At 59.3% G+C, this 55,771-nt stretch carries 58 protein-coding genes (1 of these 58 cut by a window edge); 25 read left to right on the top strand and 33 right to left on the bottom strand.

Features of this window, described 5'->3' with window-relative positions:
- The 4 genes from WCG50_RS01470 to WCG50_RS01485 form a co-directional block, all read left to right on the top strand.
- The coding region (locus WCG50_RS01470; protein WP_336897783.1) for an MFS transporter at positions 1 to 870 on the top strand (870 nt) is incomplete at its 5' end.
- Positions 867 to 1,406, top strand: coding sequence for a DUF3833 domain-containing protein (locus WCG50_RS01475; RefSeq protein ID WP_336897784.1), 540 nt, complete (start codon positions 867 to 869; stop codon positions 1,404 to 1,406). The genes WCG50_RS01470 and WCG50_RS01475, both read left to right, overlap by 4 nt.
- 83 nt (positions 1,407 to 1,489) lie before the next feature.
- Positions 1,490 to 2,269, top strand: a complete 780-nt coding sequence (locus WCG50_RS01480) for an SDR family NAD(P)-dependent oxidoreductase (RefSeq protein WP_336897785.1) — start codon at positions 1,490 to 1,492, stop codon at positions 2,267 to 2,269.
- Positions 2,266 to 2,709: a nuclear transport factor 2 family protein gene (locus WCG50_RS01485; protein WP_336897786.1), complete on the top strand. Its 444-nt coding sequence runs from the start codon at positions 2,266 to 2,268 to the stop codon at positions 2,707 to 2,709. The genes WCG50_RS01480 and WCG50_RS01485 overlap by 4 nt, the downstream gene beginning before the upstream one ends.
- 33 nt (positions 2,710 to 2,742) lie before the next feature.
- On the opposite strand, the gene WCG50_RS01490 is transcribed toward WCG50_RS01485, so the two are convergent.
- Positions 2,743 to 2,946 carry a hypothetical protein gene (locus tag WCG50_RS01490; protein ID WP_336897787.1) on the bottom strand — a complete coding sequence of 68 codons (204 nt, stop codon included), beginning with the start codon at positions 2,944 to 2,946 and terminating at the stop codon, positions 2,743 to 2,745.
- Positions 2,947 to 3,024: 78 nt separating this feature from the next.
- Complete coding sequence (locus WCG50_RS01495) at positions 3,025 to 3,639, bottom strand: glutathione S-transferase N-terminal domain-containing protein (protein WP_336897788.1); 615 nt, start codon at positions 3,637 to 3,639, stop codon at positions 3,025 to 3,027.
- A 95-nt stretch (positions 3,640 to 3,734) separates the two neighbouring features.
- Between WCG50_RS01495 and purB the strand changes: the two genes are divergently transcribed.
- Both purB and WCG50_RS01505 read left to right on the top strand, forming a co-directional pair.
- Positions 3,735 to 5,114: an adenylosuccinate lyase gene (purB, locus tag WCG50_RS01500; RefSeq protein WP_336897789.1), complete on the top strand. Its 1,380-nt coding sequence runs from the start codon at positions 3,735 to 3,737 to the stop codon at positions 5,112 to 5,114.
- Complete coding sequence (locus WCG50_RS01505; RefSeq protein WP_336897790.1) at positions 5,114 to 5,674, top strand: YaeQ family protein; 561 nt, start codon at positions 5,114 to 5,116, stop codon at positions 5,672 to 5,674. Before purB ends, WCG50_RS01505 begins: the two co-directional genes overlap by 1 nt.
- 57 nt (positions 5,675 to 5,731) lie before the next feature.
- Here WCG50_RS01505 and WCG50_RS01510 read toward each other — a convergent pair whose 3' ends face one another.
- On the bottom strand, positions 5,732 to 6,157 hold the full coding sequence (locus WCG50_RS01510; protein WP_336897791.1) for a DUF3717 domain-containing protein: 426 nt from the start codon (positions 6,155 to 6,157) through the stop codon (positions 5,732 to 5,734).
- Between the two features lie 129 nt (positions 6,158 to 6,286).
- Here WCG50_RS01510 and WCG50_RS01515 point away from each other — a divergent pair, with 129 nt between their 5' ends.
- Positions 6,287 to 6,787, top strand: a complete 501-nt coding sequence (locus WCG50_RS01515; protein ID WP_336897792.1) for a hypothetical protein — start codon at positions 6,287 to 6,289, stop codon at positions 6,785 to 6,787.
- Between the two features lie 46 nt (positions 6,788 to 6,833).
- Entirely contained in the window at positions 6,834 to 7,184 is a 351-nt protein-coding gene (locus WCG50_RS01520; protein ID WP_336897793.1) for a phage holin family protein, read from the top strand.
- Here the strand turns inward: WCG50_RS01520 and WCG50_RS01525 are convergent.
- Entirely contained in the window at positions 7,155 to 8,798 is a 1,644-nt protein-coding gene (locus WCG50_RS01525; protein WP_336897794.1) for a M48 family metalloprotease, read from the bottom strand. The two genes, WCG50_RS01520 and WCG50_RS01525, sit on opposite strands and share 30 nt — an antisense overlap.
- 158 nt (positions 8,799 to 8,956) lie before the next feature.
- Here WCG50_RS01525 and moaC point away from each other — a divergent pair, with 158 nt between their 5' ends.
- The gene (gene moaC / locus WCG50_RS01530; protein WP_336897795.1) at positions 8,957 to 9,445 is read left to right on the top strand and encodes a cyclic pyranopterin monophosphate synthase MoaC; all 489 of its coding nucleotides are present in this window, start codon (positions 8,957 to 8,959) and stop codon (positions 9,443 to 9,445) included.
- 532 nt (positions 9,446 to 9,977) lie between these two features.
- Here the strand turns inward: moaC and WCG50_RS01535 are convergent.
- From WCG50_RS01535 to sucC, 10 genes are all read right to left on the bottom strand, one after another.
- Positions 9,978 to 10,316, bottom strand: coding sequence for a hypothetical protein (locus WCG50_RS01535; protein ID WP_336897796.1), 339 nt, complete (start codon positions 10,314 to 10,316; stop codon positions 9,978 to 9,980).
- Between the two features lie 34 nt (positions 10,317 to 10,350).
- A complete protein-coding gene (locus WCG50_RS01540) occupies positions 10,351 to 10,551 on the bottom strand; it encodes a YjfB family protein (protein WP_336897797.1) in 201 nt (66 codons plus the stop codon).
- A 403-nt stretch (positions 10,552 to 10,954) separates the two neighbouring features.
- On the bottom strand, positions 10,955 to 12,484 hold the full coding sequence (locus tag WCG50_RS01545) for a Wzy polymerase domain-containing protein (RefSeq protein ID WP_336897798.1): 1,530 nt from the start codon (positions 12,482 to 12,484) through the stop codon (positions 10,955 to 10,957).
- A gap of 100 nt (positions 12,485 to 12,584) precedes the next feature.
- Positions 12,585 to 14,963 carry an ATPase, T2SS/T4P/T4SS family gene (locus tag WCG50_RS01550; protein WP_336897799.1) on the bottom strand — a complete coding sequence of 793 codons (2,379 nt, stop codon included), beginning with the start codon at positions 14,961 to 14,963 and terminating at the stop codon, positions 12,585 to 12,587.
- A gap of 67 nt (positions 14,964 to 15,030) precedes the next feature.
- Positions 15,031 to 15,711: an FHA domain-containing protein gene (locus WCG50_RS01555; RefSeq protein WP_336897800.1), complete on the bottom strand. Its 681-nt coding sequence runs from the start codon at positions 15,709 to 15,711 to the stop codon at positions 15,031 to 15,033.
- A gap of 48 nt (positions 15,712 to 15,759) precedes the next feature.
- Positions 15,760 to 16,545: a Stp1/IreP family PP2C-type Ser/Thr phosphatase gene (locus tag WCG50_RS01560; RefSeq protein ID WP_336897801.1), complete on the bottom strand. Its 786-nt coding sequence runs from the start codon at positions 16,543 to 16,545 to the stop codon at positions 15,760 to 15,762.
- An 11-nt stretch (positions 16,546 to 16,556) separates the two neighbouring features.
- Positions 16,557 to 17,786: a serine/threonine-protein kinase gene (locus WCG50_RS01565; protein ID WP_336897802.1), complete on the bottom strand. Its 1,230-nt coding sequence runs from the start codon at positions 17,784 to 17,786 to the stop codon at positions 16,557 to 16,559.
- Positions 17,787 to 17,803: 17 nt separating this feature from the next.
- Positions 17,804 to 18,499, bottom strand: a complete 696-nt coding sequence (locus tag WCG50_RS01570; protein ID WP_336897803.1) for a TerC family protein — start codon at positions 18,497 to 18,499, stop codon at positions 17,804 to 17,806.
- A 117-nt stretch (positions 18,500 to 18,616) separates the two neighbouring features.
- Positions 18,617 to 19,513: a succinate--CoA ligase subunit alpha gene (sucD, locus tag WCG50_RS01575; RefSeq protein ID WP_336897804.1), complete on the bottom strand. Its 897-nt coding sequence runs from the start codon at positions 19,511 to 19,513 to the stop codon at positions 18,617 to 18,619.
- Between the two features lie 69 nt (positions 19,514 to 19,582).
- Positions 19,583 to 20,752 carry an ADP-forming succinate--CoA ligase subunit beta gene (sucC, locus tag WCG50_RS01580; RefSeq protein ID WP_336897805.1) on the bottom strand — a complete coding sequence of 390 codons (1,170 nt, stop codon included), beginning with the start codon at positions 20,750 to 20,752 and terminating at the stop codon, positions 19,583 to 19,585.
- A gap of 190 nt (positions 20,753 to 20,942) precedes the next feature.
- Between sucC and argC the strand changes: the two genes are divergently transcribed.
- On the top strand, positions 20,943 to 21,878 hold the full coding sequence (gene argC, locus WCG50_RS01585; protein ID WP_336897806.1) for an N-acetyl-gamma-glutamyl-phosphate reductase: 936 nt from the start codon (positions 20,943 to 20,945) through the stop codon (positions 21,876 to 21,878).
- A gap of 76 nt (positions 21,879 to 21,954) precedes the next feature.
- On the opposite strand, the gene recX is transcribed toward argC, so the two are convergent.
- The gene (recX, locus tag WCG50_RS01590; RefSeq protein WP_336897807.1) at positions 21,955 to 22,404 is read right to left on the bottom strand and encodes a recombination regulator RecX; all 450 of its coding nucleotides are present in this window, start codon (positions 22,402 to 22,404) and stop codon (positions 21,955 to 21,957) included.
- A 90-nt stretch (positions 22,405 to 22,494) separates the two neighbouring features.
- On the bottom strand, positions 22,495 to 23,571 hold the full coding sequence (recA, locus tag WCG50_RS01595) for a recombinase RecA (protein ID WP_336897808.1): 1,077 nt from the start codon (positions 23,569 to 23,571) through the stop codon (positions 22,495 to 22,497).
- 156 nt (positions 23,572 to 23,727) lie between these two features.
- On the opposite strand from recA, the gene WCG50_RS01600 reads away from it, so the two are divergent.
- From WCG50_RS01600 to WCG50_RS01610, 3 genes are all read left to right on the top strand, one after another.
- Entirely contained in the window at positions 23,728 to 24,216 is a 489-nt protein-coding gene (locus tag WCG50_RS01600) for a MarR family transcriptional regulator (RefSeq protein ID WP_336897809.1), read from the top strand.
- 102 nt (positions 24,217 to 24,318) lie between these two features.
- Positions 24,319 to 24,993 (top strand): response regulator transcription factor, encoded by a 675-nt coding sequence (locus WCG50_RS01605; protein ID WP_336897810.1) that lies wholly within the window; start codon positions 24,319 to 24,321, stop codon positions 24,991 to 24,993.
- A 102-nt stretch (positions 24,994 to 25,095) separates the two neighbouring features.
- Positions 25,096 to 26,550, top strand: a complete 1,455-nt coding sequence (locus WCG50_RS01610) for a sensor histidine kinase N-terminal domain-containing protein (RefSeq protein WP_336897811.1) — start codon at positions 25,096 to 25,098, stop codon at positions 26,548 to 26,550.
- Here the strand turns inward: WCG50_RS01610 and WCG50_RS01615 are convergent.
- The 3 genes from WCG50_RS01615 to WCG50_RS01625 are packed head-to-tail and all read right to left on the bottom strand — an operon-like array spanning position 26,547 to position 28,509.
- The gene (locus WCG50_RS01615; protein ID WP_336897812.1) at positions 26,547 to 27,206 is read right to left on the bottom strand and encodes an SPOR domain-containing protein; all 660 of its coding nucleotides are present in this window, start codon (positions 27,204 to 27,206) and stop codon (positions 26,547 to 26,549) included. The genes WCG50_RS01610 and WCG50_RS01615 overlap by 4 nt on opposite strands.
- A 12-nt stretch (positions 27,207 to 27,218) precedes the next feature.
- Positions 27,219 to 28,028 (bottom strand): biotin--[acetyl-CoA-carboxylase] ligase, encoded by an 810-nt coding sequence (locus WCG50_RS01620; protein ID WP_336897851.1) that lies wholly within the window; start codon positions 28,026 to 28,028, stop codon positions 27,219 to 27,221.
- 1 nt (position 28,029) lies between these two features.
- On the bottom strand, positions 28,030 to 28,509 hold the full coding sequence (locus WCG50_RS01625; RefSeq protein WP_336897813.1) for an SET domain-containing protein-lysine N-methyltransferase: 480 nt from the start codon (positions 28,507 to 28,509) through the stop codon (positions 28,030 to 28,032).
- 100 nt (positions 28,510 to 28,609) lie between these two features.
- Here WCG50_RS01625 and WCG50_RS01630 point away from each other — a divergent pair, with 100 nt between their 5' ends.
- Positions 28,610 to 31,579 (top strand): DNA topoisomerase III, encoded by a 2,970-nt coding sequence (locus WCG50_RS01630; protein WP_336897814.1) that lies wholly within the window; start codon positions 28,610 to 28,612, stop codon positions 31,577 to 31,579.
- A 30-nt stretch (positions 31,580 to 31,609) separates the two neighbouring features.
- Here the strand turns inward: WCG50_RS01630 and WCG50_RS01635 are convergent, their stop codons facing one another.
- Entirely contained in the window at positions 31,610 to 32,740 is a 1,131-nt protein-coding gene (locus WCG50_RS01635) for an ABC transporter substrate-binding protein (RefSeq protein WP_336897815.1), read from the bottom strand.
- Between the two features lie 64 nt (positions 32,741 to 32,804).
- Positions 32,805 to 33,212: a YchJ family metal-binding protein gene (locus WCG50_RS01640; RefSeq protein ID WP_336897816.1), complete on the bottom strand. Its 408-nt coding sequence runs from the start codon at positions 33,210 to 33,212 to the stop codon at positions 32,805 to 32,807.
- 107 nt (positions 33,213 to 33,319) lie between these two features.
- Between WCG50_RS01640 and WCG50_RS01645 the strand changes: the two genes are divergently transcribed.
- The 4 genes from WCG50_RS01645 to WCG50_RS01660 all read left to right on the top strand — a co-directional run bounded on the left by WCG50_RS01645 (position 33,320) and on the right by WCG50_RS01660 (position 39,412).
- A complete protein-coding gene (locus tag WCG50_RS01645; protein ID WP_336897817.1) occupies positions 33,320 to 34,684 on the top strand; it encodes an AarF/ABC1/UbiB kinase family protein in 1,365 nt (454 codons plus the stop codon).
- Between the two features lie 46 nt (positions 34,685 to 34,730).
- Positions 34,731 to 35,378: a maleylacetoacetate isomerase gene (gene maiA, locus WCG50_RS01650; protein ID WP_336897852.1), complete on the top strand. Its 648-nt coding sequence runs from the start codon at positions 34,731 to 34,733 to the stop codon at positions 35,376 to 35,378.
- Positions 35,379 to 35,434: 56 nt separating this feature from the next.
- Positions 35,435 to 37,255, top strand: a complete 1,821-nt coding sequence (locus WCG50_RS01655; RefSeq protein WP_336897818.1) for a 3'-5' exonuclease — start codon at positions 35,435 to 35,437, stop codon at positions 37,253 to 37,255.
- Positions 37,256 to 37,327: 72 nt separating this feature from the next.
- Entirely contained in the window at positions 37,328 to 39,412 is a 2,085-nt protein-coding gene (locus tag WCG50_RS01660) for a DUF2075 domain-containing protein (RefSeq protein WP_336897819.1), read from the top strand.
- Positions 39,413 to 39,518: 106 nt separating this feature from the next.
- On the opposite strand, the gene alkB is transcribed toward WCG50_RS01660, so the two are convergent.
- Positions 39,519 to 40,163: a DNA oxidative demethylase AlkB gene (gene alkB, locus WCG50_RS01665; RefSeq protein WP_336897820.1), complete on the bottom strand. Its 645-nt coding sequence runs from the start codon at positions 40,161 to 40,163 to the stop codon at positions 39,519 to 39,521.
- Between the two features lie 157 nt (positions 40,164 to 40,320).
- Here alkB and WCG50_RS01670 point away from each other — a divergent pair, with 157 nt between their 5' ends.
- From WCG50_RS01670 to WCG50_RS01680, 3 genes are all read left to right on the top strand, one after another.
- Positions 40,321 to 40,569 (top strand): hypothetical protein, encoded by a 249-nt coding sequence (locus WCG50_RS01670; RefSeq protein WP_336897821.1) that lies wholly within the window; start codon positions 40,321 to 40,323, stop codon positions 40,567 to 40,569.
- A gap of 61 nt (positions 40,570 to 40,630) precedes the next feature.
- Positions 40,631 to 41,155: a peroxiredoxin gene (locus tag WCG50_RS01675; RefSeq protein ID WP_336897853.1), complete on the top strand. Its 525-nt coding sequence runs from the start codon at positions 40,631 to 40,633 to the stop codon at positions 41,153 to 41,155.
- 28 nt (positions 41,156 to 41,183) lie between these two features.
- Complete coding sequence (locus WCG50_RS01680; protein ID WP_336897822.1) at positions 41,184 to 41,612, top strand: thioesterase family protein; 429 nt, start codon at positions 41,184 to 41,186, stop codon at positions 41,610 to 41,612.
- Positions 41,613 to 41,640: 28 nt separating this feature from the next.
- Here WCG50_RS01680 and yjjJ read toward each other — a convergent pair whose 3' ends face one another.
- The 3 genes from yjjJ to WCG50_RS01695 all read right to left on the bottom strand — a co-directional run bounded on the left by yjjJ (position 41,641) and on the right by WCG50_RS01695 (position 46,300).
- The gene (yjjJ, locus tag WCG50_RS01685; protein ID WP_336897823.1) at positions 41,641 to 42,957 is read right to left on the bottom strand and encodes a type II toxin-antitoxin system HipA family toxin YjjJ; all 1,317 of its coding nucleotides are present in this window, start codon (positions 42,955 to 42,957) and stop codon (positions 41,641 to 41,643) included.
- A gap of 88 nt (positions 42,958 to 43,045) precedes the next feature.
- A complete protein-coding gene (locus WCG50_RS01690) occupies positions 43,046 to 44,194 on the bottom strand; it encodes a cupin domain-containing protein (RefSeq protein ID WP_336897824.1) in 1,149 nt (382 codons plus the stop codon).
- A gap of 69 nt (positions 44,195 to 44,263) precedes the next feature.
- A complete protein-coding gene (locus tag WCG50_RS01695) occupies positions 44,264 to 46,300 on the bottom strand; it encodes a transglycosylase domain-containing protein (protein WP_336897825.1) in 2,037 nt (678 codons plus the stop codon).
- Between the two features lie 70 nt (positions 46,301 to 46,370).
- Here WCG50_RS01695 and WCG50_RS01700 point away from each other — a divergent pair, with 70 nt between their 5' ends.
- Together WCG50_RS01700 and WCG50_RS01705 are read left to right on the top strand one after the other, a co-directional pair.
- On the top strand, positions 46,371 to 46,616 hold the full coding sequence (locus WCG50_RS01700; RefSeq protein WP_336897826.1) for a hypothetical protein: 246 nt from the start codon (positions 46,371 to 46,373) through the stop codon (positions 46,614 to 46,616).
- Positions 46,617 to 46,655: 39 nt separating this feature from the next.
- Positions 46,656 to 46,931, top strand: coding sequence for a hypothetical protein (locus tag WCG50_RS01705; protein ID WP_336897827.1), 276 nt, complete (start codon positions 46,656 to 46,658; stop codon positions 46,929 to 46,931).
- Positions 46,932 to 46,962: 31 nt separating this feature from the next.
- Here the strand turns inward: WCG50_RS01705 and WCG50_RS01710 are convergent, their stop codons facing one another.
- Positions 46,963 to 48,225, bottom strand: a complete 1,263-nt coding sequence (locus tag WCG50_RS01710) for a lytic murein transglycosylase (protein WP_336897828.1) — start codon at positions 48,223 to 48,225, stop codon at positions 46,963 to 46,965.
- Between the two features lie 95 nt (positions 48,226 to 48,320).
- Between WCG50_RS01710 and WCG50_RS01715 the strand changes: the two genes are divergently transcribed.
- Positions 48,321 to 49,286, top strand: a complete 966-nt coding sequence (locus WCG50_RS01715) for an MYG1 family protein (RefSeq protein ID WP_336897829.1) — start codon at positions 48,321 to 48,323, stop codon at positions 49,284 to 49,286.
- A 51-nt stretch (positions 49,287 to 49,337) separates the two neighbouring features.
- Here the strand turns inward: WCG50_RS01715 and WCG50_RS01720 are convergent, their stop codons facing one another.
- The 7 genes from WCG50_RS01720 to WCG50_RS01750 form a co-directional block, all read right to left on the bottom strand.
- Complete coding sequence (locus WCG50_RS01720; protein ID WP_336897830.1) at positions 49,338 to 49,814, bottom strand: hypothetical protein; 477 nt, start codon at positions 49,812 to 49,814, stop codon at positions 49,338 to 49,340.
- A gap of 55 nt (positions 49,815 to 49,869) precedes the next feature.
- Positions 49,870 to 50,535, bottom strand: coding sequence for a TetR/AcrR family transcriptional regulator (locus tag WCG50_RS01725; RefSeq protein ID WP_336897831.1), 666 nt, complete (start codon positions 50,533 to 50,535; stop codon positions 49,870 to 49,872).
- 18 nt (positions 50,536 to 50,553) lie between these two features.
- On the bottom strand, positions 50,554 to 51,567 hold the full coding sequence (locus tag WCG50_RS01730; protein ID WP_336897832.1) for an ABC transporter substrate-binding protein: 1,014 nt from the start codon (positions 51,565 to 51,567) through the stop codon (positions 50,554 to 50,556).
- 30 nt (positions 51,568 to 51,597) lie between these two features.
- Complete coding sequence (locus WCG50_RS01735) at positions 51,598 to 52,545, bottom strand: ABC transporter permease (RefSeq protein ID WP_336897833.1); 948 nt, start codon at positions 52,543 to 52,545, stop codon at positions 51,598 to 51,600.
- The gene (locus WCG50_RS01740; RefSeq protein WP_336897834.1) at positions 52,542 to 53,441 is read right to left on the bottom strand and encodes an ABC transporter permease; all 900 of its coding nucleotides are present in this window, start codon (positions 53,439 to 53,441) and stop codon (positions 52,542 to 52,544) included. The genes WCG50_RS01735 and WCG50_RS01740 overlap by 4 nt, the downstream gene beginning before the upstream one ends.
- On the bottom strand, positions 53,434 to 54,258 hold the full coding sequence (locus WCG50_RS01745) for an ABC transporter ATP-binding protein (protein ID WP_336897835.1): 825 nt from the start codon (positions 54,256 to 54,258) through the stop codon (positions 53,434 to 53,436). The genes WCG50_RS01740 and WCG50_RS01745 overlap by 8 nt, the downstream gene beginning before the upstream one ends.
- Before the next feature lie 112 nt (positions 54,259 to 54,370).
- Complete coding sequence (locus WCG50_RS01750) at positions 54,371 to 55,030, bottom strand: ProQ/FINO family protein (RefSeq protein ID WP_336897836.1); 660 nt, start codon at positions 55,028 to 55,030, stop codon at positions 54,371 to 54,373.
- Between the two features lie 99 nt (positions 55,031 to 55,129).
- Here WCG50_RS01750 and WCG50_RS01755 point away from each other — a divergent pair, with 99 nt between their 5' ends.
- On the top strand, positions 55,130 to 55,771 hold the 5' portion of the coding sequence (locus WCG50_RS01755; RefSeq protein WP_336897837.1) for a c-type cytochrome. Its footprint extends 27 nt past the window's final position; the window shows 642 of its 669 coding nt (coding positions 1-642); its start codon is at positions 55,130 to 55,132; its stop codon lies beyond the right edge, outside the window.

Raw genomic sequence — 55,771 nt, forward strand, 5'->3', positions numbered from 1 at the left:
TCGTGGGGCGCGATGCTGGGCGGCGACGAGCGCCAGCGCAGCCGGGTGGTGGCGTGGCGCGAAGGGCTGGGGCTGGTAGGTGTCATTTTTGCATCCATTACGCCTGTAGCCCTCGGCCTGCCTGCGACAACAGCTCTTTTTTTCATAGCATTGACAACCGGCTGGCTGGCTTGGCGGGTTGCGCGGCAGCCAAGCCTTGGCGCCGCTCGCCCGCTTGATGGGTTTATCCAATCGCCCCTTTGGCTGCCATTTTCCCGGCCCGGCTTTCGGGCCTTGCTGGCGGTGTTCATGGTCAACGGCATTGCCAGTGCGGTGCCAGCCACGCTGCTGCTGTTTTTTGTACAAGACCGGCTGCAAGCGCCGGCATCGACCGAGCCGCTGTTTTTAGGCAGCTACTTTCTGAGCGCGGCACTGTCGATTCCGCTGTGGTTGCGCGTGGTGCAAAGCCTCGGGCTGGCGCGTGCCTGGGGCCTGGGTATGTTGCTGTCGGTGGCGGTATTTGTGTTCGCCGCGACCCTTGGCGTGGGCGATGTGGCGGCGTTTGTGGCGGTGTGTGCCTTGTCCGGCGTCGGACTGGGCGCCGACCTGGCCTTGCCCGGTGCGCTGCTGGCCGGCACCATCCAGGCCAGCGGCGACCGGGGCCGGGCCGAGGGCGCTTACTTTGGCTGGTGGAATTTCGCCACCAAGCTCAACCTGGCACTGGCCGCCGGGGTCGCGCTGCCGCTGCTCGGCGCGCTGGGCTACGTGCCCGGCACCCGCGATGCCACCGCCCTGAACACCCTGACCCAAGCCTATTGCCTGCTGCCGTGCGCGCTCAAGCTGATCGCGGCCGGTCTTTTGTACTCACTCATCCTCCGAAAGACACCATGAACAGACGCTTACTTTTGGCCGCCGGTGCCGCTGCTTCCTCCGCCCTGGCGCTGGTCGGCTGTGCCTCACAGCGCATCGAGACCTACGCCGCGCAGACGCCGGTGCTCGATTTGCAACAGTATTTCAACGGCACACTCGACGCCTACGGCATCTTCACCGACCGCTCGGGCGCTGTCGTCAAGCGCTTCACGGTGGTCATGCAGTGCAACTGGCAGGGCGATGCGGGCGTGCTGGACGAAGACTTCACCTACTCGGACGGCAGCGTGCAAAAACGCATCTGGCACCTGACCAAGCTGGCCGATGGCCGCTTCAGTGGCCGCGCCGATGACGTGGTGGGCGAGGCGCTGGGCGAGAGCCGGGGCAACGCTTTTCATTGGGCCTACACCCTGAGCTTGCCGGTGAATGACAAAGTCTATGACGTTCAGTTTGACGACTGGATGTACCTGATGACCGACAAAGTGATGCTCAACAAAGCCAGCATGCGCAAGTTCGGCGTGCATTTGGGCGAAGTGACCTTGTCATTTGCCAAACGCTAAAGCCATTCAATCTTTAAGCCAAATCAGGCTCTAGCCCCCGTTCTTTCTGCGTAAGCAGCTATAAAAATAATAGTAATTAACCCATGAACCTGCTTCCTTCCCTGAACCCGCCGCTGCAGGACTGGCGTGGCAAAACCGTCTGGATTGTGGGCGCCTCCACCGGCATCGGCCACGCCACCGCCGCCGCGCTGCACGGCCTGGGTGCGCGCGTGATCGTGTCAGCGCGCAAGGCGCTGGCACTGAACGCCTTTGTGCAGCAGTTTCCCGGCGCCCAGGCGCTGGCACTGGACGCCACCGACCCGCAGGCGGTACAAACGGCGGCTCAGCTGTTGCTGGCCCAAGGTCCGCTCGATCTGGTGATGTACTGCGCCGGGCATTACCAGGCGATGCGCGCCGACGCCATGGACTTGCCTGAATTTCGACGCCACATCGAGGTCAACTACCTCGGTGCCCTGAACCTGTTGCACGCGGTCTTGCCCGCCCTGCTGGCCCGGGGCGCGGGCCATCTCAGCCTGGTTGGGAGCGTGGCGGGCTACCGGGGACTGCCGCAGAGTCTGGCCTATGGTCCGACCAAAGCGGCGCTGATCAACCTGGCCGAGACCTTGTACCTGGACCTGCGGCCCAAAGGCCTGGGCGTGTCACTCATCAACCCCGGGTTTGTTGCGACGCCGTTGACCGCGGGCAACGCCTTCGCCATGCCCGCGCTCCTGACGCCTGAGCAGGCCGCCCGCGCCATCGTGCAGGGCTGGGCCGACGGCAAGTTTGAGATTCATTTCCCCAAACGCTTTACCCTGTGGATGAAAGCCTTGCGCTGGCTACCAGATCGCGTGTTTTTTTACCTGCTTGGACGGGCCACCCCATGATGCAAATCACCTCTCAAACCACACTGGACCGCGTCGCCACCTATTTCGAGACCCTGACGCCGCAGAGCGTGGCCGACCTTGAAAACTTTTACGACGCCAACGCGCGCTTCAAAGACCCGTTCAACCAGGTGCAGGGCGTAGCCGCCATCCGGCACATCTTCGAGCACATGTTTGTGGCGCTGGAGGCCCCGCGTTTTGTTATCACCGGCCAGGTGGCGCAGGGGCGGCAGTGCTTCATGACGTGGGAATTCCGCTTTCGCTTCAAGCGGTTTTTGCGGGGCAAGGAGCAAACCATCCTGGGTACCTCGCATCTGGTGTTTTCCGAGCAGGGCTTGATCACCTTGCACCGCGACTACTGGGACGCGGCTGAAGAGCTGTACGAAAAGCTGCCCGTGGTGGGCGGCTTGATGCGTTGGTTGAAGAAGCGCGCCAACAGTTAGATTGCGGGGGCGCTGGTCGACGATGGTGCCGACTTAACCGGGCATCACGCTCGATTGCCATTCCGTTTTACGACGCGGTTCCCACCAGGCGCGAACGGTGGCAAACACGTTGCGGCAACCAGTGCAGCGGTACTGACCGGTTGGCAGCAACGCGCCGCTGAGGGCGCGCTCAATCACGCGCTGGTAACTGGTAGCGCCGCATTCACGGCATTTGTAGACGGTATTGTTGGTAGCCATAGTGATAACACTTTATGCCAAACGCCTTTGATTTTCCACAAGCCACCGTGTAAAACGATGTAAGCCTCGTATCGATTTTTAAGTCGGCCGGGTCTCGATAAAGCTCGGGCGCAGCATCAGTTTGTCATGCAGCTTTTGCAAATTGGGGTAGTCGGTGCGCCAATCGATTTGCGGAAAACGAAAATCCAGATAACCCAGCGCCACGCCCACCGCAATGTCGGCCAAGCTGAGGTAAATGCCGGCGCAAAAAGCTTTCTCGCCCAAGCCCAGGCTCATGGCCGTCAGGGAAGCTTGCACTTTGCCCAATTGGCGGTCAATCCAGGCTTGGCTGCGCTGCTCTTGAAAGCGCCCAACCCAGGTCGACTCCAGGCGGGCCAGGATCGAGGCATCCAGCACGCCATCGGCCAGGGCTTCCCAGGTCTTGATCTCGGCGCGCTCACGGCCCATGGCGGGAATCAGCTTGCCGACCGGTGACAAGGTATCGAGGTATTCCACAATCACACGCGAGTCAAACAGCGCCTCGCCACCTTCCATGATCAGGCACGGCACCTTGCCCAGCGGGTTGGATTCCGAGATGGTGGTCTGCGCCGCCCAGACGTCTTCCGTCACAAACTCAAAGTCGAGTTTCTTCTCGGCCATGACGACGCGTACTTTTCGTACATAAGGGCTGGAGTGGGATCCGATTAATTTCATGGGCGGTCTAGGGTTGCAGTAGCGTTCATTCTATACAGGCGCGTTGACCCAAATCACCTTTTAAGTGGGCGTGGCGCGCCCCCTACAATCCGCGCATGAATTTCACTGCCATCTCCGCCCTTTCTCCTCTTGACGGCCGCTACGCCGCCAAGCTTGCCAAACTCCGCCCCGTCATGAGCGAACAGGGTTATATGCAGCGCCGCGTGCAAGTGGAGGTGGCGTGGTTCATCGCCCTGAGCGACTGCGGCTTTGCCGAGTTCAAACCGTTGACCCCTGGCGCCCGCACTTACCTGATGGGCCTGGTCAAGAATTTCTCGGAAGCCGACGGCGAAGCCATCAAGGCGATCGAGAAAGTGACCAACCACGACGTCAAAGCGGTCGAATACTGGATGAAGTCCAAGTTTGACGCCCGCCCCGAGCTGCTTGCCGCCGGTGAGTTTGTGCACTTTGCCTGCACCAGCGAAGACATCAACAACACCAGCCACGCGCTGCAACTCAAGGCCGGTCGCGACCAGGTGCTGCTGCCGGCGCTGGACGCCGTCATTGCCAAGCTGCGCGAGATGGCGCACGCCTTTGCCGAGGTGCCGATGCTCAGCCGCACCCACGGCCAGACCGCCAGCCCGACCACCGTGGGCAAAGAAATCGCCAATGTGGTGGTGCGCCTGAACGCCACCCGCGAACGCATCGCCAGCATCAAGCTGATGGCCAAGATGAACGGTGCGGTGGGCAACTTCAACGCCCACCTGTCGGCCTGGCCCGAGTTTGACTGGGAAGCCTTCAGCCGCAAAGTGATCGAAACGCCCGAGCCGGTCGGCCTGGGCCTGACTTTTCAGCCCTACAGCATCCAGATCGAGCCGCACGACTACATGGCCGAGTTGTTTGACGCCATCGCCCGCACCAACACCATCCTGATTGACTGGTCACGCGATGTCTGGGGTTATGTCTCGCTGGGTTACTTCAAACAGCGCCTGCGCGAGGGCGAAGTGGGTAGTAGCACCATGCCGCACAAGGTCAACCCGATTGATTTCGAGAACGCCGAAGGCAACCTGGGCCTGGCCAATGCGCTGCTCAAGCACCTGAGCGAAAAGCTGCCGATTTCGCGCTGGCAGCGCGACCTGACCGACAGCACGGTGCTGCGCAACATGGGCGTGGCCATGGGTTACGCCTTGCTGGCCTACCAATCGCTGTTGACCGGTTTGGGCAAACTCGAACTCAACGAGGCCGCCATCGCGCAAGACCTGGACGACTCCTGGGAAGTGCTGGCTGAGCCGATCCAGACCGTGATGCGCCGCTTTGGCCTGCCCCAGCCTTACGAGCAACTCAAGAAGTTCACCCGCGGTGAGCCGATGACGCGCGAGCTGATGCAAGGCTTCATCGCCAATCTGGTCATCCCCGAAGAAGACAAAGCCCGTTTGATGCAAATGACCCCCGGCAGCTACACCGGCAAGGCGGCGGAACTTGCTCGCCGCGTCTGATGGCGATCAAATCCACCATCTTCAAAGCCAGTCTGCAAATTGCCGACATTGACAACGCGTATTACGCCGACCATGCGCTGACCCTGGCTCGGCACCCGAGCGAGACCGACGAGCGCATGATGATTCGCCTGTGCGCGCTGGCCTTGCAGGCGCACAAGCTGCAAACCGTCTGCGGCGGCGATGCCACGCTGGCCTTTGGCGCCGGTTTGAGTGACCCCAACGAGCCCGATGCCTGGCTGCGTGACTACACCGGCCTGACCCGGCTCTGGCTGGAGGTTGGCCAGCCCGAAGACAAGCCGCTGCTCAAAGCCTGTGGCCGTGCCGACGAGGTGGTGCTGTACTGCTTCAACCACGCGGCTGAAGTGTGGTGGCGCACGATGGAAGCCAAGCTGGCGCGCCCCAAAAACCTGAGCGTGTTCCGCATTCCCACGGTGGCCTCGCTGGCGCTGATCCCGATGGCGCAACGCAGCATGCAGTTGCAGGCCACGATTCAGGAAGGTGTGCTGATGCTGGGCGACGGCACGCTCAATGTTGATATTGAGCCAGTGCGCTGGAAGTAAGCAGGGAATATGTGCCAAATAGGGCTCTAGCCCCTGAGTGGCCTGCGCTAGCAGCTATTATTTAAATAGCATTTCAACGCTTTTCAGCGCCCGTTCTGCATATTTATTGAAGCGCCACGAATGGCCCAGTTGTGTGATGCGGTGCCAGGTGTCGCGCTTTTCGACCGGGCGCATTTGCGTCCAGTACTGCACCTCGGCAAAGCTGCGACCGCAGCCTTTGCATTCCTCGTCGCCCTGGCTGGTGGAGCAAATGGCGATGCACGGCGTGTCGGGCGTGGTGTCGTACCAGACCAGCCAGGCGGCCAGCGCAGCAGGTGAAAGCGCAGTTTCGTCAATAGCCAGCGCCTGGTCGAACACCATGCGGGCATATACCTCGGCCAGCGCACGGGTTTCAGGCGCCAGCGAAAAACCATCCGGCGACGGCTTTTTGCCGCGCCAGTAGTTAATAGCCGACTCGAGGTCGGTGATGTGGATGCGCGCCATGGGGGTCGCATGATAGCCCGCCATTAAATTCAGTTCAGCCGGCCGCGCAATAGCCTTCTGGCGGCGAAAATAGACCTTGTGACACCCTGCGTGCTTGCCGCGCCTCTTTTGACCGAAACGACCCCACCCGTGACCGACACCCTTTCTGCTGACCAGACCCCCGATCCCGACGCCAAAATTGAACAAGCCCGCCTCTGGCGCGACAACGGCTGGACCGCCCACATCCTCAAAAACGAAGACGACGACGGCTGGGCCGTGGCCATGACACGGGACGGCGCGTCAGAACCGGCCTTGATCGGGCCCTGGACCATGGGACGCGACAAGAAAAACCCCAAGCCACTGGACGTTAACGCCTTCAACACGCTGGTCAAAACCGCCTCGGAATTCGTGCGCCGCTCCGAACAGCAACTGCACGCCACGCTGCACCAGAGCATCGCCGTGACGTCCCGCAATGCCCGCATCACGGTGCTGCTCGACATCGTGCCGGACGAAGAAAACCCGACCGCCACCCTGACCGCGCAGGACGACGGTGGCGATGAACTGGCCAAAATTCGCGTGTCGCCCGGTTTCAAGCTCAGCCGGGCCAGCGCTACGGCCTGGGCCGATGGTGGTTTTCAAAAGCTGGCTTGACAATTCACAGGCGCCGCCCACCGACCCCGGTGCTATCCTTTGCCGCATGAAACTAATCGTCAAATGGCTGCTGAGTGCAGCCGCCCTGCTGGCCGTGGCTTATCTGTACCACGGGGTCGAGGTCAAAACCTTCGGCGCCGCGCTGACGGCCGCTTTTGTCATCGGCCTGTTCAACATGATTTTGCGACCGGTGCTGGTGCTGCTGACCTTGCCGGTCACGGTCATCACGCTCGGGCTCTTTTTGTTCGTCATTAATGCGCTGATGTTCTGGTCAGCGGCTGGCGTGCTGCAGGGGTTTTATGTGCGCGACTTTGGCGCGGCGCTGCTGGGCTCGCTGATTTACTCGGCCTTTGGCATCGTGATCGACTCAGCGATCGAGCGCTTGTTCCTTAAGTAAGGCCTCCACCTGCCGGTGCCGTGTGTCGATGATGGACGCGTCGATGTGGTCCACCGCCAGCTTGCTCGCGCGATCGTTTTTCATTAATTCCTGCGCCGCCTTCAGGCGGTCCAGCGCCGCAGGGTAGTCCAGCATGGCCACATGGGTTTCGGCATCGGCCCGAATGGCGAGCACGGTTTGGCCCTGCGCGGCATACGCGGTCGACAGCAACTGCCAAGCCTGCGCATCGCGCGGGTGCGCCGCCACCCACAGCTGCAAACGCTGCCCGACGTCACGCTCCGTCGCGATGCCCCCCATGGCTGGACCCGCTTGCGTGGCGATCTGCGCCCACAGCAACAACTCAGGACGGCCGGCGTCAGTGGGCACCCCAGCGTTAATGAGCTTCTGCGGGGGATTGATTTGCACCAGCGCTGCCGCATGGGCCAGATCACCCGCGGTCAGAGCGATTTCGGCCTCCAGCAATCGCACCAGTCGTGCGGCGGACGCATCACTGCGCACCAGCCCACTCAGGCGATTGAGAGACACCTTGGCGCTGGCGAAATCACGCAAGCGACTGGCGGCCAGCGCTGCTCCGTACAAAGCTGCCGCCTGCCGAGGGGCTGGCAGTGCCACCAACTGCGGCCCACTCGCCTCCACCAACAAGGCCCGCAGCGAATCAACGCCGGGGTTGGACAGCACACGGGCGCGGGCAGAAACCATGGCGTGCTCAAAAGTGAGCGTGGCTTTCACCGGCTTGGGCACCAGCAAGGCCTGGCGAGACTGCATGTCGGCAATGCGCTCGGTGGTCAATGGGTGGCTGCGCAGATAGGGGTAAGCGCCGTTGTCGTTGAGGCGCGAAGCCTGCTGAAGTTTGTCAAACATCGACACAAAACCCTGCGCCTCAAAACCGGCCTGGGTCATAACGCCGTAGCCCACGCGGTCGGCCTCGCGCTCCATGTCACGCGAAAAATTCAGCTGGTTTTGGGCTGTGACGGCCTGACCACCAACGATCAGCGCGTTGCCGGCATCGGCATTTTTGCTGGCGGCCAGGGCGCCCAGAATCATGGCGCCGATCAGCCACGGCGTTTGCTGGCCTTGCTTGGAAATCAGGCGTGAAATATGCCGCTGCGTGACGTGGCTGAGTTCATGCCCCAGCACTGAGGCCAATTCATCGCGACTGGCCACGATGCCAATCAGCCCCAGATGAACGCCAAAGTAGCCGCCCGGCAGCGCAAACGCATTCACCGTGCGGTCGCGCCCGAGCATGATCTCCCAGGCAAACCGTTCGTCCAGTTCGGGCGACAAATCGCCCCGGGTACGCGATGCCGCCAGCAGTGGCAACCAGATGCCGCGCACATACTCGGCCAGCACCGGGTCGTCAATGTAGTCCGGGTCGCGGTAAATTTCGCGGGCTATGCGGTCGCCCAGGCGGCGCTCGGCACTGGTGCTGATGTCGCTGCCATCACCCAGCGTGGGCAGCAGATTGAGCGGCGGTGCCGCGCTCGACGGGCCGACAGTCGCAGGCGGCATGACGTTGGTTTGCGCCAGCAGCGGCGCAGGGCCAGTCACGCCAATGGCTACTAAAACTATAGCTGCTAACGCAGGTAGCACGGGAGCTAGAGCCCGATTTGTCATAATATTTTTACGCAACATGAATTCCTTGGAGGGCGCATCCGTTGTCGGGCTGAACATCCCGGAGAAGTGCCGCTTAACCGTATGATGCGCGGCTGAGATGAACGTTGTGTAAATCTGGCGTTCGCCCCCTAACTTCTAACTGTAACGAACTTTGCCCCATGAGCACACTCACCCATTTTGACGACCAGGGCCAAGCCCACATGGTCGATGTGGCCGCCAAGGCCAGCACACACCGCATCGGCGTGGCCGGTGGCCGCATCGACATGCTGCCCGCCACGCTCGCCCTGATCGAATCCGGCACTGCCAAAAAAGGTGACGTGCTGGGCATAGCCCGTATCGCCGGCATCATGGCCGCCAAGAAAACCAGCGACCTGATTCCCCTGTGCCACCCGCTGGCACTCACCCGTGTTGCTATTGAATTTGAAACTAGCAAGGCAGCAGGAACTGAGGCTGGCAGCATTTATTGCACGGCAACCGTGGAGACCGTCGGCCCCACCGGTGTCGAAATGGAAGCGCTCACCGCCCTGCAAGTGGCCCTGCTCACCATTTACGACATGTGCAAAGCGGTGGACCGCGGCATGACGATCAACGACTGCAAGCTGTTGGAAAAGCATGGGGGCAAGTCGGGGAGTTATGTAAGTAGTTGATACTGTTCAATTTATTTACAACTGAGTGAGTGCTGGTCGATATTGTTTGTGGACCAGACCAGCACGCCAAAGCCTTGTTTTCTGACTAATTTTTACTTTTGTCCCTCGTTTGTCCCACTGAAGGAAAACGATGGCAACGATTCGCAAGCGCGGAAACACATGGCAAGTACGCATTCGGCGTCAAGGCTACCCAGATGAAACCAAAACACTACCCTCCAAGTTTGATGCAGAGCAATGGGCACGATCCATCGAAGTTGACATGGATCGGGGCCAGTTTGCCTGCCGAGACAAAACTGAGAAAAACACTTTTGGAGATGTGATACGTCGGTACGCTCATGATTTGGCAATGAAGTCAGGATGATTCTGGCGGGTTATCAATTGTCCAAATCGATGGAACTTGGAACTGCTAGTCAATGAATTACCAAACGCCGCTGTTCAGGCGTCTGAGCAGATACACGAATAAAGTCGTTATGCCCAAGGCCCAACAAGCCTTGAAACCTGTCTCGCACCACTCCACGAACGCATCTCAGCCCTAATCAAAAAGGTTGTCCATTTCGCTCTGAGAAAGCTTGTCACTGCCCTCCAAATCTGTTGCATCAACATCAGCAGCGTCATCAGCAAGAATGGGCTGGTTGTCGGTATTGGGTTGAACCTCAACCAGTTCAAGGTGACTCGGGTCTATCCGAAACAGGCGTAGCTCCAAATTGGAGCCATCTGCTGGAAAGGATACGGTTGGCTTTCGGGTGACACTCCTCTCCGTTTGAACCAAACCAATTCGTCCCGCCAAACTTTGACGATCCCGTGGTGTCAAGATGGACAAACGCTTTTGCGTGAAACGAACTTTGGCGTTCAGTGGAAATGCAGTACTCATTGATCGTTCTTACAGATAACAGACACCCTACTTTTCAAGCAAAAGTATTGACTTTTGTTCCGACCGAACCTTCAGTCGCCAGAGGTGGTTGTGGCAGGGCTTGCAACAAGGTCGTTGCTGTTGTTGCTTGAATGTCCAGTGCTTTTTTCAGCACCAAAATGTTGACGCTATCGGAGGTGTCACTCGAAACGGCAGCAGTTGCAGCTTGTACTGAAGTGGTGCTGGAAATGTTCATGTATGACCCCAAGGCAGTTTAAAACATATCTTTTTATCGACCTGCATCGTTGGAACTTGAACAGGCTACTTCGAAGGGCTTGTGATCCAAGTTGCAATCAGGCCCACGACCTCTTTTTCTTTTCCGATAAACCCGTGATAGTGCATTGGTTCGCAAGGGTCACCCGTTGGATCGGTGAATTTTTCAAGGCATCTACGATGTTCTGACCACCCTCATGGATTGCAGCAGCGGTGGCTGAAATGGTGCCCCTACTGGTTCCAATCAGCCAAATCGGCACGGGACTTTTAAACATGACGATCAACGACTGCAAGTTTCGGGAAAAGCATGGGGGCAAGTCGGGAAGTTATGTCAGCCCTTGATTTATAAGCGTTTTTAGGCGGTTCACGCGAAACCTGCCATTCTCTTACATCGGGTTATCCTGCGCCCACTTTTCATGACTCTCAGGAAAAGCGGCCTGGTAGCGTATGTCGTAGTACAGCGCCTCATCATCGCGCCCCAGCAGCACCGCGCTTTCGATCAGCTTTTCAACCACGCGCGGTTCCGGTGAAAAATGCAGCAAAGCCAGCGCCAGCGCATGGATATGTTCAGCGTTTCCAAGCGTCAAGGCCGTGGTGGTGAGTTCGGCAAAACGCACTTGATCGGCAAACAATCGCGAGTCTGCAATCTTTGCCAGCGTGTTGTCGCGCAAGGCATCACTTCTCTGCGCGGGCGCTTTGTAGATCTGACTGATTCGGTCGTAGTCCCATGCTGCATAACCAGAAAACGCTATTAATAAAGTAGCTATCAGCGCAGGCAGCACGAGGGCCAGAAGGCTAAAAGGCTTAAATTTTGTGGCCAAGTCGTTCGGCGCGCGCCACAGCAACCAGACGCTCAGGGCAAACGCCATCTGAAACGGCCCGTACCACAGCGGGTATTCCAGCAGGCTGTGCAGCAAAATCACGGCCAGCACCGTCCACGCCAACTGCCGCGTGGCATCGAGCTCGCGCCAGGGTTGGGCCCGCCATGCCAGCCACAAGCCACCACCGCACACCAACAGCGCCAGCGGCAGGCCCAGTTCCACCGCCAAATGCAGCGGCAGGTTATGCGCGTTGTCCAGAATTTCGCAAAACCGCTCGCCCGGGTACAAGTTGACAAAATGCGCGAAATCCAGCTCTCCCCAGCCCCAGCCCAACCACGGCTTTTGCGCGATCAGCTGCAGCACATTGCCCCACAGCGTGAGGCGACTTGAGCAATGCGCCCCGCCGTCATGCAGACGCGCCAGGATGCCGCTGGCGTTCGGGTCCAGCCCCGCCACCAGAGGCAAGGCCAGCGCCGCGACTGCGTACGCCAACACAGCTGCGCCCAACACACGATTCGCCTCCGATGTGCGCCCGCGCACCAGGCGCCAGACCCCGGCCATGACGACCAGCAGCACCAACTGCATCAGGCCCGTGCGTGACGACGAGGCCGCGTTGCCCAAGCCCAGCAACACCGCCGCCATCAACGGCAGCAACGAACGTAAGGCCAACACAGAGGCGGTCGACGTCTTGCGAAAAATGGAAGAACTGTTGCGGCCTTGCGCCACTGACCACAACAAAGCGGCCAGGCCGATGTTGGTCAGCGTGGCGAACTGGTTGCGCTGACGTAAATTGGCATAGGCCTCACCCAAACCTGTGCTGTTGACCCAAAAACCCAAAGGCGCTGTCGCGCCAAAATATTGCAGCAAGCCCATCAAACTGCTCAGTAGCGCCGCCACCAACCAGGCCGCTGCGATGGCGCTCACCAAGCGCTCGCCTGATACCCGGTTCGGGATACGCCAGCACACCAGCAGCAGCGCCCCGGCGCAGGCCCACGAAAACATCAAGGGCACCACGCCCGGCGAAGGACCCATGGAAAAGGGATTCAACCAGGGCAGGGTAATGAGCAGGAAGGCGGCAATGGGTTGCATGGGCATGAAAGGGTGCGAGCAAGGCAATCAGGTAATTGACGGAAAGCCTGCTATTTTCGCTGCGACTTGAAATCAGCGTGTTCAGGGCCGTGTTACGCCACTACCATTACTTGATGCAGACTTGGCGCACCATTTTGATGTCTGTCAGGCCCATCATGATTTTTTCCATGCCATCCATCTTCAGGGTGCGCATACCGCCTTCAACAGCGGCTGCAAAAATCTCGGCGACGCGGGCGCGCTCCTGAATCAGCTTTTTGATGTCGTCGCTGGCAATCAGCAACTCGTGCAGGCCGACGCGGCCTTTGTAGCCGGTCTTGTTGCACTTGTCGCAGCCGACATGGCGAAATAACCGAAGTTCCCCGTCCTGGTCGTAGGTTTCGTGCCAAGTGGCGATCAGTTTTTTGGTTTCGCCTTCGTAGTCAGCCTTCCAGGCTACAGAGTGCCGCAGTTCATCCGCATATTCAGCGGCAAACAAACGCAGTTCTTCGGCGTCAGGCACGTAAGACTCTTTGCAGTCACACAGTTTTTTGGCTAGGCGCTGCGCCAGAATGCCCAGCAGGGCATCGGCAAAGTTGAAGGGGTCCATGCCCATGTCAAGCAGCCGGGTGATGGACTCGGGCGCCGAGTTGGTGTGCAGGGTCGAGAACACCAGGTGGCCGGTGAGCGAGGCTTCAACGCCCATGGCCACAGTTTCTTTGTCGCGCGACTCGCCGACCATGATGATGTCGGGATCAGCCCGCAAAAAGGCCCGCATGATGAGCGCAAAGTCGATGCCGGCTTTGCGGTTGATCTGCACTTGGCGCAGCCCTTTTTGGGTAATTTCAACCGGGTCTTCGGCGGTCCAGATTTTGGTCTCGGGCGTGTTCAGGTGCTTGAGGATGGAGTGCAGCGTGGTGGTTTTGCCCGAGCCGGTGGGTCCGCACACATAAAACAAACCGTACGGTTTCTCGATGGTCTGGATGACGCGCGCTTTGTTATGCGGCGTGAGGCCGAGTTTATCGAGCGGAATCGGCTCGCCGCCCGCCAAAATCCGCATCACCACGTCTTCTACCCCGCCGGCTGACGGAATGGTGGCCACCCGCAACTCGATGTCGATCGGGCCGTATTTCTTGAACTTGATCTTGCCATCCTGCGGCTTGCGACGCTCTGAAATGTCGAGGTCGCACATGATTTTCAGGCGCGTCACCATGGCCTGGCGAAAATGCGCGGGTACTTCGACATACGGCTGCAGCGTGCCGTCAATGCGGAAGCGAATGCCGGTTTTGAGCTTGCCCGGCATCGGCTCAATGTGGATGTCGGACACCTTCTGGTTGTAGGCGTCGATGATGACTTTGTTGACGAACTTGACCAACTCGTTGTCGGCCGCAGCAGACTCCAGCGAATCGTCGTTCGCGCCATCGTCAATGGGTGAGCCATCCATGTCAGCCAGCAGTTCATCGATCGTGCCGCCCTCAACGCCGACGCCAAAGATCTGCCCCAAGGTTTCTGCAAACTCGGCCTGGGTGGTGACACGGTAAGAAAACTTGGTGAAACGAGGGAACACCTGCTGCACGATGCGTGAACTGCGCACCGCCTCGGGGTCCACGCACATGATGACCAGGCCCTCAGGCGATTCCTCCAGCGGAATCCAACGTTGCTCTTCGGTGAATTCGCGTTTTAGTGAGCCGTGAAGCATTTCTGAGCGAATTCGGCTGGGCGTGAAAGGCTCATAAGGCACATCAAAAAACTTGGCCAGCGACGGGCCAATCTGGGATGGCCTCACTTTGTAAGTCGCAATCAACACATGCTCAACCGGCTTGCCTTCCTGTCGCGCCAACTGCAAGCACTCCTGCAACTCCTGCGCGGTCATGACGCCTTCAGCGACCAAACCGTCATATTTGGTGGCATTGCGCCGTACCGTTTCTTCAGCTTTGTGCACGCGTTGGCGAATGGCTGTGGCGAGTGTTTTACACAACTGGGCCACCCCTTCGACTTCCAGCTCGCCAAAAGGCTGGTCGCTCTTGTTGTTGATAACCTGAAGCACACCGTGCAGCGTTTTACCTTCGAGAATGGGCGCCACCAGCATCTGGCGGGTTCTATAGCCCGAGCGCTTATCGACTTCTTTTAAAAAGGTCAGGGCCGGGTGAATTTGCTTGAGGGCGTCGTCGTCGTACACATCAGGCAGATTTAGCAGTTTGCCGCTATAGGCCGCGTAGCCAGCAATACTTTGAGGCGTGATCGGTAACTTGAGGTCGCGACTGCTGTTGAGCCCGGTCTTGACCTTGGAAATAATGGCGGTCTGGTCTTCGTTAACAACGTAGAGCGTCAGTCGGTCAGCGTTAAACAGCTTACAGATGTCACTGCTGGCTTCCAGCATGATCTGTTCAAGGTTTTCAGTCTCATGAATTCGCGCTGTGACATGCTGGAGTTGCTTGTAAAAAAGCGCCTCAAACGTCATGCCGCGTCTGACGGAAGTTGATTTGGGAGGTTCGATCACGGCACTCATGACTCAAACTCCTGAGGGTTCAGCGAGTTTCAGTTCGTCTGTGTAACAGGCGTAAATCCAGATGGCATCAAGCCTGGACAAACTGCATTTGAGTACCGGCCAGCTCAACCAGATCGCCGTTTTTCAAGGGCAAAGGGTCTGACCCGATAGGCGCACCGTTGAGTGTCGGGTTGCCGCCACCTTCGACGTGGTGAACAAAAAAACCACGCTGGCGTCGAGTGATAGCAGCCACCGCCACGCCGGGCTTGCCGATGGTGGTCACGACTTTGGTCAAGAGCACTTCTCGGCCCGCTGCAGCACCCGACAAGACCTTAATGGAGGCACGCAAGGCATCCAGTTCGGCCGAATTCGCCGATACACCCGTGGGGAACACAGGTGGTGGTGAAACTGCAGAAGGCATAGAGGCGGTAGCGGCCGTCTCGGCCTTGAAAACCATGGTTTTCTCGAAGTTGTCAGTGGCCACTTCGTTAACAAACTTAATCTTGTACTTGCCCACCTCAACCGTGTCGCCATTTTGGAGCAGCTGCTTTTTTGCGGCTTTGCCATTCACGTACGTGCCGTTGGTGCTGTTGAGGTCTTCAAGGTAGACCTCTGTACCCAGCATCTGCAACACCGCGTGCTCGCCACTGACGGCCAAATTGTCGATCACGATATCGTTGTAGGGTCGGCGCCCCAAGGTGGTTTTGTCCTTGGTTAACTGGACTTCTTTAATAACAACACCGTCGATCGATACAATCATTTTCGGCATGACCGACTCCTGTTCCTGAAATTTGTTTTTGAAAACATCATGCGAATGCTATTTTCCTAGTAATCTGGATATTAACCCGCGCTTCTCTGTAGTGCCTGCAACTTGTGTCAACAATACCGTGATGTTGTCACGCCCGCCATTTTCATTGGCCAGAGAAACCAGTTCTTCGGCCAACTTGTGCAGTGTCGCCCCGGTTTGCAAGACCCTGGCGATCGCCGGGTCTTCCACCATGTCGGTGAGTCCATCGGAACACATCAGATAAACATCGCCTTGCTCCACGGAGTGCTCGTGAAGTTCCATCCTGGCATCCAGCTCGACTCCCAGCGCCCGGGTGACCAGGTTTCTATTTGGGGAAATGGCTGCCTGCTCTGGTGTGAGCAAGCCGGCGTCCATCTGCTCTTGCAGCAGAGAGTGATCGCGGGTGATTTGCACCAACTTATTGGCGCGCCACCGGTAGCAACGCGAGTCACCAATATGCCCCAACAAAAGGGTATTTTCCTGAAATACACCCACGACCAGCGTGGTGCCCATGCCCGCGTAGTGAGGGTTTGATTTGGCAGAATTTAAAACTGACAAATTGGCGTTGTCGACACAAATTTCAATGGCACGGCGAACCTGCAAGGCATTGGCCTGTAGGCCCGCTTCAGACAACCAGCGCGACAACTCCGACTTGATGAACGCCGTGGCCATACCGCTTGCTATTTCCCCGGCGTTGTATCCGCCCATCCCATCCGCCAACACGGCCAGATGAGTGGCTTCATCAAATGCCACTGAGTCTTCATTGTTATCCCGAGTTCGACCCGGATCTGTTTGCGCGCAGAAGGTGTAATTCATTGTGTGTCGGACTAAATTTCCAGGTCAATTGGGCTAGCACCCGATAATACCGCCCGTAACGCAGCGGCAAACTGATCGCCATCCTGATAACGATCTTCAGGACGTTTTCTTAACGAAAAGGCAACCAGACTCGCCAGATCGGGCGACAGATCAGGGCGGCTATGGCGAATGTCTGGCGCATCGACGGTTGAAATTTTATTCATCAACTCCGCCATGGAGGCACCGCGAAAGGGCAGTACGCCGCTCAGCATCTGGAACAGCATCACGCCTAAAGAATACAGATCAGAGCGACCGTCCACCTTACTGCCGACCAATTGTTCTGGCGACATGAAGCTGGGCGTTCCCAGCACGAGTCCGGTTTTGGTTTTGCTGGAGTCCGTGATCCGCGCTATTCCGAAATCTGTCACCTTCACCGTATCACTTTCCATCTCATACATGATGTTGGCCGGCTTGATGTCGCGGTGCACCACATTCAGACGGTGCGCGTAGGCTAGCGCCTCTGCCACGCGCGCCACGATGGAGATCACCGAGCTCACCGGCAACAAACTGCCCGGCTTGCAGAAATCAAGCAGGTCTTTTCCTTTGACGAACTCCATCGCGATATACGCCAGGCCCTGGTCTTCGCTAGCACCATAGATCGTCACGATGGTCGGGTGCTGCAAGCGGCCTGCGGCCTCGGCCTCCCGAAAAAACCGCTCGCGGGCGTCCGCCAGATCACGGCCTTCAAACTCTTCACTTAAAGCCATGGTTTTCAGGGCTACTACACGCCCGCTTTGCGTGTCTTGGCCCAGGTACACCACGCCCATGGCGCCCTTACCCAGCTCTTTTCCAACTTGGTATTGACCTAGCATGGCATGGCTGGGGCCATCAGCCTGCACGGACGTGGCCGTTGTGCGGGCGGTCAATCGCTTCAACAAGGTTTGAATTTCCCGGTCGTCCGCTTGACAGGACGCCATGTATCGAAGCACGCCCTCAGCCTGGCTGAATTGCTGTTTGCGTTCAAATTCCAATGCCAGTCCACGCAAATCCTGCAGGACTGCCGGGTTCGGTTGCGCGTGACGAAACTGCTCAAACGCCAGGTCAAGCTGCCCTTGCCCCTGCAAGGCAAGCCCCAGCATGCGACTGACGTCTGCAGGATCTTTATGCGGCGTGGACTTGGGGCTGGCAACCTTCGGCAAGCAACGATGCAACACAGATATCGTCAGCTGCTTGATGCGTTCGAGTGCCCTCTGAAAACTCATATTGATGCCGATCAGGTTCAGGCGGTTGTTTGATCGCGTTTTTTAAGCCACTTCCCCACCAGCAAAACGCTCACGGCGCCGATGATTCCCAGGCCATAGCTCCAGGCCATGGACTGTGGCAACGCATCCTTCAAGGAGGGATCGCTGTGAGCCATCGTGCCGGCAATCCATCCCAGCAACATCCCGCCCAACGTGATGATGTGAGGAAACCGATCCATCAACTTAAGCACCACTTGGCTGCCCCAAATGATGATAGGAATACTGACCAGCAGACCAAAAATGACCAGCGGCATCTGGTTCTGCCCACCAGCACTTGTGGCCACGCCCGCAATCGCGATGACGTTGTCGATGCTCATGACCAAGTCAGCAATGATCACTGTTTTGACCGCCGCCCAGAGTCGGTCGCTGCCTTGAATGTTGGAGTGCCCCTCCTCATCAGGTGCCAGCAACTTGACGCCAATCCACAGCAATAGTGCAGCGCCCACCAGCTTGAGAAATGGCACTTGCAGCAGGGTAACGGCGAATGCAATGAGGATGACTCGCAGCACAATGGCGCCCACCGTGCCCCACAAGATGCCTTTGAGGCGCAGGTTTTTTGGCAATTGTCGGCATGCCAATGCAATCACCACCGCGTTATCACCGCCCAGCAAAATGTCGATCATGATGATCTGACCGACAGATAACCAGAAATGGGCGGTAAGGAATTCTTCCAATGTCTTCTTTCTTAAAACCAGAAATGCACAAACAACAAAGCCGGATTGTCCTTCAGGACACCCGGCTTGCTTGGGATAGGGCGCTGGTTGCACCCCATCAGGCTTAGCTTATTAGGCTTACTTCAGCAGTGCTTTCAGCAACTTCGCCATTTCGGATGGGTTGCGTGTGATCGTGAAACCGCACTCTTCCATCACTGCCAACTTGGCATCCGCTGTATCAGCGCCACCAGAGATCAAGGCACCGGCATGGCCCATGCGCTTGCCGGCAGGTGCCGTCACGCCAGCGATGAAGCCAACGATAGGTTTTTTCATGTTGAGCTTGCACCAACGAGCGGCTTCAGCTTCGTCCGGACCACCGATTTCGCCAATCATGATGACGGCGTCGGTATCTGGATCATCATTGAATGCTTTCATGATGTCGATGTGCTTCAGGCCATTGATCGGGTCGCCACCAATACCAACCGCGCTGGACTGGCCCAGACCGATTTCGGTCAATTGCGCCACAGCTTCGTAAGTCAGCGTGCCGGAACGGCTCACCACACCAATGCGACCTGCACGGTGGATGTGGCCGGGCATGATGCCGATCTTGATTTCGTCAGGCGTGATCAAACCAGGGCAGTTTGGTCCGAGCAAGAGAGTTTTCTTGCCGCCGGCAGCTTCTTTGGCGCGCATTTTGTTGCGCAGTTCCAGCATGTCACGAACTGGGATGCCTTCAGTGATACAGATGGCCAGGTCCAGATCAGCCTCAACAGCTTCCCAGATGGCAGCAGCAGCGCCGGCTGGTGGCACGTAAATGACCGACACGGTAGCGCCGGTGTCTTTTGCCGCTTCGCTGACGGAGGCGAAAATTGGGATTCCAAAAATGGACTCGCCAGCCTTCTTGGGGTTCACACCCGCGACGAAACAGTTTTTGCCGTTAGCGTATTCCTGGCACTTTTCAGTGTGGAACTGACCGGTCTTGCCGGTGATGCCTTGGGTGATGACCTTGGTGTCTTTATTGATGAGAATTGACATGATTTTCTTAATCAGTTGGGGACAGAGCTGGTTCGCGGTGCGAACTGCGGTCTGTCCCGCAAGGGTTTATCAAGCCGCGGCTTTAACAGCAGCAACCACTTTTTCGGCAGCATCGGCCATGGTGTCTGCGCTGATGATGGGCAGACCGGACTCGGCCAGCATTTTTTTGCCCAACTCTTCATTGGTGCCCTTCATGCGCACGACCAGCGGCACACTCAGGTTGGTGGCTTTGCAAGCCGTGATCACGCCGGTGGCGATGGTGTCGCACTTCATGATGCCGCCGAAGATGTTGACCAAAATGGCCTTGACCTTGGGGTTTTTCAACATGATCTTGAAGGCTTCCGTGACCTTCTCGGGGGTAGCACCGCCGCCCACGTCCAGGAAGTTGGCTGGCTCAGCGCCGAACAACTTGATGGTGTCCATGGTGGCCATGGCCAGACCAGCACCGTTGACCAGGCAACCGATGTCGCCGTCCAGGCTGATGTAAGCGAGGTCAAACTTGCTGGCTTCGACTTCAGCAGGATCTTCTTCGTCCAGGTCGCGGTAGGCCACGATTTCTGGGTGACGGTACAGCGCGTTGGCGTCAAAGTTGAACTTTGCGTCAATGGCTTTGATGCCGCCGTTGCCTTCAAGGATCAAGGGGTTGATTTCGACCAACGATGCGTCGGTGTCCATGTAAACCTTGTACAGCTTTTGCAACACGTCCATGCACTGGGCAATGGAACCCGCTGGCACGCCAATGCTCTCGGCGAGCATTTTGGCTTGTGCGTCGGTCAGGCCGAGGGCTGGATCAACGAACTCTGTAATGATTTTCTCGGGGGTGGAATGGGCCACTTCCTCGATGTCCATGCCGCCTTCGGAGGAGACGATGAACGCCACGCGCTGGGTAGCGCGGTCGGTCACTGCCGACACGTAGTATTCTTTTTTGATGTCAGCGCCGTCTTCGATAAGGAGGCGACGGACCTTTTGGCCTTCTGGGCCAGTCTGGTGGGTGATGAGCTGCATGCCCAAAATTTCGCCAGCGATCTTCTTGACGTCATCAATGGAGCGCGCAAGCTTGACGCCGCCGCCCTTGCCACGGCCACCCGCATGAATTTGAGCCTTGACGACCCACACTGGGCCGCCCAGTTTTTGAGCGGCTTCCACCGCTTCTTGAACGGTGAATGCCGGGATGCCGCGAGGCACCGGTACACCAGCTTGGCGCAAGATTTCCTTGCCTTGGTATTCGTGAATCTTCATGAGGACTCTCTATCGGGAGGGGTAGTTTCTTATCCGGCCACTCAGCTTGGCAGCTGTTTGGCGGGCACTGGTCAACGCAACTTCGAACTGTATCATGCTGCAACGCACCAAAACTAGCCTGCGCGTCACTTGCATAATTCATAATTATCAAGTGACCATCTGAATTGAAACTGACGCGGAGAACGCCACCATGCACAAAATATTTATTGACGGCGAAGCCGGTACCACTGGGCTACAAATTCGTGAACGCCTTCAGACCCTACCCGGCCTCGAAGTCGTAAGCATTGCGCCTGAACTGCGCAAAGACCCCGAAGCCAAGCGCGCCCTGATGGCGCAGGTCGATTTGGTGGTGTTGTGCCTGCACGATGATGCAGCGATTGAATCCGTCGCCATGATCGACGCCACGGCGCACACAACCGGCCAACCTGGTCCCAAAATCATTGATGCTTCCACCGCCCACCGCACCGCGCCGGGCTGGGTGTTTGGCTTTCCTGAATTGGTCGCGGGGCAAAAAGAGGCGGTAGCCCAGTCGAACCGTGTGGCCAACCCGGGCTGCTACGCCACCGGCGCCATTGCGCTGATTCGCCCACTCATTGACGCAGGTCTGATCCCGAAAGATTTCTCCCTCACGCTGCCCTCGGTCAGCGGTTTTTCGGGCGGTGGCCGCCCCATGATTGAGGCCTATGAAAAAGGCGAAGCGCCTGCGTTTGAGTTGTATGCCCTGGGTTTGAAGCACAAACACATTCCCGAAATCATGGCCTACACCGGCCTGACGCGCCGCCCGGTATTCATTCCCGCTGTGGCCAATTTCAAGCAAGGCATGCTGGTGCAATTGCCGCTTGATCTGGACTTGTTGCCAGGCCAACCCAGCGCGCAAGATTTGCACGATGCGTTGGCAAAACACTACGCTGGCAGCGAGTGGGTGAGCGTATTGCCTGCTACGCCTGACAACAAACTGGATGCCGTGGCATTGGCCGACACCAATAAACTGGAGTTGCGTGTGTTCGCCAACGACGGTGCAAACGATGATTTTCACCATGCTGTGTTGGTCGCCCGTTTGGACAATCTGGGCAAAGGCGCCAGCGGCGCTGCGGTACAAAACCTGAAACTGATGCTGGGGCTGTAAGCGCCTGAAAAATGCTATGTTATTAATAGCTACTTGCGCAATTAGCACGGGGGCTTGAGACCTATTTGACTATATATTAGTCGTCTGAGGTCTGTCCCACCACTTTTCGGATCACGTCCCCGCCAAAACCACGCGCCGCCAGAAACCGCATTTGTTTGGCGGCGGCTTGTGCATCCTCTGCAGGTTCTCCGAATTTCTTGCGCCAGACTTCCTGTGCCCGAACCTGCTCTGTGGCCTTCAAGCCTGCCAGCGCTGCGCTAACCGCTTCGGGGTCCAGTCCTTTGCCTTGTAATTCCTGCTTGATGCGGGCAGTGCCCAACTTGGCGGCACGGCGGTGCACGATGGATTCAATGACTCGCGCTTCGCTGATGAAACCCTTGGCCTGCAGTTCGTCCAACACCCGCGCCAACTCGCCGGGTTCTTCTTCGAAGTTTTTAAGTTTGCGCTCCAACTCCAGCCGCGAATGCTCTCGTCCGCTGAGCAAACGCAAAGCACGACCCTTCAGGGAAAGTTGGGCAAAAGACATAGGGGCTTGTGGCAATAAGAATGAGTGACTCTCGCCACCTGCGCCAGTTTGCTATTTTTTAAATAGCTACTTGCGCAGGTAAGACGGGGGCTAGACTGCTTTTTTGCTTACAGCTTTGGGCTTTGGTTCGGCTTCTGGCGCACCTTGCAACAAAGGAATGCCCAGCGACAGGCGCACCTTGTTTTCAATCTCCAGCGACAAGGCGGGGTTCTCACGCAGGAACTCGCGGGCATTGTCACGGCCCTGGCCGATTTTTTCGCCGTTGTAGGCATACCAGGCGCCCGACTTGTCCAGAATATTGGCGGTCACACCCATGTCGATGATCTCGCCATGGCGGCTGATGCCTTCCCCAAACAAGATATCAAACTCTGCCGTCTTGAAGGGCGAGGCCACCTTGTTCTTGACGACCTTGACGCGGGTTTCGTTGCCAATGGCCTCGTCACCCTTCTTGATGGTGCCGATGCGGCGAATGTCCAGCCGCACCGAGGCGTAGAACTTCAGCGCATTGCCGCCGGTGGTGGTCTCCGGCGAGCCAAACATCACACCAATCTTCATGCGAATCTGGTTGATAAAAATGACCATGCAGTTGGTCTTTTTAATGTGGGCGGTGAGTTTGCGCAACGCCTGACTCATCAGGCGGGCTTGCAGGCCGGGCAGCGAGTCGCCCATTTCGCCTTCCAGCTCGGCCTTGGGTGTCAGTGCCGCGACCGAGTCGACCACGATCAAATCGACCGCGCCGGAGCGCACCAAACTGTCCACAATCTCCAACGCCTGTTCACCGGTGTCGGGCTGGCTGATCAGCAAGTCTTGCAGGTTGACGCCGAGTTTTTGAGCGTACTGGATGTCCAGCGCATGTTCAGCATCGACAAAAGCGCACTGTCCGCCTATTTTTTGCATTTCGGCAATCACTTGCAGGGTGAGCGTGGTCTTGCCTGAAGACTCGGGGCCGTAGATTTCGACCACCCGGCCGCGTGGCAAGCCGCCCACACCCAGCGCCACGTCCAGCCCGAGCGAGCCGGTGGACACCACCTGGATGTCTTCAATCACCTCGCCCTCGCCGAGCCGCATGATGGTGCCTTTGCCGAACTGTTTTTCAATCTGGGCCAGTGCTACTTGCAGGGCCTTGGCTTTTTCGGCGTTGACGGGGGGTTTAACGGGTGCGTCCATGAAAATTCTCCTTGAATGACAACAGATGAAGTCGGTGGTTGAAGCTGGGCGCATCCTTCTGTTTTTAATAACAGGCTGGATGCTTGAACAGTAGTTTAGTACGCGATTCAAACCTGTAAAGAGTTTTTTTAGTCAATTTAGCTTACTATTTAATGCATGACAAATTCACTTGCTCCGCCCACCGCCCAGGCCGACCATTGGCGCCAAACGCACCTGGGCCACTGGATGAACCTGGCGCTGCAGCGCTTTGATGCCCGGGTGCTGTTCCTGATGGCGCGCAACGAGAATGTGCCACTGGCCCTGTCGAATCTGGCGGCCCGGGGCAGCTTGAGCGCTTCGCATGTGCACATTACCCGTCACTTGGCGCTTGAAGGCTCGCGCCTCACGGATCTGGCCGAGCGGGCCGGCATGAGCAAGCAAGCCATGGGCAAACTGGTCGAGCAATGCGAGGCATGGGGTCTGGTGACGCGACTGGATGACCCGCGCGATGCCCGCGCCCGACGCATCGTTTTCACCCCGATCGGACTGGCCTGGCTCCAGGCATTCCAACAGGCGGTGGCGCAGGCTGAAGCCGAGTTACGCGCTGCAGTGGGCAATGAAGTGGCCACCGTCATCGCGATCGGACTCGAAGCTTATTCTGGGTGAAAACACTGAGCGCTGAGCGCTAAATAACCATTAGACTTGTAAGCCTAGAATAAGCAAAATACAGGCGCCCGCAACCGGCATTCACCCCCTACGGAGACGATGATGAGAATTCTGATTGCAGAAGATGACCAGGTACTGGCCGATGGCTTGTTGCGCACCTTGCGCAGCTCAGGCGCCGCCGTTGACCATGTGGCCAGTGGCACCGAAGCCGATGCCGCGCTCATGACCAACACCGAGTTCGATCTGCTGATTCTGGACCTGGGCCTGCCCAAAATGCACGGCCTGGAGGTTCTGAAAAAGCTCCGCGCCCGCGGCTCTGCGCTTCCCGTTTTGATCCTCACCGCCGCTGACAGCGTCGAAGAGCGCGTCAAAGGTCTGGACTACGGCGCCGACGACTACATGGCAAAACCCTTCAGCCTGTCGGAGCTTGAGGCGCGCGTGCGTGCGTTAAGTCGCCGCGGCATGGGCTCGGCCAGCAGCACCATCAAACACGGCCCGCTGATTTACGACCAGGGTGGCCGGGTGGCCACCATCGACGGCGTGATGGTCGAGTTGTCGGCAAGGGAACTCGGCTTGCTCGAAGTTCTGCTGCAACGCTCGGGACGCTTGGTCAGCAAAGACCAACTGGTGGAGCGTTTGTGCGAGTGGGGTGAAGAAGTGAGCAACAACGCCATCGAGGTCTACATTCACCGCCTGCGCAAAAAAATCGAAAAAGGTCCGATCCGCATCGCCACCGTCAGGGGCCTGGGTTATTGCCTGGAAAAAATTCCTGGCTGATATGACCCCCACGCTTGCCACTGCGTGTGCTGCGCTGCCCCCCGAGGGGGCCGTGCCTTGCTTGGGGCGGCCCGGCGCAGCGGCAGTTTCGACTCTCCCGTCGTGAATATTTTCCACCGCGAGCAGCGGTCCCTGTTCGGCGAAATCCTGGACTGGATGCTCACGCCGTTGCTGCTGCTGTGGCCGATCAGCCTGGTGCTGACTTGGCTGGTCGCGCAAAGCATTGCCGGCAAACCTTTTGACAGAGCACTGGAGTACAACGTCGGGGCACTGGCGCAGTTGGTCACTGTCAGCAACAACCGGGTGCAATTCAATCTGCCACTGCCCGCACGAGAGCTGCTACGCGCCAATGACTCAGACACGGTGTACTACCAAGTGATGGGCGCCAAAGGCGAGTTTCTAGCTGGCGAGCGCGACTTGCCGTTGCCACCTGAAGAAGAAAAAGTGGTCTACGGTGAAGTCCACATACGGGATGCAGAAGTCCACGGCGTGGACGTAAAAATAGCTTACACATGGATCAAACTGCCATTGCCGGGCAACCGCACCGCCCTGATCCAAGTCGCAGAAACCATGGAAAAACGCTCGGTGCTCGCGACTGAGATTGTCAAAGGCGTGATGCTGCCGCAGTTTGTGATTTTGCCGATGGCCGTGCTGCTGGTGTGGCTGGCGCTGGTGCAAGCCATCAAACCCCTGAACCAGCTTGAAGAACGCATCCGGGCCCGCAAACCCGATGACCTGAGCCCGATTGACGCGCAGGCCGTGCCGCTGGAGGTGGCGCCGCTGGTGTACTCAGTCAACGATCTTTTAATGCGACTGAAGGAGTCAATCTCGACCCAAAAACGCTTTCTGGCAGATGCCGCGCACCAACTCAAGACCCCACTGGCAGGGTTGCGCATGCAAGCCGATCTGGCACAACGCGAGGGCGCCAACGCCGAGGAACTGAAACAGTCGCTGCGCCAGATTGGCCGTGCCAGCATTCGGGCCACCCACACCGTCAATCAGTTGCTGGCGCTGGCCCGGGCCGAGAGCAGTGGCTCGGCCATGCCGCGCGTCACCAACGATCTGGCCGAGTTGACGATGTCGGTCGTGCGCGACTGCGTGCCACGGGCCCTTGAAAAACACATTGATCTGGGCTACGAAGGTCCGCAGCCCGGCACCGAAGGCGGCCAACTGGCCGGCAACCCAACGCTGCTCAAGGAGCTGATTCGCAATCTGGTGGACAACGCCATCAACTACACGCCCTCCAGCATGGACGCGCCCGGCGTCATCACCGCCCGTGTGCTGACGGACCCGTTTGGCAAGTCGCTGGTGTTGCAGGTTGAAGACTCCGGGCCGGGTGTACCAGAAGCAGAACGGGAGTTGATTTTTCAACCGTTTTACCGCGCACTGGGCACCGAAGCCGATGGCACTGGCCTGGGACTACCGATCGTGATGGAGATCGCCCATCAGCACAATGCAACGGTCAACATGGAATCGACCCATCCGGGTCTGGTGCCACCGGGCGCCCGTTTCACCGTGCGCTTCAAGGTCGACACCACGATCCTCGAGCAAGCTTAAGGGCAGGGGCTCAGGCTCTTGCCAGCCAGGGCCGGTTTTAGATCATCCAGACGGGCTTTCAAGGCCTCATCAACCACGGGCAATTGCAGGGCCAGGCCGTGCTCCTCGGCCCGCTCCTGCAGCACGCGTGCCGTGCGAACGCCACGTCGACTGAAGGCCTCCAAGGCGGCATTGGCCGCGGCCTGCGTCTCAAAACCACCCAGGGACAAACCCAAACCCAGCGATGGATTGGCCAGTGGTTCAAATTTAAGATTCAGGAAGGCCAACTGCTGACGTTTTTTAGCCAGTTCTTCGGCATTGGCGTATTTGCCCATGAAGACAATCCAGCGGGCGGGCGCCACGGCGGACTCCAGCTGCCATGACCCGGCCGGCAAGACCTGCGCCAGCGTGCGTCGCAATAGCTCGCCCTGCACCTCGTCAAACAACCCGGCCTGCAAGCAGACTGACGGCTTGGCGGCTGCGAGCGGCACCACTTCAGGCTGACGTAATTCCTGGGGACTCAGCAAGCGCAGCGCTTCCGGCCTGATTTGCTGGGCCATGCGTTGCGGCTCGATTTGCTGCGTGGGGGCCCAACCGAGCCCGATCAGCAAGCCCTGCGACCAGGCGAAATAGAGGCCATTCAGCAAAACCAGGGCGAGGAGGATGAAGCGCAACATGGTCAATGCAGGTTACAGGTTGGCATAGGGCGGTGCGCTCTGCGGACGCACACTGACCTCGGCACTGGTTATTTTTTTCAAACCCTGCGCGGTCAGCACCTGCAAGGCACCCACGCTGTCGACGCCTTGCGCGGTGCCGGTCATGCCGTCACTGAGGGTCACGGGCAAGCCCCCCAACGCGTCCCGTTCATTGAACAGGCGCTGAAACGGCCCAAACCCCAGCGACTCAAACGACTTGATGGTGCGCACCAAGGGGGCGATGAGGCGCAACAGGGCGTGCGGCGCATCGATCCCCGGCAAGACCTCCACGAGCCCGGCCGGTGGCGTGGCCAATCCGGTGGCAGCGGGCTCCCGGATGTTGATACCAACACCAATCACGGCATAGCGCTGCGCCCCAATACTGGCCGTCTCGATCAGAATACCGGCCAGTTTGCGGTCGTTCAACCACACATCATTGGGCCATTTCAGGCGCAAATCAGGGTGCAGGCTTTGCACCACGCTGACACCCACAGCCAATGACAGGCCTGACCAGTCCACCGGGTACAAGGGCAGACCCACAGAAAAAGTCAGCGCAGTGGCACCCGGTTGTGGCGTGCCGGCACCACTCTGCCAGTCGCGCCCCAAGCGGCCCCGACCTGCCGTTTGCTGCTCGGTCACCAGCAACACCGGCTCAAAACGCCCGGTGCGAGCGCGTCGCATCAACTCGGAATTGGTGGAGTCGATTTGCGGCACGATTTCCACGGTGAAGCCGGGTAACTCAGGCGCTACGGCTTCCCAGATAGCCTCGGCGGGCCAACGGATCGGCTGGTTCAGGCTCGTCACCTTAGCGGCGTCCGCTTTTGGGAGCCAGCAGCGTGCCACGGCAGTTTGCAGCGCCACACCAGCAGGGGTAGTTGGCCTTCAATTTGGCGGTGTAGCGCGCATCAATGACCAGACCGTAGTCGTAGTTCAACTCTTCGCCCGCCGGGATGTTGCGCAGCGCCTTGATGAAGATGCGCCCGTTTTGCTCGTCGGCTTCGCAGTTGGGGTTGCAGGAATGGTTGATCCAGCGTGAGGAGTTGCCGCCCACTTTGGCATCAATCACGCGATCTTCGTCCACCGTGAAATAAAACGTGTGGTTGGGGTCGGTCGGGTCATGCGGGTGACGCGCCAAGGCTTCGGGCCAGTCAATCACCTCGCCCACGTACTCCAGCAAGGTTTCGCCCTCTGCGATATCCTGCACCGCAAAAACGCCTTTGCCGTGCACGCCGGAGCGTCGGGTTTGAATTCGGCGGCTGGGGCTGGAGGTGGTTTTTTTGGACACGACAAAAAAATTTGGTATGGTGAACTCGTATGGGCGCACGTGTGTGCGCCCACCTGTGTGTGCGTGCGCTTGGGCGCCCGCGAGAAAATGGATTGTAGTGATGAAAACTTTAGTTATTGCCGAAAAGCCTTCGGTTGCACAAGACATCGTGAAAGCGCTCACGCCGATCGCGGGCAAGTTCGAAAAACACGACGAACATTTCGAGAACGACCAATACGTCGTGACCAGCGCGGTCGGCCATCTGGTCGAGATTCAGGCGCCCGAAGAATTTGACGTCAAGCGCGGCAAGTGGAGCTTTGCCAACCTGCCGGTGATTCCGCCGTACTTCGACCTGAAGCCGATGGACAAGACCAAAACACGGCTCAATGCCGTCGTCAAACAGGCCAAGCGCAAGGACGTGGACAAACTCATCAACGCCTGCGATGCGGGCCGCGAGGGTGAGCTGATTTTTCGCTTGATCGAACAATATGCCGGAGGCGCCAAGCCGTTGGGCAAACCGGTCAACCGCCTGTGGCTGCAGTCCATGACCCCGCAAGCCATTCGCGACGGCTTCAACTCCCTGCGCAGCAACGAGCAAATGCTGCCGCTGGCTGATGCCGCGCGCTGCCGCTCGGAGGCGGACTGGCTGGTCGGCATCAACGGCACGCGCGCCATGACGGCGTTTAACTCGCGTGATGGTGGCTTCTTTCTGACCACCGTGGGTCGGGTGCAAACGCCCACCTTGAGCGTGGTGGTGGAGCGCGAAGAAAAAATCCGCAAATTCATCAGCCGCGATTACTGGGAAATTCACGCCACCTTCGGCGCGCAAGCCGGTGCCTACCCGGCCAAATGGTTTGACCCCAAGTGGAAAAAAGCCGCGGCCAATGCCGCCGCCGGCAACGACGAAGCCGACGCCGAACTCAAGGCCGACCGGGTCTGGAACCTGCGCGAAGCCGAGGCCATCGCCGCCGCCGTGCGCGGCCAAAAAGCCAGCGTGACCGAAGAAAGCAAGCCCACTACGCAGGTGTCGCCGCTGCTGTTCGATTTGACCAGCCTGCAACGTGAGGCCAATGGCAAGTTTGGTTTCTCCGCCAAGACCACGCTCTCGATCGCGCAAAGCCTGTACGAGCGCCACAAAGCCCTGACCTACCCGCGGACCGATTCGCGCGCACTGCCCGAAGATTACGTGCCGGTCGTCAAGCAGACCTTTGAGATGCTGGCCGACAGCGGCATGAAGCACCTGGCCCCGCACGCGCTGACCGCGCTGAACGGCAACTACATTCGCCCGAGCAAACGCATTTTTGACAACGCCAAGGTGAGCGATCACTTTGCCATCATCCCGACCCTGCAAGCCCCGAGCGGCCTCTCGGAGACCGAGCAAAAGATTTACGACCTGGTGGTGCGCCGCTTCATGGCAGTGTTCTTCCCGGCGGCCGAGTACCAGATCACCACACGCATCTCGACTGCGGTCGGCCACAGCTTCAAGACCGAAGGCAAGGTGCTGGTCAAACCCGGCTGGCTGGCGATTTACGGCAAGGAAGCCGCCGCCGAGCAGTCCGACAACGGCGACAAGAGTGCGGGCAACCTGGTGCCGGTCAAACCCGGCGAGTTGGTCAATGCCGAGTCGGTTGACCCCAAGGCCCTCAAAACCCGTCCGCCTGCCCGCTACACCGAAGCCACGTTGCTCGGGGCCATGGAAGGCGCTGGCAAAACTGTTGAAGACGACGAACTGCGCGAAGCCATGCAGGAAAAAGGCCTCGGCACCCCGGCCACCCGCTCCAGCATCATCGAAGGCTTGATTGCCCAGGAATACATGCTGCGCGAAGGCCGCGAGCTGATTCCCTCGGCCAAGGCCATGCAGTTGATGACGCTCTTACGCGGTCTGGACGTGCAGGAGTTGACCAAAGCCGAACTCACCGGCGAGTGGGAATACAAACTCGCGCAGATGGAGCAAGGCAAGCTGTCGCGCGAATCCTTCATGGCCGACATTGCCGCCATGACCGAGCGTTTGGTTAAAAAAGCCAAGGAATACGACCGCGATACGGTGCCTGGCGACTACGCCACGCTCAGCAGCCCCTGCCCTAACTGCGGCGGCATCGTCAAAGAAAACTACCGCCGTTACACCTGCACCGGCGCCGACGGCCGCAGCGATGGTTGCGGCTTCTCGTTTGGCAAAACCCCGGCTGGGCGTACCTTTGAAGCGGTCGAAGTGGAGCAATTCCTGCGCGACCGCAAGATTGGCCCGTTGAGCGGCTTCCGCTCCAAAGCGGGCTGGCCGTTCACGGCCGAAATGATCATCAAGTTTGACGAAGAGAGCAAAAACTACAAACTCGAATTTGACTTTGGCGACGACAAGAAGGGCGAAGAATCCGGCGAGTTGATTGACTTTAGCGGCCAGCAAGCCCTCGGCGTTTGCCCCAAATGTGGCGGCTCCGTGTTTGAGCATGGTAAAAATTATGTGTGCGAAAAAGCCGTTCCAACGCTGGCGCAGCCGACACCCAGTTGCGACTTCAAGAGCGGCCAGATCATCCTGCAACAACCGATTGAGCGCGAGCAAATGACCAAGCTGCTGGCGACCGGCAAAACCGATTTACTGGACAAGTTTGTCTCGATGCGCACCCGCCGCGGCTTCAAGGCCATGCTGGCGTGGGACGCCGAAGCGGGCAAGGTGAACTTTGAATTTGCACCGAGCAAATTCCCGCCACGCAAGACCGCCGCTGGCGCTACTAAAACAGTAGCTACTCGCGCAGGTGCAACGGGGACTGCAGCCAAAAAAGCACCTGCAAAGAAGGCCGCTACCAAGAAAACGGCGAGCAAGACGGCTGCGGTCAAAGTGCCGCGCAAAACATCCACCAAGGCTCCCGCCGCCGGTGCGCAGCCGAGCGAGGCCTTGGCCGCCGTCATTGGCAGTGAGGCCATCGCCCGCCCACAGGTCATCAAAAAGCTGTGGGATTACATCAAGGCCAACAACCTGCAGGACGCCACCAACAAACGCGCCATCAACGCCGATGCCAAGTTGCTGGCGGTGTTTGGCAAACCGCAGGTGACGATGTTCGAGTTGGCCGGAATTGTCGGCAAGCACTTGGGTTGAGTGAAACAGGTGCCCCACGGGGCGCCTTTTTCAATGCATGAACTTGCCGCCGCGGCCAATGATGGTCAGGTCGGTGAAGTTGGAGCCCTGGTGGTTTTTGGCGCTGTAGTTGACAGTAAAGCCGCCCAGATTCACATCGTGCATGGACTCCAGTCCGCTGATGAGTGATTCGCGGGTGAGGGTGCGCCCGGCACGGCGCAAACCTTCCACCAGCACGCGGGCCGTCAGGTAGCCTTCCATGCTGGTGAAGTCAAATTCTTTTTGCCCCGCTTCCAGCATGCGTTGCTGGTAGTCCCGAACAACACCACTGTTGCCTGCATAAGGAAATGGCACCACTTGCGAGATCACCACACCCTGCCCGGCATCGCCGAGATCGTCTGCCAGCGCTTTGGAGCCGACGAAACTGACGTTGAAAAACTGGCCGCCATACCCTTTGGCCCGCGCCTGCTTGAAGAAGGCGGCTGACGATTTATAGGCGCTGATCTGCACCACAGCTTCAGGTTCCGACTTGAGGATGGCCTCCAGCGACTTGGCCACGTCCACACTGTTGCGCTCCACCGTACCTGTGGCCACGGGCTTGAGCTGGCGCTTGGTTAACGCCCGCTCGACGCCCTCCAGACCGGCCTTGCCGTAGGCATCATTCTGATAAAACACTGCGATTTTTTTGACGCCCAGCGTGGTGAGGTGCTGCACCATGCGTTCGGTCTCGTCAAAATAACTGGCCCGCACATGAAACACCTGTCGGTTAAATGGCTCGCGCAGCGCTTGCGCGCCGGTGAACATGCCCACCAGCGGCACTTGCGCCTCGGTCAGTATCGGCAGCGCGGCCAGGCCTGTGGGCGTGCCGACCGAGCCCGCCAGTGCAAACACCTTGTCCTCGTTGATGAGCGCCTTGACGGCGGCGGCGGCTTTGTCGGGCTCATAGCCATCGTCCCGGGTGATCAGTTTGATCGAGCGCCCATGGATGCCGCCCTGCGCGTTAACGACATTGAAGTAAGTCTGCATCCCCAACTGCATGCGCTGCCCGAGTTGGGCCGCTGGCCCGCTGATGACCGCAAACTGACCAATCACAATTTCCTTGTCGGTCACACCGTTCTCGGCATGCGCGAGGGCGGCGGTGAAAACCAGCGCCAGACAAGTCAGTTTTTTAAGCATCTTCATGGGAATCCCAACGTTTCAAGGTTGCGCAAAATTTGCAGCGAACGGTTTCAGCAGGCACCCGGGCTCATGGCGCTTCGGACATCTGCCCGTCAATGTAATACCAGCGCCCGTCCTGACGCACAAAGCGGCTGGTTTCATGCATGCGCTGGGCGCCTTGGCTGTCGCGGCAACGCGCCACGAATTCAACCACGCCCGCGTCGCCCACGGCCTCGGCATGGCGCACCTCCAGCCCCAGCCACTTGACCGGCGGCAGCTCCAGGTCGCCCGGGGCGCTGGAGGCGTGCCAAGTGGCCAGCAAGTACTCCAGCAAGCCCAGCACATAGGCGCTGTAACGCGAACGCATCAAAGCCTCGGGCGTGGGCGCATGCACGCCCAGAGGCAAGCCCGCATGCCAGAGGCTGCAGCAGTCAGCGTAAGACTGGCCACTTTCGCAAGGACAGGCCGCGCGGGCAGGGTGCAGGGTTTTCTTCATGCTGCAATAGTAGCGGGGGCATGTGAAGGGGATTGAATTTGTAGCGAGCAAAGACCTGACGTATCGCATACCGTGTAAATATTTCTGCAAAAATCAGGCATTCGCACATGGCAACAACTGATTCGACACCCCGCGAAGCGCCCACCTCGGCGGTGCCAAGTGGCCGCTGGTCGCGACTGGCGCGACTGGGCTCGCTGGCCACCGGCGTGGCGGGCGGCATGCTGGCCGAAGGGGCGCGCCAACTGGCCCAGGGCAAACGCCCGCGCCTGGGTGATTTGCTGCTGACGCCGGCCAACGCCCGGCGCGTGGCCGACCAACTGGCACAGTTGCGGGGCGCGGCCATGAAGGTCGGGCAACTGCTCTCAATGGATGCCGGTGACTTGCTGCCGCCCGAGTTGGGCGAAATTCTGGCGCGCCTGCGCTCGGATGCACGCGCCATGCCCAAAAGCCAGGTCATGGCGGTGCTGAACACGCAGTGGGGCGACGACTGGCAGCGTCAGTTTGCGCAGTTTTCTTTCACGCCGATCGCGGCCGCCTCCATCGGGCAGGTGCACATGGCCCACACCCACGACGGGCGCCGCCTGGCCATCAAAATTCAGTACCCTGGCGTGCGCGAAAGCATCGACAGCGATGTGGACAACGTCGCCACGCTGCTGCGCCTCTCGGGCTTGCTGCCCCAAGGCTTGGACATTCAACCCTTGCTCAAGGATGCCAAGCTGCAATTGCACGACGAGGCCGACTACCTGCGCGAAGGCGCCTACCTGCAGCGCTACGCCGAACTGCTGGCCGATGCGCCTGAGTTTTTACTGCCCGCGATGCAGCCCGACTTGACGACCGTGAGCGTGCTGGCCATGACCTTTGTCGGCGGCGTCGAGGTGGAGTCGCTGGTGCAGGTGGCGCAAGCCGAACGCGACCGGGTGGCGGGCTTGCTGATTCACCTGCTGATGCGCGAGCTGTTTGAATTCCGCCTGATCCAGACCGACCCCAACTTTGCCAACTACCGCTATGACCCGCGCACACGGCAACTGATCCTGCTCGACTTTGGCGCCACCCGGCCCTACCCCGCGGCGCTGGTGAAAGGGTTTCGCCAGCTGATGATGGGTGCCATGGCGCAAGACCGCGAGGCCATGCGCAGCGCAGCCCTTGCCATCGGTTATTTCAACAGCAGCACCCTGGCGCGGCATCAGGAGGCGGTGCTGGACCTGTTTGAGCTGGCGACCGAACCCTTGCTCTTTGAGGGCGACTACGACTTCAGCCAATCCGACCTGCCCCGGCGCATTCGCGATGTCGGCATGGCCTTGGGGCTGGACCGGGATTTCTGGCATATTCCGCCCGCTGACGCGCTGTTTTTGCACCGCAAACTCGGCGGTCTCTACCTGTTGGCGGCCCGGCTCAAGGCGCGTGTCAATGTGCGTGGTCTGGTGCTGCCGCTTGTGACACCCAAACGCAAAAGCAAGGCCCATGTCGGCTAAAGTGTTTGCAATTACCGCGTCGATCAACCCTACCGAATTTCAAGCCATGCTCCAGCTTTACACCTACTTTCGCAGTTCTGCCGCCTACCGGGTGCGCATTGCGCTCAACCTCAAGGGCCTGCCGTATGCGTCGATCCCGGTGCATCTGGTGCGCCATGGCGGTGAGCAACATGGCGCCGACTTTGCGCGCATCAACCCCGCCCATCTGGTGCCCGCGCTGGTGGACGGCGAGGACACATTGAGCCAATCCATGGCCATCATCGAGTACCTGGAAGAGACCCACCCCACGCCCGCTCTGCTGCCGCTTGACGCCGCAGGCCGGGCCCGGGTGCGCGCGCTGGCGCAAGCGGTGGCCTGCGAGATTCATCCGCTGAACAACCTGCGCGTGCTGCGCTACCTGGCGCAAGAACTCAAGGTGGACGAAGCGGCCAAGATCAAATGGATCCAGCACTGGATCACGCTCGGCTTCACCGCCTTTGAAGCCCAGTTGGCCCACAGCGCGAGCACCGGCGAGTTTTGCCATGGCGCAACGCCGACGCTGGCCGACTGCTGCCTGATCCCGCAGATCTACAACGCCCGGCGCTTTGACACACCGCTGGAAGCCTTTCCTCACCTGCTGCGCATTGAGGCAAATTGCCTGGCATTGGAAGCATTTGCGCAGGCCCGACCCGAGGCACAACCAGACGCGGCTTGACAGGACCGCTGGCGCCCATAATGGGCCATGAACAAATCTCAGGGACGGGATCACGCATGGCTACTTTGATACCGGCGATTGGCGCCTGCGTATCGCGCATGACGTCAGGCGAAAAACGCCTGGCTGAGCGCCTTGAACAAAAACTCGACGACGACTACCTGCTTTGGTACGACGTGCCGATGGGCCCGCGCTATGCGCACCCTGACTTTTGCGTGATGCACCCACGTCGGGGCATTTTGATTCTGGAAGTCAAAGACTGGAAGCTCGGCTCCACCATCCTGCACGCCGACAAAAACAATTGGGAAATCATGGCCAACGGCGTGCCAAAAACCGTCCCCAACCCGCTGGAGCAAGCCCGCCAGTACGCGCACCAAGTGGTCGACGCACTCAAGCGCGACCCGCAACTGGTGCAGCCAGACGGCAATCACCAAGGCAACCTCGCCTTTCCGTGGAGTTACGGCGTAGTGCTAACCCATATCAGCCGCAAACAGTTTGAAGCCGCCGAACTTCAGCACGCCATTGAGCCCTACCGCGTTATTTGCCAAGACGAAATGCTTGAATCCGTGGACGCCGAAGACCTCCAAAGCCGCCTGTGGGATATGTTTCCGTACATGATGCGCGGCGTCATGAGCCTGCCGCAACTGGACCGTGTGCGCTGGATCATGTTCCCCGAGGTGCGCGTGCAAACCCAAGGCGCGCTGTTTGACGACAACGACGTGGAAGCCGAATTGCCCAGCCTCATGCAAGTGATGGACCTGCAGCAAGAGCAACTGGCGCGCAGCTTGGGCGACGGCCACCGCGTCATCCACGGCGTGGCCGGTTCCGGCAAAACCATGATCCTCGGCTACCGCGCCGAGTACCTGGCCAAGGCCTACACGCAGGCCGCCAAACCGATCCTGATCCTTTGCTACAACGAGCCACTGGCCGTGAAACTGGACTCGGTGATGCAGGCCAAAGGGCTGGCCGACCGAGTGCACGCGAGGCATTTTCATAAATGGTGCCGTGACCAACTGGTGGCCTTTGGGCAAACCCTGCCAGCACACAACATGCAAGTCGGCGCGAAGATGGCAGACATGGTTCAACGCGTCATTAGCGGTGTCGACCGCCAGCAAATCCCCAGCGGACAATACCAGGCGGTGCTGATCGACGAAGGCCACGACTTTGCCCCCGAGTGGCTCAGATTGGTCACGCAAATGGTGGACCCCGCCACCAACAGCCTGCTGGTGCTGTATGACGATGCGCAAAGCATTTATGAGCGCAGCCGCTCCAAACAGTTCAGCTTCAAAAGCGTGGGCATCCAGGCGCAAGGCCGCACCACGATCCTGAAAATCAACTACCGTAACACCCGCCAGATTCTGCAAACCGCCAACCTGATTGCCGCCGACCTACTGACCGCCGACGACAAGGACGACGATGGCATTCCGCTGCTCAAACCCATCAGCTGCGGGCGCGATGGCGAAGCGCCGCTGATCATCCGCTTGCCCACCCTGCGCGCCGAAGCGACCAAGATTGCCGACCTGCTGAACGCGGCGCATCAGGAAGGCCACGCATGGGCCGACATGGCCGTGCTGTGCCGCCACCACAACGAAATGAATGAATGCACCCAGGCCCTGAGCCGCTGGCAACTGCCGTTTGAAATGCGCAAAGGCTCTGGCAGCTTTCACCCGCATGAGGACACCATCAAGGTGATGACGATGCATGCCAGCAAAGGGCTGGAGTTTCCGGTGGTGGCGCTAATGGGTGTGGGGCAGATGCCCGCTGCGGGCGAGGACGAGCGGGACGAGGCGCGGCTGTTTTATGTCGGGGCGACGAGGGCGACGCAGCGGTTGGTGATTGGCGTTAGTGGTGATGGCGGATTTGGGGGAAGGTTGGCGTGACTAAGCGACGACCAGATCAATAAAAAAGACGCGCCCTCCGTCCAACAATCTAAAACCAATTCACACTGACGCATGCTGCACATCGCCTACTACGAAGCTGACCTTGCCACCTTCTGCAATGCCCACGAGAACGAGATACTCGGTGAGCTCACTGCCAGGCACAGTTTTGCGCTTGAAAATCAGCAGCGAAATGCGTGGCAGCAACAAATCACGCTGCTGAAAACATCGCTGGCAGGCCTCGATACCGGTAGGATTTACTTTGAATTTTCTATCCCCCGCATGGGCAAGCGGGCAGATGTCGTTGTTCTTGTACGAGGTGTTGTCTTCGTCATTGAATTCAAGGTGGGTTCGACTACTTTTGACCATGCTGCGCTTGAACAAGTGCATGACTACGCATTGGATCTGAAAAACTTCCACAAGGGCAGCCACAACGCAACGGTCTTGCCAATTTTGATAGCGACGAATGCATCAACTCAAGGACCTTCGACCTATTGCTGGGCGGACGACAACGTGGCTAAGCCCGTGTGTGCGGCCCCTTCAGATCTTTTTGGAATCATTGAAGCGGTCCTTGTTCAGACTGATACTTCCGAGATCAATCACGCGCAGTGGTCGCATTCCGGTTATCAACCAACCCCCACCATCGTTGAGGCAGCACAAGCGCTGTATCGCAACCATGACGTCCGTGAGATTGCGCGGTCTGGTGCGGATGCGGAGAATTTGGGGCACACCACAGACCGCATCAATGAACTGATTGAAACCGCAAAGGTATCAAACCGAAAGATCATTTGCTTCGTGACCGGCGTTCCTGGCGCTGGCAAAACGCTTGCCGGCCTCAACATTGCCACCACCCGCGTACTCGGTCACGCGGATGAGCACGCTGTTTTTCTGTCTGGCAACGGTCCTTTGGTCGATGTACTGAGAGAAGCCCTTGCCCGCGATCAGGCGGTTCGGGAAAACGTGCCAAAAAAAGATGCGGCCCGCAAGGTGTCCGGGTTTGTCCAAAACATCCATCATTTCAGAGACGAGGCGCTTCGCGACCCCAAAGCACCTGTTGAACGTGTCGTGGTTTTTGATGAGGCGCAGCGCGCCTGGAACCGGGATCAGGCAACAAAATTCATGCAGCAGAAGCGGGGCCACGCCGACTTTGACATGTCCGAACCCGCTTTCTTGGTGGGGGTCATGGATCGCCATGTGTCTTGGTGCGTCATCGTTTGCTTAATCGGTGGTGGTCAGGAGATCAATACCGGCGAAGGAGGATTAGCGGAGTGGCTCGATGTGATGGGCCAGCAATTCGCGCATTGGGACGTGCACGTATCCAGTCGGCTTGATGATCCCGACTACATCTGGGATAGCGAAACGAGCGAAGCGCTGAAAAAGGTTGCGACGACTAAAGACGAAGCGTTGCACTTGGGTGTTTCAATGCGTTCGTTTCGTGCTGAGTCTCTTTCTGAGTTCGTAGGGCATGTCATTGAGAACAGGCCGATAGATGCTCGCATAGCCTACGCAAAGATTGCAAATCAATATCCGATTCGACTGACCCGTGATCTCAACACGGCCCGCCAGTGGCTGCGCAATATGGCGAGGGGAACTGAGCGATTTGGTCTTGTTGCCTCATCTGGGGCAAATCGACTTCGCCCAGAAGGCATTTTTATGAAGTCACAGATTGACGCGCCCGTTTGGTTTCTGAACGACCGCACCGACGTGCGCTCCTCGTACTACCTCGAAGAAGTTGCGAGTGAATTTGACATTCAAGGGCTGGAGTTGGATTGGGCTGGCGTGTGCTGGGATGCCGACTATCGGTATGACGAGGGCTCTTGGAAACACTTCAGCTTTCGTGGCACCAAATGGCAGCGTTCAAATGCCACTGAAAAGCAACTGTTTTTGAAGAATGCGTACCGCGTGATCCTGACCCGCGCACGCCAAGGGATGGTGATATTTGTACCCCTTGGTAGCCAAACCGATCCCACCCGGCCTTGCGATTTCTACGACCAGACATTCGACTACTTGCGGCTCTGTGGTTTACCTGAATTGCTCGTTGGACCTCAACCACTAGAGGCAACAATTTTGCGATATCCAATCAGCCCGTTGAATCCCGCTGTAACTAGAGCTGTTGATTCAAGACCAACAAATCATCCTGATGAACGTGGGCGATCATGATGCGGATAGCGGATTGCTTGAAGCTGATGGCCTTCATTCGCTCATTATTCAATAGCTACTAACGCATGTAACACGGGCGCTAGAGCCTGATTTGACTTAAAAGCAGTTACCGCACACACCGAAACGTCAAGTTCAACCTGCGCCGCCCTAGCAGCGTATGTTCACCATCGACCAATGCCGTCACGCCGTGGAAGGCCAGCCGCGCTGGGCCGCCCCAGACCACCACGTCGCCATGCACCAGCCGCCAGCGTTGGGGGCGGTCTTTGCGGCTGGGGGTGCCGAACAGAAACACCGCAGGCAAACCCAGCGAGAGCGAGACGATGGGGGCGCGCAGGTCGAGTTCGTCCTTGTCCTGGTGCAGCGAGAGTTTCGCGCCGGGCACATATTGGTTGATCAGGCAGGCGTCGGGCGCAAAGTGAGGGTAACCGGCCTGCGACTCGGCGCGCTGGGCCAATTCCAGCAGACAGCCTGGCATGGCGGGCCAGGGCTGGTTGGTGAGCGGGTCCAACGCGGCGTAGCGGTATCCGCTGGGGCTGGACACCCAACCTAGCGGGCCACAGTTGCTCATTGCTACCGACATGGTGTAGCCGCCGGGGGTTTGCCAGTGGCGCAAGGGCGCTAGATGGAGGACGGTCTCGATGGCTTGAAGCAGGGCCGCATCCCCCTCGCGAGCAAAGCCGTGCAGCAACACCGCGCCAGGGGCCATCTGTGTCAGCGCGGTCTCGGGTGGCAGGTCGTCAAAGAGGTCCATAGGGGTCAATTTACTATTTTTTTGGCATGAACGTTCGCTCAATCGATATGAGGCAAACGACGGATCCCAAGCTAGCCGGACTGAGCAGCGACAATCGACCCTTCGCGCCCAAGGCTTTACCTTGCGGCCACCCATCACTTACCTGAAGAGCCGTAATATGACCCAAGACCAGAATCCACCCGCCGAATCCCCCAAGAGAGCGCTTTGCGAATCGTGCGCTGGCGTCCAGCAAAACTGGCGCCGCGCCCCTGGCCACGCCGAACTGGTGCAAGGCGTTAACCGCAAAGAGCCGCGCCCCCACGGCCAGGTCACCGTCACCCGCTACTGCTGCGACCGCTGCGGCACGGTGTGGGACTACGAAAACAACAAGGTCAACCTGCACGCCGGCTGGTCGGTGGTGGGCTGATATTTTTCTTGCCATCCACTTTGGGAGTGTCCCCATGAATCTGAAAACTCTGTGTTTGTCGATGGGTGCCAGCTTGCTGCTGGCAAGTGTCAGCAGCGCCACGCTGGCGGCGCTGGCGGTTGGGGCGCCCGCACCAGACTTCAGCACCGACGCGGCGCGGGCCGGGGTCGCGTTCAAGTTCTCTTTGGCGGAGACCCTGAAAAAAGGGCCGGTGGTTTTGTACTTTTATCCCAAGGCGTTCACCAGCGGCTGCACGATTGAGGCACACAACTTTGCCGAGGCCACGCCCAAATTCAACGCCCTGGGCGCCACGGTGGTCGGTATCTCCAACGACAACATCGACACCCTGAAAAAGTTTTCTGTCGAGGCGTGCCGCGACAAGTTTGCTGTGGCGGCCGACAGCGGCGCGAAAATCATGAAGCAGTACGACGCGGCCTTGTGGATCAAGCCCGACATGGCGGACCGTATCTCGTATGTGATCAGCCCCGAGGGCAAAGTGCTTTATGTGTTCTCCAGCCTGAACCCTGACCAGCACGTAGAGAACACGCTCAAGGCCGTCGAAGTGTGGCGCGCTTCAGCCCGCTAGTCCCCCAACCCCAACTCACCCCCGCATCATGGCCCGCATTCAAATCGAACTCCCCGAGCAACTCCCTTTCGCCACCGAGATCACGCTGTACGGCAGCCACATGAACTACGGTGGGCACTTGGACAACGCGCTCCTGCTGACCGTGGTGTCTGAGGCGCGGGTGCGTTTTTTCAAGTCGCTGGGCTATACCGAGCTGGACGTGGAGGGCGTCGGCATCATCGTGTCAGACGCGGCGCTGCAATACCGTTCGGAGGCGTTCCACGGCGAGGTGATGGTGGTGCGCATGGGCGCGGCTGACTTTGGCAGCAAAGGCTGCGACCTGCTGTGGTGCATGACCGAGCAGTTGAGCCAGCGCGAAGTGGCACGCGGCAAAACCGGCATCGTCTTTTTTGACTACGCCACGCGTAAAACTGCGCCGGTGCCGGAGGCTTTTCGCGCCCAGTTTGCTATTAAATAAATAGCTGCTCACGCAATTAAAACGGGGGCTAGAGGCTGATTTGGCTTAAATTCTCGGCAGCAATGGCGCGAAAGTCCTCGGATACCCGCGCATCGCCCGCGATGGTCTGCCAAAACACGGCGGCCAGCGCCCGCGCCTGCGCCCATTCGGGCAGCGTGGCGGCGGTGGGTTGCAGCGGGCGGGCTGCAAAATCGCGCGCCACCAGCTCGCCGCCAACCGGCGCGTAGAGCATGGGCAGCATGTCGTAGGTGGGTGACAGCGCCCAGTCGTCGTTGCGCAGAAGCAGAGAAATGTTGCCGTAGTGGCGGTCGGTGTTGGCAATCAAAACACCGTAAGCCTCCAGCAGGCGCAGGGTGCGGGCGTCGTCAGTGGTCAGCAGGCCGCGCGCCAGCAGGCGATTGGCGGTGGCGGCCCAGTTGTCCATCTCGCCCACATATTCCGCGTCAAACACCAGCAGCGACACCATGCCGATGCGCCCGCCCTGCGCGGTACGGTCAAAGCGCTCGGACTCCAAAAACACGCGCCCTTCACCACTGAACACCTGCGTTTTGGCAGCTGGCAGGCCCGCACGGAGTAGTGTTTGCAGCGCCAGATGCTCGCAAATCAGCAAGTCGCGCGTGCGCTGGTCCACCGGCGCGTCACCGGCTGGCGAGAACTTGACGATGACGTGGCGCCCCACCGTGTTGGTGCAAAACTTGGGCTGCTCGCCGCCCGCAGATGAGCCACCCAGCGTGCCTTGCATCGCCTGCTCGGCCAGACGCGGATAGTCGGCCGCTGAATCAACACGGGAAGCGCGCTCGGGCAGGGTGTGAAAACGCTGAAACGCCGCCTCACCCACGATCAGGTTGCCCGGCAAGTCATCGCCAAACAGGGCCAGCGCACGCAACACATCGTCGTCATTCCAGTGGCGCGGGTCGTTGCCCAGCTGCAGCTCAGGGTGGGCGTGAGCAAAGGTGCGGCCCATGAAACCCTGCGGGCGCATGTCGTCCAAAAACCAGGGCAGGCCGCCGTGCTGGGCGCTAACGCCATCCGCCTCGTCAACCCAGACCGCGCCACCGGCCAGCGGCACCATGCGGGCAAAAGGCGAAGGCTGGCCCAGCGCATCGACCCGCATCACCGGCACCTCGCGACCCACACCAGCCACCGTGCGCGGCAACACGTAACGCTGCGAGCGCGCGGCGCCCACTTTTTGCACCTGCCCGGACTGGATCAGCGGCGCCAACGCCCGCGACACCGTGGGCTGGCTGGCGCCCAACAGCTCTTGCAACGCGGCGCTGGTCTGCACCCCACCCAGACGGCGCAGGGCTTGCAGGATGTTGGCGGTGAGGTCGGAGGGGGTGGCCATGAATTGTTTTATGAATAGATAATTTACAAGCTAATCATAATAAATTCAAGGCATCGGCGGGTACTTTGAATAGATACTTTTAGCTGGCTTAATCCCGAAAGTACCAGAACCCGACATTCACCCACTCGGTCAACTGGCTGGCAAAGGCGGGGTTCTCCATCCCGGTCGCCAGTTCGTCGTGGCTCAACTCGTCGTGGTCGCACAGCGCGATGACGGCCGCTTTTGACGCCGCACCGAATTCAAAGCGCTCGCCGTCGATGTAGCACACGCCTTGCGCCACGGTCTCGTCCAGATAGAAACAACGCAGGCCGCCGGTGCGGATCAGGGGCTGGTCCAGCAGTTGCTCAGTCACCTCTTCAGCGCTCAAAGCATCGTCGTCCAGCGCTTGCAAATCCAGCCCGCATTTGGTCTTGGAAAAATAGCTGCCGGCAAAGTCGGCCATCAGCGTGTCGTTGTCCAGCACGGCTTGCAGGTGAGCGCGGATCATGGCGAAATCGCTGGGGTTGATGTGGCCCTGATGCTGGTGAATCGGGCGCTTGGGGTCGCTGATGAGGGTCTTGCCCAGCTCTTTGTCGATCACGTAATCGGCCAGGCCGCTGAGCAGGTCGGAGTTGGATTTGGCCCGGAAACCGACCGAGAAACTCATCGACTCTTCCAGCGCCACGCCCTCGTGGGGGAAACCTGGCGGGATGTACAAAATATCGCCGGGCAGCAGTTCGGTGTCGATGATGGGCTGGAACGGGTCCACGTGCAGCAGCGCGGCATGGGCGGCAAACTGGCGGTGCTCGCCTTTATCGCCGACGCGCCAGTGGCGCTTGCCCGAGCCCTGGCAAATAAACACGTCGTACAAATCAATGTGCGGCCCGACACCACCACCGGGTGTGGCGTAGCTGATCATCACATCGTCCAGCCGCCATTTGGGGATGAAGGCAAACGGCTTGACCAGCTCGGCCACCTCGGGCGACCAGTGGTTGACGGCTTGCACCACCAGCGTCCAGCCCTCTTTGCCAAAGCGTTTGTAGGTCTCGAACGGGCCGTTTTCAGCCTGCCACTCGCCGTCTTTTTTGTAGACCAGGCGCGACTCGACTTCTTCCTCACAGGCCAGCCCGGCCAGGTCGTTGGGGCTGATCAGGTCCTCAAAATGTTGAAACCCTTGTCGGATGACGACTGGCTTTTGTTGCCAGTAGTGTTCCATGAAGTGTTCAAGGGTGAAGTCGGCCAGATGGAGTGTGAGCATGGTGACGCCAGATGAAAAGGACAAAGTATCGCACCCACGGCCAGATCGAAACCGGCGCGCGGGGGCGCTTCAGTTGCCTTGCAGCTGGCGCATGAGCTTGCCCAGCGCATCGTTCAGGATGTCTGATAACGGCTCCGGCTCCGGCTCGGGCGGGGGTGGCGGACGGGGGCGCGGAATAGCGAACTCTACTTTCGGGTCCAGCCAGCGGTTGCGAAAGGCCTGCTGAAACACCTCGCCCACCATCGGCAACGCGCTGCGTGCGCCTTGGCCCCACGAGCCCATCGTCACCCGGTTGTCGTTGTAACCCACCCGGGCACCGGCCACCAGCTGCGGGTTCATCATGATGAACCAGCCGTCGGTGTTGTCTTGCGTGGTGCCGGTTTTGCCGGCCAGATCGGCCTGAAGGCCATAGCGGTAGCGAATGGCCGCACCGGTGCCCTCGTCAATCACGCCCCGCATGACGTTGACCAGGGTCAGCGCGTGCGCCCGTGGCATCGCAGGCACGGTGTCTTTGACCGACTCGAATTTTTCCAGCACCTTGCCATGGCGGTCTTCCACGCGCAGCACCAGCACCGGCGGCAGGTAGTTGCCGCCGTTGGCAATGGTGCCGTAGGCGGCCACCATTTCCAGCAAGGTGACGGGGCTGGTGCCCAAGGCGAGCGAGGGCACCAGGTCCAGCTTGCTTTGCCGCACCCCCAGCGCCTGCGCCAGCTGCCCGACGCGGGTCGGCCCGACCTTCTCCATAAGCTGGGCCGTGATGGTGTTTTTGGAGTACGCCAGTCCGTTACGAAGGGTGGTGGGCTCGTAGCTGGGGGGCGTGGCATCGCTGGGCGACCAGACCTCGCCGCCGGGCATCGTGATCGCCACCGGCTGGTCGACGATGGTGTCCGTTGGGGTGAATCCCTGCATGAACGCCGCACCGTACACAAAGGGCTTGAAGGTGGAGCCGGGCTGGCGCCGGGCCTGGCTCACATGGTCAAACTGCTCCTGGGCAAAGTCGCGGCTGCCCACCCACGCACGGACCTCGCCATTGCGCGGGTCAATCGCCAGAAAACCAGCCTGCAACACCGGGCGCTCGGGATCGGTCTTGCGCCGACCATCGGCCAGTTGCTGCAGTTGTGCCAGTTGCCGCGCAACCGCCTGGTTGGCCACCTTCTGCAGCTTGGCATCGAGCGTGGTGCGCACTCGCAAGCCATCGGCTTGAATATCAAATCCTTTGCGGTCGGCCCAGTCAATGAGCCAGCTACGCAGGTGTTGGGCCACGTGCGGCGCCGGGCCCAGCGACACGACTTGCCGCTCAAATTCGAGCTTGAGCGGCCGCTTGCTCAGCACCGCCAGCCGGGCTGGGTCGAGTTGGCCATTTTTGACCAACTGGGCCAACACCAGATTGCGCCGCTGCACCGCGCGCTCGGGGTTTTGCACCGGGTTGTAGTAGCTGGTGCCCTTGAGCATGCCGATCAGCGTGGCGCTTTCCAGCACATCCAACGTGTCGGCCGACTTGTCAAAGTAGGTGCGCGCGGCCATCTCAATGCCGAAGGCGTTGTAGAGAAAAGGCACGGTGTTGAGGTAGGTTTCAAGAATCTCGCGCTTGGAATACACCGCCTCGATTTTGAGCGCTGTGATCGCTTCCTTGACCTTGCGCGTGAGGCTGGCGGCGCGGCCAATTTCTTCCGGGTAAAGATTGCGCGCCAGTTGCTGTGTGATGGTCGAACCACCCTGCAACTCGCCCGACAAGGTGCTGAGTGCCGCCCCTGCCGTGCGCCGCAAATCAATGCCGTGGTGCTGGTAAAAGCGGTGGTCTTCGGTGGCGATCAAGGCGTTCACTACATGGGGCGCCATCTTGTCCAGGCTGACCCATTGCCGGTTGATACGGCTGTATTCGGCCAGCACCGTGCCATCCAAGGCCAGCAGCACCGACGGCGTGGCCGATTTGGCCTTGCGCAAGTCGCCAATACCGGGGGTGAACGGGATCAGCGCCAGCACATAAAGCAGCATCAGCGCTGGCACGACCAAGGCCGCACGCCAAGGGTGCTGCCGGGTGGCCGCTTTGAGCCATTGAAACTTCACAGTGGCAAAAGTAGCGGCACGGGTAAAAGCAGGGTTCATGCTGGAGTTTAAAGCCCGCGCTCAAACGTGATAATCACAGAGACGCCTCCACCACCACCGAGAAAAACTTATGCCTGCCACCGAAATCACCGTCACATCTCTGGGCAAAGTAGGCGACAAAGAATTGCTGGTCCCCACCGGCAAGCAAGGCACTGTCTTTGCGCATGTTCAGGACTGGCTCACTGTGAAACTGAAAACCAAAACGTCCGTGAAAGACATCAGCACCTTCGTCCTTGTCAAAGGCATCAAGCAATGGGCGGTGTATGAAGAGCGGGCCGGGTCGAAGACGGTTCGGACCGTTTTCAAGATCACCTAGCCTGCGGCCCGCGCGCCTGAAGTAGCTTTATGATGAACCATGTTCAAAGTTTACTGGACCGCCGCGAATCACGAAGCCTGCTCTCAAAACGAGGCGCTGCTCACGAAGGCGCTTGAGCTGGTCAAAGAAAAACGCAACGCGGGCTATTCATTTGTGACCATGGTCGCAGAGGACCCCAACCAGGTTGGGAAACCTGGTGTGGATGCCGTCGTGAACGGAAAAACACCGGATGGCGAGGACTACGAATGGTCCAAGGCCGGTCGCGCCGGAACGCCTCGCAGAAGCGACAAAATTGTTACCCGCAAAGATTACTGAAGGCTAGTCAGCTTGGCCGGAAGCTTCCCGGTCACTGCAGTCGCTGCAAAAGTTCCAGGGTCGGATAGCCGTCGGCCGGCAGACCCAGGCTGCGTTGGTATTGGCGAACGCCGCGCTGTGTGGCCGGACCCATCATGCCGTCGGGCGTTCCGGTGTCGAACCCTCGGACGTTCAACGCACTCTGCAATGCCAATAACTGACTGCGCGAAAGTAGCTGCAAATCGCGCGGCCAGGGTGCCTGCACCGCAGGGCCGCCGCTCAACTGTTGCGCCAGCAGACTCACGGCGAGGGCATAGCTGCTTGAGTTGTTATAGCGCAGAATCGCGCGGAAGTTGGGGCCCACCAGAAAAGCCGGTCCGCGTGCACTGGCCGGAAGCAGGATTGAGCTGTCGGCCAACACTGGCAACGGCCTGCCGTCCATCGATTGCACACCCTCGGCGGTCCATTGGGTCGTCGGTTGTCGCACCGCATCTTCGGCACGCGCGTAGTCGAAACCCGGCGGCAAGCGCACTTCTTGCCCCCACGGCTGATTAGCCTGCCAGCCAGAGCTGGCCAGAAAGTTGGCGGTTGAGGCCATCACATCAGAGACGCTGCCCCAGATGTCGCGCCTGCCATCACCGTCGGCATCCACCGCATAGGCCAGATAGTTCGATGGCAAAAATTGCGTTTGGCCCATCGCGCCAGCCCATGATCCGATCATCTGGTCGCGGTCAATGTCGTGATGCTGCAGAATCTTCAAAGCGGCGAGCAACTGGCCACGCGCCCACGCCTCGCGGCGGCCCTCGAAACCGAGCGTCGCCAAGGCGTCGATGGTTGGAATGTCGCCCACAAAACTGCCGTAATTGCTCTCCATGCCCCAAATCGCGACAAGGATCTCTGCCGGGACGCCGTAACGCACGGCGATGGGCTCAAGGACGGGGCGCAGTTCCCGCAGCTTGGCCTGGCCACGGGTCATGCGCTGCGTCGACAGCGCGTTGTCAAGGTAGTCCGCAACTGTTCGGGTGAACTCGGGTTGTGACCGATCCAACTCAATAACACGCGGGACGAAGCGAACGTTGTCGAAAGCCATGTGGAGCGTGTCCTCGTCCATTCCGGCTGCGCGGGCGCTGGTGCTGAACTCAGCCACCCAGTGGGCAAACTTTTGGTGGTGTTCGACCGCTTCGGAGCCGACTTGTATCGGTTTGACCCCCACTATGGATGGCGCGGTGGCACAGCCCACAAGCCCGAAGATCGCCAGTAAAGCGAGAACCAGCCCGTAGCGCGCTGACCCTGAGAAATAGGAAGGTGTTTTCATGCCATCGATTTTCGTTGTTCTGCAGAACCCGGTCTTGAACAGGATGCCATTCGTCATCTTTCCGGTACGGCATGCCCACCTCCTAAAATCGACTGATGAATGATCACAAAACTATTGCCACACACAGTGGCAGCTTCCACGCCGACGACGTCTTTGGCGTTGGCGTCCTGATGGGCGTCTTTCCATCACACACATTGATCCGCTCCCGCCACAACGAGAAGATTGAAACTGCTGACTTTGCCGTGGATGTTGGCGGCCTCTGGGACGCGCCCACCGGACGCTTTGACCACCACCAGCGCAGCTTCACGGGCGCACGCCCCGCACGTCTGGTGGATGGCGTGGAAACCGCTGGCGTGGGGTATGCCAGCGCAGGGTTGGTCTGGTCTGCGTTTGGCGGCGACTACGTCAAGGCCTTGGCCGATACCCTTGGGGTTCAACTTGATGCGCAAGCCCTGGCAGAGATCACCCGCTCCATCGACACGTCTTTGGTGCAGTACCTGGACATTGTGGACACCGGCAAGGGCGATATTGCACCCGGTATTTTTGGACTTTCCGCGTTGATCGCGCAACTCAACACCAACTGGATGGAAGAGCAAGGGCTTGATTCAACAGCAAAAGCCCAACTTCAGGAGAGTCGTTTCTGTGAGGCGATTGCCATAACAAGGAAATTTCTCGACCGCGCCATCATCAAAAAAGTGTCTCAACTTCGCGCCATGGACATCGTTCGCAAAGCCCCGAGGTTGCTGGGCGGCAAAGTGCTCCACCTTCAAGAAGGCGGCATGCCCTGGACGCGCGTGGTGGTGGACGAAATGCCCGAGGTTTTGTTTGTCATCTATCCCGATTCGGAGGGAGACCAGTACCAGATTAAAACGGTTCCCGTGGAGCCCGGATCATTCTTGGCCAGATTGGACCTGCCAAAGAGCTGGGCCGGACTGCGGGATCAGGAACTGAGCGAGGTGACGGGTGTGTCAGACAGTGTTTTCTGCCACATGAACTTGTTCATTGGTGGTGCTAAAAGCCTGGAAGGCGCCATTCGCCTGGCGGGGGTGGCGCTTCAGTAATCGACTGGCTCGCTTACCAGCACTTGCGCAAGTTGGTCATGAGTCCGCCGTTCAGGTGTCCGACTGGGTCCACACATCAATGAGGGGATAGAGTTGGGCGTATTCTTTGTTGTGCTGCTCGGACAGCGCGTGAAGCGCCATCAGTGTCTCGAACGGAAAACCTTTGCGGTTGCCACCCCGACTGTCGTGCAGCAGGCTGCTGATATAAGGATTGAACTCAGCGGTGCCCCAACAGGCGCTGATCTTTGACCCGATTCTGGGGAAGGCTTCATTGACGACTTTGAAGTTCTCGTTGTTGTCAATGCACGGTTGCAACTCAGGAAATTTTCGGTCATGCAGGTCTGAAAGTCTGATCAGGGCACTCAAGACGCCTTCAGGAAAACCCGTTTTGGAGCCGTCCCGCGCATCTTGCAAAAGTGCTTTTATGTAGGTCGTAAAGTCTTTGGTGCCCCACAGGCGCTTGATATTGGCGCCGAACATGGGAAAAGCATCGCTGACCTGCGCAAAAGCGGATTTATTGTTAGGCATCGTGGTGTGATTTTGGCTCAACTTATCGCTTTTAAGCATAGAGTTAACACCAAGCTCAAGCGCAATGCTGGCTGAGCCCACACCCGCGCAAGATCAGCGACACCACATGCTCGGTGGCGTGGGCGTGGTCTTGAGGCGTCAATTCGGGCAGGCCCAACACAGCGCAAACCTGCACATCAAAGTCGGCATAGGTCTGGGTCGCGGCCCAGATCGTGAAAAACAGGTGCACCGGGTCGACCGCCGCCATGCGCCCGGCCGCTATCCAGCCGTTCATGACCGCCGCCTTGGCCTGCACCATGTCACTCAACTCGGTGGCCAGCAAGTTCTTGACCACCGGGGCGCCGTGCAGCAACTCGTTGGCAAACACCTTGGAGGCATGCGGGCGCTCGGCCGACAAGGCCATTTTGGCGCGGATGTAGTGCTCGATAGCGGCCCGCGGGTCAGCTTCCAGGGTGATACCTTGGGCTGGCAACAACCAGTCTTCAAGGGTGCGCGCCAGCAGCGTCCGGTAGAGCGCCTGCTTGCTGCCAAAGTAGTAATGCAGATTGGCCTTGGGCAAACCCGAGGCCTCCGCGATGGCGGCCATGGTGGCGCCGGCAAACCCGGCCCCGGCAAACACGCGCTCGGCCGCGGCCAGAATCACCGCCTCGTTGGCTTGGCGAATCTGGCCTTTGCTGGCGTCATCACTGACGTCGGTCGATGGGCTGGAGCGGGCCTGCATCAGGTTAAATGCCGCACCTTACTTTTGCGCGGCGTTCCACACGGCGTGTGAATAGGCGGCTTTGCCCGGGTCTTTTTTGATCACCGGTGAACTGCCCGCTGCGAGCAAGACCTTGACTGTGCGCTCATAAGCGGTGGGCTCCAGGTAGCCGATCTTGGCGGTACCGGCGGTGGTGATGAGCTTGGCCACATTTTCCATTTGGCGCTTTTGCACCTTCTCGGTGGCGCTGCCCGACATGTCGGCGGCCACCACGATCTTGGCGGCACCGGCGGGGTCTTTCACCGCGTCGTTCCAGCCCTTGAACGTGGCCTTGAGGAACTTGCCCATTCGCGCCACAAAGGCCGGGTCCTTCAGCTTGGACTCCAGCACGTACAAGCCGTCTTCGAGTGACGCCACGCCTTCTTTTTCATAGAAGAAGGTGACCAGATCGCTCTCCTTGATGCCGGCATCCACCACTTGCCAGTACTCGTTGTAAATCATGGTCGAGATACAGGCGGCCTGGTTTTGCAGCAGCGGGTCGACATTGAAGCCTTGCTTGAGAATCTTGATATCGGTGTCTTTGTAGCCCAGCTTGGCCATCCAGTTCAGGAACGGGTACTCGTTGCCGCCATACCAGACGCCCAGGGTTTTGCCCTTGAAGTCTTTCGGGCTGTTCACACCACTGGCTTTTTTGCAGGTCAGCATCAGGCCCGACTGGTTGAACACCTGCGCGATGTTGACCAGCGGCACACCGGCTTCACGTGCGGCGAGCGCATCCGGCATCCAGTTCACCACCACGTCGGCACCATTGCCGGCAATCACCTGCACCGGCGAGATGTCGGGGCCACCCGGTTTGATCGTCACGTCCAGCCCCTCGGCCTTGTAATAGCCCTTACTTTGCGCCACGTAGTAGCCGGCAAATTGCGCTTGCGGCAGCCACTTGAGTTGCACCGTCACTTTGTCCGCCGCGTTGGCATTCACACCTGCCGTCACGCCGCACACCGCCAGCACCGCAGCCAGCAGGCTGTTGGAAATCTTGGAAGAACGAATCATGGGAAAAGCTCCTGAGGGGTTGAGAAAAATTTAACGTCCACGCACTGACGGATGCCAAAAAGCGGCACGCCGTTCAATTTGAACCAGCACGGCATACGCCACCGAGCCGGTGACCGCCGCCACCACGATGGCAGCCCACACCAGCGGCATGTGCATACGCGAAGCTTCGGTCGAAATACGAAAGCCCAACCCAGCGGTGGGTGAGCCAAAAAACTCAGCCACGATGGCACCAATCAGGGCCAGCGTGGCGTTGACCTTGAGCGCGCCAAACATGAAGGGCAGCGCCGCTGGCAGACGCAGCGCCAGCAAGGTGCGGCTGTAACTGGCAGCGTAGCTGTACATCAACTCGCGCTCCAGTTTGCCCGACGCCTTGAGCCCCGCCAGCGTGGAGGTCAGCATCGGGAAAAACGTCATCAGCACCACCACGGCGGCTTTGGATTGCCAGTCAAAGCCAAACCACATCACGGCAATCGGCGCCACCGCCACCAGCGGAATGGTGCTGGTCAGCGAGGCCAGCGGCAACAAACCACGCTGCAAGAACGGCAGGCGATCAATGGCGACCGCCACGGCAAAGCCCAGCCCCGAGCCCAGCGTCCAGCCGATCAGCACCGCCTTCAATACCGTTTGCACAAAGTCGCCCCACAGCGTAGGCCAGTGGGTGCCAATCGATTGCGCAATCAGCGACGGCGGCGGCAACAAAACACGCGGCACCTCGAACGCCACCACCAGCAGTTGCCAGAAATAGACCACCCAGACGCCGAACAGGGCCGCAGTCAGCAGGCCATAAAGTCGGGCACCATCCAGCGCCGCCATGCGCCGGATCGACTGCACGGCCAGCCCGGCCAGCATGATCGCTGCGAGCCAGAACCACGCGGTGGGCGGTGCTTCGCCGGTCGCAGCAGCGGTCTGCATCAGCAGCGTGCCCGCCACCAAAGCGCCCAGCACCAGCCCAGTCGTCATGCGCGTCGAGGGCTTCATGGTTGGTGCCGATGCCGCAGCATCGCCCGTTCTACAAGGGCTACCACGCTAGTCAGCGCTAACCCCAGCAAGGCCGACATCACCAACGCCGACCAGATTTGAATCGTGTTGCCGTAGTAAGAGCCGGTCAGTAGTCGGGCACCCAGACCCGCCACCGCGCCGGTGGGCAACTCGGCCACCATGGCGCCCACCAGACCGGCGGCAATGCCTACGCGCAAAGCGGGGAACAAAAACGGCAGGGCGGACGGCAAGCGCAGCAGCCACAAAGCCTGCCAGCGCGAGGCGGCGTAGGTGTGCATCATTTCGGTCTCGATCACCTGCGGCGAGCGCAGGCCCTGCACCATCGCCACCGTGACCGGGAAAAAACACAAATACATGGCAATCACCGCTTTGGGCGCCACACCCGAAAAGCCCAGACTACCCAAAATTACCAGCACGATCGGGGCAATCGCCAACACCGGCACGGTTTGCGAGGCCACGATCCAGGGCAACAAGGCCCGGTCCAGCGTGCGCGAATGCACGATGCAGACCGACAGCACCAGCCCCAAGATGGTGCCCATCACGAAGCCCCACAAGGTCGATTCTGCAGTGACTGCGACGTGGTACATCAGGTTGCGAGGTGAGTCCAGCGGCCAATCGACCAAGCTGGACCAAAAATCAAGCGCCACCTGGTGCGGAGCGGGCAGCACCGGGCGCTGCATGTCCATGGTGGCGGCCAACAGGTCTTGCCAGGTCCACGCCCCATCGGGGGGCAACACGCGCTCGATGGCGCCCGGCGCGTTGAGCGCCCAAGTGCCGCCGTACCAAGCCAACAAAACCAGCAGCAACATGGCCGCCACCGGCACGCCTTGCCGTCGGAACTCCGCCACGCCGCGTTTGAAAGCCGTGTCAGTCATGGTGCCCATCGGCCAGGGCTTCGCGCACAGCGTGTGCCACGGCGATAAATTCCGGGGAGTCACGCAGCCCCAGGTGCCGCTCATCCGGCAGCGGCGATTCAATCACTTTGACAATGCGACCCGGTCGCGGCGACATCACCACGATGCGGGTGGCCAGGTAGACCGCCTCGGCAATCGAGTGCGTCACAAACACCACGGTGCGGCGCTCGCGCTGCCACAACTGCTGCAACTGCTCGTTGAGGCGGTCGCGCGTGATCTCGTCGAGCGCACCAAAGGGCTCGTCCATCATCAAAATCTTGGGCTCAAACGACAAAGCCCGGGCAATCGACACGCGCTGCTGCATGCCGCCAGAGAGTTGCCAGGGGTATTTGCCTTCAAAGCCGGTCAGACCCACCCGCGCCAGATGCTCCAGCGCAATGTCTTTGCTATCGGCTTTGGAGCGGCCCTGAATCTGCAAGGGCAAGGTAACGTTAGCCAGCACGGTGCGCCACGGAAACAGCGCTGGCGCCTGAAAAACATAGCCGTAAGCGCGGGCCAACCGGGCTTCGTGCGGTGTGACACCGTTCACCAGCACCTCGCCGCCGCTGATTTTCTCCAAGTCGGCAATGACACGCATCAAGGTGGTCTTGCCACAGCCTGAGGGGCCAATCAGTGCCACAAATTCGCCCTCGTTGATGTCCAGGTCAATGCGCTCCAGCGCATGCACTGGCGTATCGGCCGTCTGGTAGATCACACTGGCGTTGCGCACCTTGACAGCCAACCGCGCGCTGGCCAGCGAGGCTGCGAGGGGCGATGTCGGCACTTCAGAAATAGTCATGGAATCAATAAAGTAGGTTGGGCCGCACCACAAAGCAGCACGACGACCAGAAAGCTAACCAGTTGGTCAACTTATTCTATCGATGCATGCTATTTCCGTGCCACCAATGTCGTTAGGGTTTACGCTCGACCGCCTGACCCACATCGCGCGGATCCAGGCCGTACATCTCGGCAAATTCTGCCAGCGTCTTGCCACTGCTCTCGAAAGCCCGTTGCAAGGCTTCCTGCTTGGCCAACTTCACATCGCGCTCGGCAAAGGCTTCTTCGAGCAACACATTGGCACCGGCCGCGTTGGACTGAACCCGGGTCAGGTAGTCTTGGCGCGTCAGGCCACTGGCCTCGAAAGCGGCCATCAGTTGCAGGCGAAACCGGGGACGCAGGTCTTCTTGCGTGCGCCCTTGACGGCGCCGGAACAACTCCAGCATGGCGAGGTAAATATGCTCGGGTGACACCGGCTCAACCACAGCACCCTGCAGGTCATAGCGGGGGTTACCGGCTGCCACGCTGTGCAGGTAGCGACCCGAACGTGTGTGCAAGCCCAGCGCGGCCTTGAGGGTATCGCGCTCGAAAATCTCCGGGTGCGCCGCCAGCAGTTCCTGAAAAATGCCGAGTTTGAGCGGCATAAAGTTGGCGCCAAACAGGTGCGGATAAAGTTCAAACAACTTCTCAAGCACGGGTTGGACGTTTTGCGAACGGCTTGGCTTGGCTGCCGGTACGTTGGCAGGCGCGAGTTCACCGGTCGGAACCGATGGGTCAGTGAGGGTAAGAGTCATAAGATTTTGCGGTAAGTCAAGGTTCGATTGTCAACCAAGTGGAGAACCGGCTAGACCGGGAACTTCATCTAAACTACCCTGAACTGAATAGGGGTATTTGTGGCTTCAATCCGATTGCTCGCAGCGCTGGTCGCTGGATGTTGTGCGATGACCTTGACACTGCCCGCCAGCGCTCAGTCGGTCCGAGCGCGAAGTACCGCTGATGTCGACCTGACGGCCCGGCTCAAAGAAGTTCAACAGGACCCCAAATTGATGGAGTCCGTCATGAAAACAGGTCAGCGTGTAGCGGCCATCTGCGCCAACTGCCACGGTGACGGAGGCAACAGCCTCAAACCCGATATTCCCAACCTGGCTGGCCAAAACCCCACCTACCTGATTGAACAATTGCGCCAGTTCGCCGATGGCCGGCGCCGCTATGAATTCATGGAAGGCATGATCAAGGCGATGAGCAGCGACGAGAAAATCGGCGCGGTGCTGTTTTACTCTGCTCAAAAAGTGACCCACAAAACCGCGTCCAATGCGGCTCTGGCCGCCAAGGGCAAGGAGTACTTCAACAAGATTTGCTGGCGTTGCCACGCTGAAGATGGACGGGGCAATGAAAAATTTGCCCGCATCGCCGGGCAGCAGCCCGACTACATGCGTCTGACGCTGAAGCGCTACCGCACCGGAACCGGCCCCCGCGTGGAACCCCTCATGGCGGCCAGCACCAAGCTGATGACCGACGCCGACATTGACGCCGTG

Source organism: Rhodoferax sp. (assembly GCF_037143375.1).
GTDB lineage: Bacteria > Pseudomonadota > Gammaproteobacteria > Burkholderiales > Burkholderiaceae_C > Rhodoferax.

Bases quoted from the DNA above. Each gene is read 5' to 3' on its own strand.
- WCG50_RS01475 (WP_336897784.1), top strand. From the start codon at position 867: ATGAACAGACGCTTACTTTTGGCCGCCGGTGCCGCTGCTTCCTCCGCC.
- WCG50_RS01480 (WP_336897785.1), top strand. From the start codon at position 1,490: ATGAACCTGCTTCCTTCCCTGAACCCGCCGCTGCAGGACTGGCGTGGC.
- WCG50_RS01485 (WP_336897786.1), top strand. From the start codon at position 2,266: ATGATGCAAATCACCTCTCAAACCACACTGGACCGCGTCGCCACCTAT.
- WCG50_RS01490 (WP_336897787.1), bottom strand. From the start codon at position 2,946: ATGGCTACCAACAATACCGTCTACAAATGCCGTGAATGCGGCGCTACC.
- WCG50_RS01495 (WP_336897788.1), bottom strand. From the start codon at position 3,639: ATGAAATTAATCGGATCCCACTCCAGCCCTTATGTACGAAAAGTACGC.
- purB (WP_336897789.1), top strand. From the start codon at position 3,735: ATGAATTTCACTGCCATCTCCGCCCTTTCTCCTCTTGACGGCCGCTAC.
- WCG50_RS01505 (WP_336897790.1), top strand. From the start codon at position 5,114: ATGGCGATCAAATCCACCATCTTCAAAGCCAGTCTGCAAATTGCCGAC.
- WCG50_RS01510 (WP_336897791.1), bottom strand. From the start codon at position 6,157: ATGGCGCGCATCCACATCACCGACCTCGAGTCGGCTATTAACTACTGG.
- WCG50_RS01520 (WP_336897793.1), top strand. From the start codon at position 6,834: ATGAAACTAATCGTCAAATGGCTGCTGAGTGCAGCCGCCCTGCTGGCC.
- WCG50_RS01525 (WP_336897794.1), bottom strand. From the start codon at position 8,798: ATGACAAATCGGGCTCTAGCTCCCGTGCTACCTGCGTTAGCAGCTATA.
- moaC (WP_336897795.1), top strand. From the start codon at position 8,957: ATGAGCACACTCACCCATTTTGACGACCAGGGCCAAGCCCACATGGTC.
- WCG50_RS01535 (WP_336897796.1), bottom strand. From the start codon at position 10,316: ATGAGTACTGCATTTCCACTGAACGCCAAAGTTCGTTTCACGCAAAAG.
- WCG50_RS01540 (WP_336897797.1), bottom strand. From the start codon at position 10,551: ATGAACATTTCCAGCACCACTTCAGTACAAGCTGCAACTGCTGCCGTT.
- WCG50_RS01545 (WP_336897798.1), bottom strand. From the start codon at position 12,484: ATGCCCATGCAACCCATTGCCGCCTTCCTGCTCATTACCCTGCCCTGG.
- WCG50_RS01550 (WP_336897799.1), bottom strand. From the start codon at position 14,963: ATGAGTGCCGTGATCGAACCTCCCAAATCAACTTCCGTCAGACGCGGC.
- WCG50_RS01555 (WP_336897800.1), bottom strand. From the start codon at position 15,711: ATGCCGAAAATGATTGTATCGATCGACGGTGTTGTTATTAAAGAAGTC.
- WCG50_RS01560 (WP_336897801.1), bottom strand. From the start codon at position 16,545: ATGAATTACACCTTCTGCGCGCAAACAGATCCGGGTCGAACTCGGGAT.
- WCG50_RS01565 (WP_336897802.1), bottom strand. From the start codon at position 17,786: ATGAGTTTTCAGAGGGCACTCGAACGCATCAAGCAGCTGACGATATCT.
- sucD (WP_336897804.1), bottom strand. From the start codon at position 19,513: ATGTCAATTCTCATCAATAAAGACACCAAGGTCATCACCCAAGGCATC.
- sucC (WP_336897805.1), bottom strand. From the start codon at position 20,752: ATGAAGATTCACGAATACCAAGGCAAGGAAATCTTGCGCCAAGCTGGT.
- argC (WP_336897806.1), top strand. From the start codon at position 20,943: ATGCACAAAATATTTATTGACGGCGAAGCCGGTACCACTGGGCTACAA.
- recX (WP_336897807.1), bottom strand. From the start codon at position 22,404: ATGTCTTTTGCCCAACTTTCCCTGAAGGGTCGTGCTTTGCGTTTGCTC.
- recA (WP_336897808.1), bottom strand. From the start codon at position 23,571: ATGGACGCACCCGTTAAACCCCCCGTCAACGCCGAAAAAGCCAAGGCC.
- WCG50_RS01600 (WP_336897809.1), top strand. From the start codon at position 23,728: ATGACAAATTCACTTGCTCCGCCCACCGCCCAGGCCGACCATTGGCGC.
- WCG50_RS01605 (WP_336897810.1), top strand. From the start codon at position 24,319: ATGAGAATTCTGATTGCAGAAGATGACCAGGTACTGGCCGATGGCTTG.
- WCG50_RS01615 (WP_336897812.1), bottom strand. From the start codon at position 27,206: ATGTTGCGCTTCATCCTCCTCGCCCTGGTTTTGCTGAATGGCCTCTAT.
- WCG50_RS01630 (WP_336897814.1), top strand. From the start codon at position 28,610: ATGAAAACTTTAGTTATTGCCGAAAAGCCTTCGGTTGCACAAGACATC.
- WCG50_RS01635 (WP_336897815.1), bottom strand. From the start codon at position 32,740: ATGAAGATGCTTAAAAAACTGACTTGTCTGGCGCTGGTTTTCACCGCC.
- WCG50_RS01640 (WP_336897816.1), bottom strand. From the start codon at position 33,212: ATGAAGAAAACCCTGCACCCTGCCCGCGCGGCCTGTCCTTGCGAAAGT.
- WCG50_RS01645 (WP_336897817.1), top strand. From the start codon at position 33,320: ATGGCAACAACTGATTCGACACCCCGCGAAGCGCCCACCTCGGCGGTG.
- maiA (WP_336897852.1), top strand. From the start codon at position 34,731: ATGCTCCAGCTTTACACCTACTTTCGCAGTTCTGCCGCCTACCGGGTG.
- WCG50_RS01655 (WP_336897818.1), top strand. From the start codon at position 35,435: ATGGCTACTTTGATACCGGCGATTGGCGCCTGCGTATCGCGCATGACG.
- WCG50_RS01660 (WP_336897819.1), top strand. From the start codon at position 37,328: ATGCTGCACATCGCCTACTACGAAGCTGACCTTGCCACCTTCTGCAAT.
- alkB (WP_336897820.1), bottom strand. From the start codon at position 40,163: ATGGACCTCTTTGACGACCTGCCACCCGAGACCGCGCTGACACAGATG.
- WCG50_RS01670 (WP_336897821.1), top strand. From the start codon at position 40,321: ATGACCCAAGACCAGAATCCACCCGCCGAATCCCCCAAGAGAGCGCTT.
- WCG50_RS01675 (WP_336897853.1), top strand. From the start codon at position 40,631: ATGGGTGCCAGCTTGCTGCTGGCAAGTGTCAGCAGCGCCACGCTGGCG.
- WCG50_RS01680 (WP_336897822.1), top strand. From the start codon at position 41,184: ATGGCCCGCATTCAAATCGAACTCCCCGAGCAACTCCCTTTCGCCACC.
- yjjJ (WP_336897823.1), bottom strand. From the start codon at position 42,957: ATGGCCACCCCCTCCGACCTCACCGCCAACATCCTGCAAGCCCTGCGC.
- WCG50_RS01690 (WP_336897824.1), bottom strand. From the start codon at position 44,194: ATGCTCACACTCCATCTGGCCGACTTCACCCTTGAACACTTCATGGAA.
- WCG50_RS01695 (WP_336897825.1), bottom strand. From the start codon at position 46,300: ATGAACCCTGCTTTTACCCGTGCCGCTACTTTTGCCACTGTGAAGTTT.
- WCG50_RS01700 (WP_336897826.1), top strand. From the start codon at position 46,371: ATGCCTGCCACCGAAATCACCGTCACATCTCTGGGCAAAGTAGGCGAC.
- WCG50_RS01705 (WP_336897827.1), top strand. From the start codon at position 46,656: ATGTTCAAAGTTTACTGGACCGCCGCGAATCACGAAGCCTGCTCTCAA.
- WCG50_RS01710 (WP_336897828.1), bottom strand. From the start codon at position 48,225: ATGAAAACACCTTCCTATTTCTCAGGGTCAGCGCGCTACGGGCTGGTT.
- WCG50_RS01715 (WP_336897829.1), top strand. From the start codon at position 48,321: ATGAATGATCACAAAACTATTGCCACACACAGTGGCAGCTTCCACGCC.
- WCG50_RS01720 (WP_336897830.1), bottom strand. From the start codon at position 49,814: ATGCCTAACAATAAATCCGCTTTTGCGCAGGTCAGCGATGCTTTTCCC.
- WCG50_RS01725 (WP_336897831.1), bottom strand. From the start codon at position 50,535: ATGCAGGCCCGCTCCAGCCCATCGACCGACGTCAGTGATGACGCCAGC.
- WCG50_RS01730 (WP_336897832.1), bottom strand. From the start codon at position 51,567: ATGATTCGTTCTTCCAAGATTTCCAACAGCCTGCTGGCTGCGGTGCTG.
- WCG50_RS01735 (WP_336897833.1), bottom strand. From the start codon at position 52,545: ATGAAGCCCTCGACGCGCATGACGACTGGGCTGGTGCTGGGCGCTTTG.
- WCG50_RS01740 (WP_336897834.1), bottom strand. From the start codon at position 53,441: ATGACTGACACGGCTTTCAAACGCGGCGTGGCGGAGTTCCGACGGCAA.
- WCG50_RS01745 (WP_336897835.1), bottom strand. From the start codon at position 54,258: ATGACTATTTCTGAAGTGCCGACATCGCCCCTCGCAGCCTCGCTGGCC.
- WCG50_RS01750 (WP_336897836.1), bottom strand. From the start codon at position 55,030: ATGACTCTTACCCTCACTGACCCATCGGTTCCGACCGGTGAACTCGCG.